The organism is Acidobacteriota bacterium (assembly GCA_004299485.1).
Classification (GTDB): Bacteria; Acidobacteriota; Terriglobia; order Terriglobales; family SCQP01; genus SCQP01.
In genome coordinates, this window is record SCQP01000005.1 from 1 (window position 1) to 54,806 (window position 54,806).

Annotated in this window: 62 protein-coding genes, 4 tRNA genes and 1 pseudogene (1 of these 67 running past the window's edge); 31 read left to right on the forward strand and 36 right to left on the reverse strand. The window is 65.0% G+C overall.

Translation table 11 applies throughout. From position 1 onward, the window contains the following. From tuf to EPN33_04620, 6 genes are all read right to left on the reverse strand, one after another. The coding region (tuf, locus tag EPN33_04595; protein ID TAN23434.1) for an elongation factor Tu at positions 1–126 on the reverse strand (126 nt) is incomplete at its 3' end. A 101-nt stretch (positions 127–227) separates the two neighbouring features. After that, positions 228–303: transfer RNA gene (locus EPN33_04600), tRNA-Gly, on the reverse strand. Positions 304–346: 43 nt separating this feature from the next. After that, positions 347–422: transfer RNA gene (locus EPN33_04605), tRNA-Thr, on the reverse strand. A gap of 2 nt (positions 423–424) precedes the next feature. Further along, positions 425–679 (reverse strand): hypothetical protein, encoded by a 255-nt coding sequence (locus tag EPN33_04610; protein TAN23435.1) that lies wholly within the window; start codon positions 677–679, stop codon positions 425–427. A 13-nt stretch (positions 680–692) separates the two neighbouring features. Beyond that, positions 693–780 (reverse strand) — tRNA-Tyr (locus tag EPN33_04615). A gap of 28 nt (positions 781–808) precedes the next feature. Next, positions 809–884: transfer RNA gene (locus EPN33_04620), tRNA-Thr, on the reverse strand. Positions 885–1,167: 283 nt separating this feature from the next. Here EPN33_04620 and EPN33_04625 point away from each other — a divergent pair. Continuing rightward, a complete protein-coding gene (locus tag EPN33_04625) occupies positions 1,168–1,437 on the forward strand; it encodes a DUF2191 domain-containing protein (protein TAN23436.1) in 270 nt (89 codons plus the stop codon). After that, positions 1,434–1,862, forward strand: coding sequence for a PIN domain-containing protein (locus tag EPN33_04630; GenBank protein TAN23437.1), 429 nt, complete (start codon positions 1,434–1,436; stop codon positions 1,860–1,862). The genes EPN33_04625 and EPN33_04630 overlap by 4 nt, the downstream gene beginning before the upstream one ends. 778 nt (positions 1,863–2,640) lie before the next feature. Here the strand turns inward: EPN33_04630 and EPN33_04635 are convergent. Next, positions 2,641–2,727 (reverse strand): annotated as a pseudogene (locus tag EPN33_04635) (cytochrome c5 family protein). Between the two features lie 76 nt (positions 2,728–2,803). On the opposite strand from EPN33_04635, the gene EPN33_04640 reads away from it, so the two are divergent. Further along, positions 2,804–3,226 (forward strand): hypothetical protein, encoded by a 423-nt coding sequence (locus EPN33_04640; GenBank protein TAN23438.1) that lies wholly within the window; start codon positions 2,804–2,806, stop codon positions 3,224–3,226. A gap of 157 nt (positions 3,227–3,383) precedes the next feature. Here EPN33_04640 and EPN33_04645 read toward each other — a convergent pair whose 3' ends face one another. From EPN33_04645 to EPN33_04700, 12 genes are all read right to left on the reverse strand, one after another. Further along, positions 3,384–3,653, reverse strand: coding sequence for a hypothetical protein (locus EPN33_04645; GenBank protein ID TAN23439.1), 270 nt, complete (start codon positions 3,651–3,653; stop codon positions 3,384–3,386). Between the two features lie 899 nt (positions 3,654–4,552). Further along, on the reverse strand, positions 4,553–6,166 hold the full coding sequence (locus EPN33_04650) for a hypothetical protein (protein ID TAN23440.1): 1,614 nt from the start codon (positions 6,164–6,166) through the stop codon (positions 4,553–4,555). A gap of 517 nt (positions 6,167–6,683) precedes the next feature. Beyond that, positions 6,684–6,941: a hypothetical protein gene (locus tag EPN33_04655; protein TAN23441.1), complete on the reverse strand. Its 258-nt coding sequence runs from the start codon at positions 6,939–6,941 to the stop codon at positions 6,684–6,686. 26 nt (positions 6,942–6,967) lie between these two features. Further along, entirely contained in the window at positions 6,968–8,257 is a 1,290-nt protein-coding gene (locus tag EPN33_04660) for a radical SAM protein (GenBank protein TAN23442.1), read from the reverse strand. Then, positions 8,250–11,720 carry a CoA activase gene (locus EPN33_04665; protein ID TAN23443.1) on the reverse strand — a complete coding sequence of 1,157 codons (3,471 nt, stop codon included), beginning with the start codon at positions 11,718–11,720 and terminating at the stop codon, positions 8,250–8,252. Before EPN33_04665 ends, EPN33_04660 begins: the two co-directional genes overlap by 8 nt. 65 nt (positions 11,721–11,785) lie before the next feature. Then, the gene (locus EPN33_04670; GenBank protein ID TAN23444.1) at positions 11,786–13,651 is read right to left on the reverse strand and encodes an activator of (R)-2-hydroxyglutaryl-CoA dehydratase; all 1,866 of its coding nucleotides are present in this window, start codon (positions 13,649–13,651) and stop codon (positions 11,786–11,788) included. A 234-nt stretch (positions 13,652–13,885) separates the two neighbouring features. Next, positions 13,886–14,740 (reverse strand): M23 family metallopeptidase, encoded by an 855-nt coding sequence (locus tag EPN33_04675; GenBank protein ID TAN23445.1) that lies wholly within the window; start codon positions 14,738–14,740, stop codon positions 13,886–13,888. 237 nt (positions 14,741–14,977) lie between these two features. Beyond that, complete coding sequence (locus tag EPN33_04680) at positions 14,978–15,505, reverse strand: inorganic diphosphatase (protein TAN23446.1); 528 nt, start codon at positions 15,503–15,505, stop codon at positions 14,978–14,980. Continuing rightward, entirely contained in the window at positions 15,502–16,278 is a 777-nt protein-coding gene (locus EPN33_04685; GenBank protein TAN23447.1) for an MBL fold metallo-hydrolase, read from the reverse strand. The genes EPN33_04680 and EPN33_04685 overlap by 4 nt, the downstream gene beginning before the upstream one ends. A gap of 65 nt (positions 16,279–16,343) precedes the next feature. Continuing rightward, positions 16,344–16,649: a zinc ribbon domain-containing protein gene (locus tag EPN33_04690; GenBank protein ID TAN23448.1), complete on the reverse strand. Its 306-nt coding sequence runs from the start codon at positions 16,647–16,649 to the stop codon at positions 16,344–16,346. A 7-nt stretch (positions 16,650–16,656) separates the two neighbouring features. Continuing rightward, positions 16,657–17,769, reverse strand: a complete 1,113-nt coding sequence (locus EPN33_04695; protein ID TAN23525.1) for a pyridoxal phosphate-dependent aminotransferase — start codon at positions 17,767–17,769, stop codon at positions 16,657–16,659. Between the two features lie 50 nt (positions 17,770–17,819). Continuing rightward, positions 17,820–18,320, reverse strand: a complete 501-nt coding sequence (locus EPN33_04700; GenBank protein ID TAN23449.1) for a pantetheine-phosphate adenylyltransferase — start codon at positions 18,318–18,320, stop codon at positions 17,820–17,822. Positions 18,321–18,386: 66 nt separating this feature from the next. On the opposite strand from EPN33_04700, the gene EPN33_04705 reads away from it, so the two are divergent. From EPN33_04705 to EPN33_04715, 3 genes are all read left to right on the forward strand, one after another. After that, positions 18,387–19,688: a M24 family metallopeptidase gene (locus tag EPN33_04705; protein TAN23450.1), complete on the forward strand. Its 1,302-nt coding sequence runs from the start codon at positions 18,387–18,389 to the stop codon at positions 19,686–19,688. A gap of 65 nt (positions 19,689–19,753) precedes the next feature. Continuing rightward, the gene (locus EPN33_04710; GenBank protein ID TAN23451.1) at positions 19,754–20,068 is read left to right on the forward strand and encodes a hypothetical protein; all 315 of its coding nucleotides are present in this window, start codon (positions 19,754–19,756) and stop codon (positions 20,066–20,068) included. Further along, positions 20,065–20,499: a PIN domain-containing protein gene (locus EPN33_04715; protein ID TAN23452.1), complete on the forward strand. Its 435-nt coding sequence runs from the start codon at positions 20,065–20,067 to the stop codon at positions 20,497–20,499. The genes EPN33_04710 and EPN33_04715 overlap by 4 nt, the downstream gene beginning before the upstream one ends. Before the next feature lie 19 nt (positions 20,500–20,518). On the opposite strand, the gene EPN33_04720 is transcribed toward EPN33_04715, so the two are convergent. Further along, positions 20,519–21,166 carry a hypothetical protein gene (locus EPN33_04720; GenBank protein ID TAN23453.1) on the reverse strand — a complete coding sequence of 216 codons (648 nt, stop codon included), beginning with the start codon at positions 21,164–21,166 and terminating at the stop codon, positions 20,519–20,521. Continuing rightward, positions 21,163–22,386 carry a tyrosine--tRNA ligase gene (locus tag EPN33_04725; protein TAN23454.1) on the reverse strand — a complete coding sequence of 408 codons (1,224 nt, stop codon included), beginning with the start codon at positions 22,384–22,386 and terminating at the stop codon, positions 21,163–21,165. Before EPN33_04725 ends, EPN33_04720 begins: the two co-directional genes overlap by 4 nt. Positions 22,387–22,426: 40 nt before the next feature. On the opposite strand from EPN33_04725, the gene EPN33_04730 reads away from it, so the two are divergent. From EPN33_04730 to EPN33_04775, 10 genes are all read left to right on the forward strand, one after another. After that, positions 22,427–23,359 carry a dihydroorotate dehydrogenase gene (locus EPN33_04730; GenBank protein TAN23455.1) on the forward strand — a complete coding sequence of 311 codons (933 nt, stop codon included), beginning with the start codon at positions 22,427–22,429 and terminating at the stop codon, positions 23,357–23,359. Then, complete coding sequence (gene purD, locus EPN33_04735) at positions 23,356–24,624, forward strand: phosphoribosylamine--glycine ligase (GenBank protein TAN23456.1); 1,269 nt, start codon at positions 23,356–23,358, stop codon at positions 24,622–24,624. Before EPN33_04730 ends, purD begins: the two co-directional genes overlap by 4 nt. Continuing rightward, entirely contained in the window at positions 24,617–25,126 is a 510-nt protein-coding gene (purE, locus tag EPN33_04740; protein TAN23457.1) for a 5-(carboxyamino)imidazole ribonucleotide mutase, read from the forward strand. The genes purD and purE overlap by 8 nt, the downstream gene beginning before the upstream one ends. 373 nt (positions 25,127–25,499) lie before the next feature. After that, positions 25,500–25,730 carry a hypothetical protein gene (locus EPN33_04745; GenBank protein ID TAN23458.1) on the forward strand — a complete coding sequence of 77 codons (231 nt, stop codon included), beginning with the start codon at positions 25,500–25,502 and terminating at the stop codon, positions 25,728–25,730. Between the two features lie 108 nt (positions 25,731–25,838). Continuing rightward, the gene (rplU, locus tag EPN33_04750) at positions 25,839–26,141 is read left to right on the forward strand and encodes a 50S ribosomal protein L21 (protein TAN23459.1); all 303 of its coding nucleotides are present in this window, start codon (positions 25,839–25,841) and stop codon (positions 26,139–26,141) included. A gap of 12 nt (positions 26,142–26,153) precedes the next feature. Continuing rightward, positions 26,154–26,411 (forward strand): 50S ribosomal protein L27, encoded by a 258-nt coding sequence (locus EPN33_04755; GenBank protein ID TAN23460.1) that lies wholly within the window; start codon positions 26,154–26,156, stop codon positions 26,409–26,411. A 61-nt stretch (positions 26,412–26,472) separates the two neighbouring features. Beyond that, positions 26,473–27,507, forward strand: coding sequence for a GTPase ObgE (obgE, locus tag EPN33_04760; protein ID TAN23461.1), 1,035 nt, complete (start codon positions 26,473–26,475; stop codon positions 27,505–27,507). Continuing rightward, positions 27,504–28,265 (forward strand): nicotinate (nicotinamide) nucleotide adenylyltransferase, encoded by a 762-nt coding sequence (gene nadD / locus EPN33_04765; GenBank protein TAN23462.1) that lies wholly within the window; start codon positions 27,504–27,506, stop codon positions 28,263–28,265. The genes obgE and nadD overlap by 4 nt, the downstream gene beginning before the upstream one ends. Continuing rightward, the gene (rsfS, locus tag EPN33_04770; GenBank protein ID TAN23463.1) at positions 28,258–28,641 is read left to right on the forward strand and encodes a ribosome silencing factor; all 384 of its coding nucleotides are present in this window, start codon (positions 28,258–28,260) and stop codon (positions 28,639–28,641) included. The genes nadD and rsfS overlap by 8 nt, the downstream gene beginning before the upstream one ends. 9 nt (positions 28,642–28,650) lie before the next feature. Continuing rightward, entirely contained in the window at positions 28,651–29,646 is a 996-nt protein-coding gene (locus EPN33_04775) for a sigma-54-dependent Fis family transcriptional regulator (GenBank protein TAN23464.1), read from the forward strand. On the opposite strand, the gene scpB is transcribed toward EPN33_04775, so the two are convergent. Beyond that, positions 29,628–30,233, reverse strand: coding sequence for an SMC-Scp complex subunit ScpB (gene scpB / locus EPN33_04780; protein ID TAN23465.1), 606 nt, complete (start codon positions 30,231–30,233; stop codon positions 29,628–29,630). The two genes, EPN33_04775 and scpB, sit on opposite strands and share 19 nt — an antisense overlap. Further along, the gene (locus tag EPN33_04785) at positions 30,230–31,144 is read right to left on the reverse strand and encodes a chromosome segregation protein ScpA (protein TAN23466.1); all 915 of its coding nucleotides are present in this window, start codon (positions 31,142–31,144) and stop codon (positions 30,230–30,232) included. Before EPN33_04785 ends, scpB begins: the two co-directional genes overlap by 4 nt. A gap of 160 nt (positions 31,145–31,304) precedes the next feature. Here EPN33_04785 and EPN33_04790 point away from each other — a divergent pair, with 160 nt between their 5' ends. The 10 genes from EPN33_04790 to EPN33_04835 all read left to right on the forward strand — a co-directional run bounded on the left by EPN33_04790 (position 31,305) and on the right by EPN33_04835 (position 40,410). Next, a complete protein-coding gene (locus tag EPN33_04790; GenBank protein TAN23467.1) occupies positions 31,305–31,937 on the forward strand; it encodes a sigma-70 family RNA polymerase sigma factor in 633 nt (210 codons plus the stop codon). Then, positions 31,930–32,397 (forward strand): hypothetical protein, encoded by a 468-nt coding sequence (locus EPN33_04795; GenBank protein ID TAN23468.1) that lies wholly within the window; start codon positions 31,930–31,932, stop codon positions 32,395–32,397. The genes EPN33_04790 and EPN33_04795 overlap by 8 nt, the downstream gene beginning before the upstream one ends. Before the next feature lie 6 nt (positions 32,398–32,403). Continuing rightward, on the forward strand, positions 32,404–32,889 hold the full coding sequence (locus EPN33_04800) for a hypothetical protein (protein TAN23469.1): 486 nt from the start codon (positions 32,404–32,406) through the stop codon (positions 32,887–32,889). A 197-nt stretch (positions 32,890–33,086) separates the two neighbouring features. Then, positions 33,087–35,075, forward strand: a complete 1,989-nt coding sequence (locus tag EPN33_04805) for a hypothetical protein (GenBank protein ID TAN23470.1) — start codon at positions 33,087–33,089, stop codon at positions 35,073–35,075. A 7-nt stretch (positions 35,076–35,082) separates the two neighbouring features. Further along, positions 35,083–36,138 carry an aspartate-semialdehyde dehydrogenase gene (gene asd / locus EPN33_04810; GenBank protein TAN23471.1) on the forward strand — a complete coding sequence of 352 codons (1,056 nt, stop codon included), beginning with the start codon at positions 35,083–35,085 and terminating at the stop codon, positions 36,136–36,138. 7 nt (positions 36,139–36,145) lie between these two features. Further along, entirely contained in the window at positions 36,146–37,567 is a 1,422-nt protein-coding gene (gene lysC, locus EPN33_04815; GenBank protein ID TAN23472.1) for a lysine-sensitive aspartokinase 3, read from the forward strand. A gap of 62 nt (positions 37,568–37,629) precedes the next feature. Beyond that, positions 37,630–38,325, forward strand: a complete 696-nt coding sequence (locus EPN33_04820; protein TAN23526.1) for an rRNA pseudouridine synthase — start codon at positions 37,630–37,632, stop codon at positions 38,323–38,325. A gap of 26 nt (positions 38,326–38,351) precedes the next feature. Beyond that, positions 38,352–38,606 carry an Arc family DNA-binding protein gene (locus EPN33_04825; GenBank protein ID TAN23473.1) on the forward strand — a complete coding sequence of 85 codons (255 nt, stop codon included), beginning with the start codon at positions 38,352–38,354 and terminating at the stop codon, positions 38,604–38,606. Continuing rightward, entirely contained in the window at positions 38,603–39,028 is a 426-nt protein-coding gene (locus tag EPN33_04830) for a type II toxin-antitoxin system VapC family toxin (GenBank protein TAN23474.1), read from the forward strand. The genes EPN33_04825 and EPN33_04830 overlap by 4 nt, the downstream gene beginning before the upstream one ends. Then, positions 39,022–40,410: an MBL fold metallo-hydrolase gene (locus EPN33_04835; protein ID TAN23475.1), complete on the forward strand. Its 1,389-nt coding sequence runs from the start codon at positions 39,022–39,024 to the stop codon at positions 40,408–40,410. The genes EPN33_04830 and EPN33_04835 overlap by 7 nt, the downstream gene beginning before the upstream one ends. A gap of 16 nt (positions 40,411–40,426) precedes the next feature. Here the strand turns inward: EPN33_04835 and EPN33_04840 are convergent, their stop codons facing one another. After that, positions 40,427–41,566, reverse strand: a complete 1,140-nt coding sequence (locus EPN33_04840) for a class A beta-lactamase-related serine hydrolase (GenBank protein TAN23476.1) — start codon at positions 41,564–41,566, stop codon at positions 40,427–40,429. Positions 41,567–41,620: 54 nt separating this feature from the next. Here EPN33_04840 and EPN33_04845 point away from each other — a divergent pair, with 54 nt between their 5' ends. Next, positions 41,621–42,238 carry a superoxide dismutase gene (locus EPN33_04845; GenBank protein TAN23477.1) on the forward strand — a complete coding sequence of 206 codons (618 nt, stop codon included), beginning with the start codon at positions 41,621–41,623 and terminating at the stop codon, positions 42,236–42,238. A gap of 116 nt (positions 42,239–42,354) precedes the next feature. Beyond that, positions 42,355–42,951, forward strand: coding sequence for an S-adenosylmethionine-binding protein (locus EPN33_04850; GenBank protein TAN23478.1), 597 nt, complete (start codon positions 42,355–42,357; stop codon positions 42,949–42,951). Here EPN33_04850 and EPN33_04855 read toward each other — a convergent pair. Genes EPN33_04855 through EPN33_04885 form a run of 7 tightly spaced genes read right to left on the reverse strand, consistent with a single transcriptional unit; the run spans position 42,907 to position 49,148 of the window. Then, complete coding sequence (locus tag EPN33_04855) at positions 42,907–43,317, reverse strand: putative toxin-antitoxin system toxin component, PIN family (protein ID TAN23479.1); 411 nt, start codon at positions 43,315–43,317, stop codon at positions 42,907–42,909. The two genes, EPN33_04850 and EPN33_04855, sit on opposite strands and share 45 nt — an antisense overlap. Beyond that, positions 43,314–43,577: a ribbon-helix-helix protein, CopG family gene (locus EPN33_04860; protein ID TAN23480.1), complete on the reverse strand. Its 264-nt coding sequence runs from the start codon at positions 43,575–43,577 to the stop codon at positions 43,314–43,316. The genes EPN33_04855 and EPN33_04860 overlap by 4 nt, the downstream gene beginning before the upstream one ends. 30 nt (positions 43,578–43,607) lie before the next feature. Next, complete coding sequence (locus EPN33_04865; GenBank protein TAN23481.1) at positions 43,608–44,564, reverse strand: zinc-binding alcohol dehydrogenase family protein; 957 nt, start codon at positions 44,562–44,564, stop codon at positions 43,608–43,610. Between the two features lie 10 nt (positions 44,565–44,574). Beyond that, positions 44,575–45,366: an SDR family oxidoreductase gene (locus tag EPN33_04870; protein TAN23482.1), complete on the reverse strand. Its 792-nt coding sequence runs from the start codon at positions 45,364–45,366 to the stop codon at positions 44,575–44,577. After that, the gene (gene leuD / locus EPN33_04875; GenBank protein ID TAN23483.1) at positions 45,363–45,905 is read right to left on the reverse strand and encodes a 3-isopropylmalate dehydratase small subunit; all 543 of its coding nucleotides are present in this window, start codon (positions 45,903–45,905) and stop codon (positions 45,363–45,365) included. Before leuD ends, EPN33_04870 begins: the two co-directional genes overlap by 4 nt. Next, a complete protein-coding gene (gene leuC, locus EPN33_04880) occupies positions 45,902–47,296 on the reverse strand; it encodes a 3-isopropylmalate dehydratase large subunit (GenBank protein ID TAN23484.1) in 1,395 nt (464 codons plus the stop codon). Before leuC ends, leuD begins: the two co-directional genes overlap by 4 nt. Next, the gene (locus tag EPN33_04885; protein TAN23485.1) at positions 47,286–49,148 is read right to left on the reverse strand and encodes a M61 family peptidase; all 1,863 of its coding nucleotides are present in this window, start codon (positions 49,146–49,148) and stop codon (positions 47,286–47,288) included. The genes leuC and EPN33_04885 overlap by 11 nt, the downstream gene beginning before the upstream one ends. Positions 49,149–49,168: 20 nt before the next feature. Between EPN33_04885 and EPN33_04890 the strand changes: the two genes are divergently transcribed. Beyond that, positions 49,169–50,248 carry a mechanosensitive ion channel family protein gene (locus EPN33_04890; protein ID TAN23486.1) on the forward strand — a complete coding sequence of 360 codons (1,080 nt, stop codon included), beginning with the start codon at positions 49,169–49,171 and terminating at the stop codon, positions 50,246–50,248. A gap of 3 nt (positions 50,249–50,251) precedes the next feature. Further along, positions 50,252–51,127: a hypothetical protein gene (locus EPN33_04895; GenBank protein TAN23487.1), complete on the forward strand. Its 876-nt coding sequence runs from the start codon at positions 50,252–50,254 to the stop codon at positions 51,125–51,127. Here EPN33_04895 and EPN33_04900 read toward each other — a convergent pair. From EPN33_04900 to EPN33_04920, 5 genes are all read right to left on the reverse strand, one after another. Continuing rightward, entirely contained in the window at positions 51,046–51,306 is a 261-nt protein-coding gene (locus EPN33_04900; GenBank protein TAN23488.1) for a glutaredoxin family protein, read from the reverse strand. The two genes, EPN33_04895 and EPN33_04900, sit on opposite strands and share 82 nt — an antisense overlap. A gap of 3 nt (positions 51,307–51,309) precedes the next feature. Next, a complete protein-coding gene (locus EPN33_04905) occupies positions 51,310–52,026 on the reverse strand; it encodes an FAD-dependent oxidoreductase (protein TAN23489.1) in 717 nt (238 codons plus the stop codon). Further along, positions 52,023–52,388, reverse strand: a complete 366-nt coding sequence (locus tag EPN33_04910; GenBank protein ID TAN23490.1) for a DUF488 family protein — start codon at positions 52,386–52,388, stop codon at positions 52,023–52,025. Before EPN33_04910 ends, EPN33_04905 begins: the two co-directional genes overlap by 4 nt. After that, positions 52,385–52,705: a hypothetical protein gene (locus EPN33_04915; GenBank protein ID TAN23527.1), complete on the reverse strand. Its 321-nt coding sequence runs from the start codon at positions 52,703–52,705 to the stop codon at positions 52,385–52,387. The genes EPN33_04910 and EPN33_04915 overlap by 4 nt, the downstream gene beginning before the upstream one ends. 128 nt (positions 52,706–52,833) lie before the next feature. Then, a complete protein-coding gene (locus EPN33_04920) occupies positions 52,834–53,499 on the reverse strand; it encodes a hypothetical protein (GenBank protein TAN23491.1) in 666 nt (221 codons plus the stop codon). A 73-nt stretch (positions 53,500–53,572) separates the two neighbouring features. On the opposite strand from EPN33_04920, the gene EPN33_04925 reads away from it, so the two are divergent. Next, positions 53,573–54,806, forward strand: partial view of a DUF1015 domain-containing protein gene (locus tag EPN33_04925; GenBank protein ID TAN23492.1) — the 5' portion only. Its footprint extends 89 nt past the window's final position; the window shows 1,234 of its 1,323 coding nt (coding positions 1–1,234); its start codon is at positions 53,573–53,575; its stop codon lies beyond the right edge, outside the window.

Here is a 54,806-nt window from a genome sequence, read left to right on the forward strand (position 1 = left end):
TTTCGGATCGTGCTTCGCCAGCACCTTCGTGATCGCCGCCGTCAGCGTCGTCTTGCCGTGATCGATGTGCCCAATCGTGCCCACGTTTACGTGCGGCTTGGAACGGTCAAATTTTTCTTTGGCCATAATCTCTCTCTCTACCTAACGTCCGCTGCCACCCTCACAAGCCCTGCTTCGCGCGATGCGCTTCGCAGGGCAAGTTTGGCTTGGTGCAGCCAAGCCAGACTTGGAGCGGGAGACGGGATTCGAACCCGCGACAATCAGCTTGGAAGGCTGACACTCTACCAACTGAGCTACTCCCGCGAATCCCTGTTCCCTCTTCCCTTCCCTCAACCCTCACCAAACCTGGAGCCGATGACCAGGATTGAACTGGTGACCTCGTCCTTACCAAGGACGCGCTCTACCAACTGAGCTACATCGGCCGCTACTCGTCCGCTGCTTCCTCCTCGCGGTCGGCTTCACGGCCCACCGGCGAGGGCGCCTCTTTATGAGGCGTCCACAAGGTCCGGCCGGCGAACAGCAGCACGATCGCTACCGTCACCAGACGGATGCGCCAATCGCTCAGCGTAGCCAGCGCAGCCACAATGAGCGCGGCGTACAGCACCATCGCCACCAGCGTCCGGATATTGCCGGATGCTTTGGGCGGGGCTGCCCCGATGCTCGACTGTCCTACTGCCATCCCACTCGCATTCTGGTGGACAGGGGAGGATTCGAACCTCCGTAGCCCCAAGGGGCGACAGATTTACAGTCTGTTGGTATTAACCACTCACCCACCTGTCCGAAACCCAACTCTTCCCTCAACGCTAGCTGGAGCTGGCGGAGGGATTTGAACCCCCGACCGGCTGATTACAAATCAGCTGCTCTACCAACTGAGCTACGCCAGCGCAAAATTCTCCGTAGACTGGACACGCCAGCCTCGGAGCCCTTCATCATTGGCGACAAAGGTCTGATTGTATAGAAAACGGAACCAAAATTGCAAGCTTCGCTGCCAACCGCCGGAATCCTAACCATTATAGCGCAATAGGTCGTGACCGCCAGCGCCACGGCAGCCAGCTCCCGGTGCCACAATTGAGCACTTTGAAAATTGGCGTGGAGACCCCAACACCGCAGCCCCCGCGTATGGCAATGATGCTTTGATGTCAGTCTTTAGTGTGCGAAGATGGCTGTATGCGGACGACATTGACTCTCGATGACCAGATTGCAAGCAAGCTGAAGGCCCTGGCTCAGCGCTCGGATTCATCGTTCAAGGCAACCGTCAACGCGACTCTGCGGCGGGGCCTCGTGGCAGCGGGAGCGTTGCCACGGGCAAAACCGTACACAACCCCTGTGTTCGCGATGGGCGCGGCAGCGGCCGGCCTGAACCTGGACAAGGCGTTGGCGATCGCCGACAAGCTGGAAGACGAGGAGTTGGCGCGCAAACTGGCGATGCACAAATGATCCTTGTCGATGCCAACCTGCTGATTTATGCGGTGAATAGCGATGCGCCGCGGCACGCGAGAGTGCGCGCGTGGCTGGAAAAGGAGCTGTCCAGCGAAACTGAGGTCGGGCTTGCGTGGGTCGTGGTCCTGGCATTCCTGCGGGTGATAACCAAGCCAGGAATCCTTGCGCATCCGCTGGCGCCGGAGGCGGCGTTGAGAATTGTGGACGGCTGGTTCCAGCAGCCCTACGTGGTACCCGTGTCGCCGGGACCCAATCACTGGCCGCTGTTGAGGCAGCTCGTCTCCGTAACCGGCACCGCCGGCAATCTCACGACAGACGCCCATCTGGCAGCCATGGCACTGGAGCGCGGCTGCACTCTTTACTCCTGCGACTACGATTTCCGCCGCTATCCGAATATCATGCACGCCGATCCGCTGGCGTGATCCCGCCCTCGACTGGACACGCCGGCCTCGGAGCCCTTGGCGGGGTGGTAAAGTGGGCGCATGCGCCGCTGGGCGATTACCGTCATATGTATTCTGGTTGCCGGCGGACTGGCGTGGTCGTGGTGGGCGATGCCGCCGTCCATTGTGCGCAGCCTGCCGCCTGGGCAGACGCTGGTGTACCTGAATTGTCGACCGCTGCGGGAATTGGGCATGACAGCCGGGGGGGCGCAGCCGTCGCCCGGCTACGCCGCCTTTGTACGCGAGTCGGGGTTTGATTACCAGACAGATCTGGATGCAGTCGCGCTGTCCCTGAACGGCCGGCCGACGCAGCCGGTCGATGCTACCGCAATCCTGCGGGGCCGGTTCGAGCCGAAGTTCACCGCGTACTTGCAGCAGCACGCGCTGCGCGAGGAGCGAATCGCCGGAGCCAGGGCGTATGTGTTTCCCGGCTGGGCGCGGCCGCAGCAGTTGCTGACGGTCGTGCCGCTCGGGCCCCGGGAGCTGCTGGTGACGAACGCGCAGGATGCCGCGCCGGTGGTAGCGCAGGCGCGGCGGTGGTGGTCAACAGCGCCGGCGCTGTGGCGCGCGGGCAACAACTGGCGGCTGCTGGTGGGCTATGCCGATATCAATGCCGAGCAATTGGAAGCAGCGCGCGCGCTCGATGGCACGCAGTTGCCCTGGCAGGGCGTAGAACGGGTCGAAGTGAGCCTGCGGGGCAGCGGCGGCGGCGTGACCGTCGCCGGAGGCGCGCAGGCCAGCAGCGCGGATGCCGCGGCCGCGGTGCAGCAATGGGTGCAAAATGAATTGGACGCGCTGCGGCCGCTATGGCCGGAAACGCCGGGGCAGCCGACGCTGCGGGCGCTGCTCGACCGCGTCGAGACGGGACAGAGCGGACGGCAGGTCTGGCTGCGGCTCCGCGTTAGTTCGGCAACGCTGCGTGAATGGGCGAGTGCGCTGCGGTGAACGCCACCGCGGTCACCGATTTCGTGCTGGCGGCAGTAGCGCTGACGTTTGCGGTGCTGCTGGCGCGGAGCTGGCAGGCGCATTGGATCTGGGTGCTGGCCTATGCGTTCGTGACGGCCGCGGCTTTCGCCGGCGGGATCTTCCACGCAGGCACGCACAGCGGGACGCTGTGGAACGCGACCCTGGTTCTGATTGGCGTAGCCATTGTTCTGTATATTGCCGCCTCGTTTGCCGGAGGATTACCGGCCGGCGCGCCGCGCACGCACTGGATCATCGCCGGCGCGGTCGTCACCGCGATTGGCTTCGGCTTGCAGCGCAGCCCGCTGCGGGTGCACAACGTGGTCTACCACCTGGTGCAAATCGCCGGGCTGTATCTGTTTTACCGCGGCGCCCGGCTCTAAAAAGTCGAGCTGCGAACCGATCCGCGCGGCCATGGTGGGGCTGCCAGCGCGGGCTGCTCGCGGCTGAGGTGCTAGGCCATCGCGAGGCAGCCTTCGTCTGGGTGCGGTGGTTTTCAAGTGTTGCAGAACTGGTGAGCAGCTGCCGCGGCCCTTGGAATTATCCGCCGCGGCTATCGCGTTTTTGCCACTGCTCGCGCAAGCGCGCCCAATCGTCGGGCGCAAAATCCGCAGCATAGGTACGCTCCAGGATGGCGAAGCGCAGCGCGGCGCCAGCGAGGCCGGGATTTTCCTGGCGCAGGCCAGCGATGACCAGTTGCCGCGCGGTACTGAACATGGCGCAGGCGGCACGCACGCGCTCGCTGCCGCTGCGCTGGCGCCAGAGATCCGCCATGGCCTTCTCCGCCCAGGGGCTGGTATCAGTCATCAAGATTGAGCCTCCTGCAGCAAGTCGGAGATGCCGAGCTCGGCAGCCCAGCGCTCGAGATTCGTCGCCACGCTACGCAGGAGCAAACGCGCATCCGAAGCCGCAGCTCAGACCCAGAGGGCTGTGACCAGGCCAGTTTGGAGAGAATCAAATCTTCAGGCGAGACGGACCAGACCTGCGTTCCGGCGGCGTCGATGCGCCGGCATCTCGGATCCACTTTTACGATCACGGTGGTGTGGGTCGGGTTACACACCCCACGTCCCGCGATCGCGCGCCGCACCTCGTGCCCGTCCACCAGGAACTCATCGGCAAAAAGTGTGGAGATTCGCGTCGCGCATTTGCAGCTCGACCACGAGATCGATGTCTCACGTCATGCGTGGCTGCGCGTAGAAAGCGGCTGCCAGGGAGCCGGTGACCGGGTAGGCGATCCCGGCCGCTTCGAGCCGGCCGCACACCAGGTGCAGAACGGCAAGCTGGTCGTCCATACTGTCGGCCATACCGCGCTTAGTATACGGCGCAAGCGCTGTCCACGCGAACGACGGCGCTCGGATGTTGCCAGCGGCTCTTGGCGTCACTGCGGAGCAACGGCACAAAGCGAGCACTTTTGCGGCGTGCGACGGAGCGCAAAGAAGAGCACGACCGCACCACCGATCGCGGCAAAAATAATGAGCGTGTTGCGGATGGAATGCGGGTGTTTCGTGCGAACCGCCGGTACGGTTTGGTTCTGCACGCCTGGGGAGGCGTGCAGAACAGGGGTAGGGGCAGTTCTAGCGTATGCCGCTGCGGACGCCTCAGGCGCGCGGGGAGCTGTCTGTGCGCGCCCAGTTGCGAGGAGCACGATGGACGCGAGGATCATGACCATCAGCCGGAAGGCGGCAGATTGCGTTTTCATCCGTTACTCCCTAGGACGCACCGCCGGTGAACTGGGTGCCGAGGTTGATGGTCGGCGCTGGGCCGCAGGCGTTCGTACACTGGTCCACGACCTGGGCCGCCGCCGGATAGTTCGTGTACGGACCTATCGCCTTCGTAGTCAGCGTAAAACCTCCGCCGCTGGTGTATGTCGCCGTGATGTACGGCGAGGAAAGGCAATCGCCGACCAGCCCCTCCGCCATGGACTGAGAGGTGTCGAATGTTGTGTCGTGAGAATAGCCGCACGTGTAATCGCCAACGGTGATGCTTATGTAGCCGAAATCCGTGTAAAGTTGGCGGCGGCCTCTGCCGTTCGAGTAGATGCTGCCGGTGTCGGTCGCGGCGGTTCCCTGCGTACAGCTTGCCAACGCCGCGCCCATGTTGAGTCTGCGGCCGTCCGTTGCGTAGCCGAGAAGCTGCGGCTTCTGGTCCGCGGTGCCCTCAACGGTTGCAATCAGTGCATACGGCGACAATGGGCAGACCGACTCGAGCAGTGCGACCGCGCCCGCGACGATGGGGGCAGAGGCGGAGGTTCCGCCGAATAGCGCAGGGTTGTTGCCGGTTGTGTCGCCCAGGGTCGTAGTTAGCACGTTGGTTCCTGGGGCTGCAATGTCACCGCCGCTATCGGTGCACTGGCCCGGGCCCCAATTGGACGGGTTGTCGTCCTGGTCGCTCGCAGCTACGGCGATTTCGTCGCTTAGGTGATAGGCGACCGGCCAGCCTGGGGTGCTGCAATCGTCGCCAGTGCTCGCGGCAAAGACGACGCCCGTATCGGCTGTCACGAGCGCCATCTCATCCTCGAATGCCGAACCCTGAAGATCGGCGTGGCTCATGCTCGCGGCGGCGAAGCGCAACCCAAATTGCTGCGCGATCTGAATCGACGCGTCGAGCCCCCTGATTGCTGAGTCTACATCGCAGTACTGCGTGCAAATGCTTATGGGCAGCAGCGTCATGTTGTCGGCGGTTCCGGCGATGCCGACGGAATTGTTGCTCACCGCATCGGCCGCGCCGGATACGAGCGTCCCATGGCCCTCATTGTCGTATACCTGCCCAGTGCAGCCCGCCAGGCCAGCCATGGCGTTGTAGCCGTGGGCGCCTTGAGGGCAGTTGTAGGTAATCCCGAATTCATTGATCGTGTACGAGTGCGGCGCGGTCCACACATTTGCGGCAAGGTCGGGGTTGTTGTAGTCCACGCCGGTGCCGTAAATGACAACGATCTGGCGGGTCCTGTTCTGGTCGGCGTCCGCAATCGCCCACGCTGGCTCGGCGTTGACGTCGTAGCTGGCAATACCGCAGGTGGAACCATAGCACTGGCCGGTGTTTTTGAGAGCCCACTGCTGCGTAAAGTCAGGGTCGCTCGGATCGCCGGACATCATCGGGTGCGCCGATCTGGGAGCGCTTACCGCTGTGTTGTTCCCGACGTAGTCGGGTTCGACCTTCAGGACCCGGTCATCGTTGGTGAGCATTTGAATGAGCTGCGCCACGGTCAGTGTCGGCGATTTGACATCGTACCAGCCGGCGCCGCCGATCGGCTCCAGATAACTAGCCGCAGTGTTGAGCTTGACGGAGCTGAGCACGGCCTCCGAAGGAGGCGCCTTGAATTTCACAAGGACCTCATGCACGGCCACGGTGTGCGACTTGTATTGCGTTGTGGCTAGCTTTTGGATAGCAACGTGCTGCTGGGGGGGTAACGGTTGACTGGGACGCAAGGCAACTTGCGCTCAGCAGGAGTGAGGCCAGAACTAACTTGCTAGTCATGGGCAGGAACTCCTTTCGCTGCCCATGCTACTCCGAACGGCTCACGGCAGAGCACATAATTTTCAGGGATAAAGAATATCGACAAAATTGTGACGAAAGCACGCGTGCGGGCGCAAATATGCTCCTACAGCTTCTTTCCATGGGCGGGCTGCCCGGCGAGTAGGAATGTTTTCGGGAATGCGCCCTCGCCACACAGCTTAAAGGACCCAAAGTCCTTGTACCAGGGACCGCTGGGGGCTTCCGGACTGGAGCGTCTCCAGGCTTGCAGCCGCATTAAATCCTCCGCGCGGATTTTTCGGTCAGCCGCTCGCTCAAACAGGTGGTCGCGGAGTTCGGGCGGCAACCCATCCCATCGAATGGGCGGCATCAGCCCTCGAACGTAAGGCGCGCCAGCTCTTCTTTGATCTTTTTACGCCGTCGCGCATCATCACTGGAAGCGAGCTCATCGATCAGACCGAGATAATGGTTCCGCTGCCGCAGTTCTGCTTCCAAGCCCGTCTCCACTAAACGGGCTGCGGTCTGGCTCAGACTGGCGTTGTGCGACTTCGCCAAAGCTTCCAGTTGGCGAACGGTCGCGGTGGGCAGCAGAACGGCGTGGCGGCGCACGGTCGAGCGGCGGGGCATACGCCCATTATGCGCCGGCCGGGGGCTCAGCTTTGGTCCATGCTGCCGGTGACGCCGCGGAAGCCGTGGAGGGCCTGCTTGAGAAGGAACTTGATGACGCGACCGTCGTTGTAGGCCATGGCGACGTTGTGGTTGAGGGTCGAGAAGCAGGTGAGCGAGCAGGTCTTCTTCATCTCGTCGAGCTGGGGCTTTTCGAATTTGTGGGCGCCAACCGTGCCCCAGTCGCGCGAGGCGGAATAGAGCGGGAAGCAGGGGGCGAGCGAACCATCGACGCGGACGATGAGAGTGTTCTGGCCGGCGCGGCATTTCCAGGGGCCTTGCTGGCCGCGCATGAAACGCTTCATGGCCTCGAGGCGTTGAACGGAATCGACCATTTTGTAGCCGGACTTGTTTTTGTCGATGATCCAGTCGATGGTGGCGTCGACCGCGGGCCAGTCGTCGCGGGTGATGTAGGTTTCGTTGCGCTCCAGGTGCTTGAAGTCGCCATGGTCGGTCATGGGCGACTCGTTGATGTGGTAGTCGGTCGAGATGCCGTGATCATGGGCGATTTCGGTGAGCTGACGCACGTCGTCTAGATTGTTGCGGCAGATGTTGATGTTGAAAAAGACCGTGAAGCCGTAGCGGTACTGGCGCTTGCAGAGGTATTCGAAGTAGCTGCGGATGGGGGCGAGCGCCTTGGGCAGGCTGGGTTTGATCTCGACCGAATCGACGGCGAGATTGACGGTGGCGACGCCGGCATCGCCCAACTGATCGATGACCTCGGGGCGGAGCAGGCGGCCGTTGGTGGGCAAGTAGACCCACATGCCGCGCTTGGTGGCGTAATAGACGACTTTGTGGACGAACTGGGGCCGGAGCAACGGCTCGCCGCCCATCAGCGCCAGCACGCCGGTGCCGTTGTCGGCGAGCCAGTCGAGCGCGGCGCGGGCGACGGGCTCGGTCATGCCCTTGACGCTGTTGTTGTAGGCCCAGCAGTAATGGCAGTCGAGGTTGCATTTCCACTCGGTGAACAAGTAGGCGATGATGGGGTGAAAATTCCCGGGCATGACGCGCGAACGGACGTAGGGGAACAAATAGCCTTTCAGATCCCGGTACACATGACGCGCGCCCCAGTGACGCTGCGGTGGGGTGTCATAGGGAGGGGTGTTGAGATCCTCCTCGCGGGTAGCGTAAACGTCGGGGCGCTGGGGGAAGGGCGGATCTTCCAGCAGCAAGCCGGTCGGAGGCTGATAGGGCGCGGGCTTAGCCGCAGCGCCCATAAGAAAATCGTGCAAGCTTACGTCTAAACGATGTTGGGGAGGGGCGGCGGGTTCAGGCATGGACGAGGTTGCTCTCAGTTTCCGCGCGCAGTTCGCGTTCGAGTTCGGCCAGGCGCGCTGCGATGTCACTCTCGGCGGTTTGACGCGCTTTGCGGCGGTCGGCGATGTCCTCGCGGTAGCGGCGCAGGAAGTAGTCGATGGTTTCCACACGGATGCGAATGGAACCTGTCGGCTTGTTCTCGTCGAGATCCTTGAAGGAAAAGTAGGGCGTGCCGGAGCTTTCGATGATGCCTTCGACCACGCCGTAAATGGGCGCGTCGTGGCCGCACTTGAAGCTGGAAATCTCGAGCGCCACGAGATTGGGGTGGCGGGCGGTGAACTTGGCCGCCCAGACTTTGTGGTTGGTGGAGGCGGAGAAGGAATTCTTCCAGACGTCGGAGATGTCCAGCGGATCCTGGATGACGCCGGCGCGGACTTCGGCGCCGAAGAGGCGCTCGAGCAAATCTTCATCGAGCGGCAGCAGAGACTGGGAGAAGACGGGATAGCCGAGCTTGCTGAACTCATCGAGGATTTCGTGGTTGAGGCCGGGATCATGATGATACGGGCGGCCGAGCATGACCAGGCCGACGCGGTCTTCGCGCTCGAGCTGATCGAGAGTTTCGCGCGCGCGGCGGCGCATGTCGGTCTCATAACCGGTCATGGCGGCGAAGCCGGCCTCGACGGCGCGGACGTTTTCGTCTTCCGTGAGCGAGAGCATGGGATCGAAGGCCTTGAAGAGCTGCCAGGCGAGCAACTTGTGGTCCTGGAAATCGAGCACGGGGCCGAGAAAGCGCACACCGGCTTCGGCGAACAGGTTTGACTCCTTGATGAAGGCCGCCTTGGCGGTTTCCGGCGTGGCCGTCACCGTGGGACAGGCGTTGGAGCCGGTGAGATGGGTGAGCGGGGTGTGGAGTACGTCCACCATGGCAAAGAAGATAGCGTCCAGAGATTTTTTGGGATGCTTGACGCTGAGCAGGTTGTGGACGTGGGCGATGCCGATTTTGGCCGGGAAGCAGGGGTCGATGGCGCCGCGGCTGGAACCAGCGCGATAGAGATCAGGCGAGGTGTAGTCGGAGTAGACGATGTTTTCCGGCTTGATGCCCAAGGCCTGGAGGTAGCCGTTGTAGAAGGGCGCGTAGACGTAGGTGTTGAGGACGCGCGGGATGCCGATGCGGACCGAACCGCGCGCCCCAAACAGCAGGGCGCGCTGCTTGGCGGCCTCGGCGGCTTTGCCCCAGTGGAAGCCGGCAGCTTTAGGCTCTTCGGCCACGCAGTCCACGACGGGCGGGCGAAACGCCTCGTGGGCGGCGAGATCGACCAAGTTGGGGTTGGCGGCGCGCATTTTGTCGAGACCGGCTTTGATGTCTTTCATGGCGCCGAGTTCTTCGACCGTGCCCTTTTCGCAGGTGGCGATAATCAGGCGCTGCTCGCCCTGCAGGATCGGAACTTTCGATTTAAAGTTGGCGACCGGCTCGGGTTGGGCGTTGGCGATGGTCTGCACGTCGATGAAGGTGCGCAGGCAGTTGTTCTTGCAGAAGTAGCAGCGGGTGGCTTCGTTGCGGGTGGTGCGGTACTGGATGCGGGCGACGGCGTCGAGTCCGATGAAGGAAGTCTGTTTGCCGCGCCGCCAGAGACGCAACGCTTCGACGGCGGCGCCGATGGCGCCGGATTCGCCGCAGTGCTGGTGGATGATGATCTCGGGCGGCGCGGCGCCCTTGAAACTGGAACGGATGAAGTCGACTTCGGACTTCACCGCCGCGAGATTGTTTTGCGTGCCACCCTGAAGCACGAAGCGCGAGCCGAGGGCGGCGAGACTGGGAATGCCGGCGACGTAGAGGAAAACGTTTTTGGGCAGCACCGCGGCCAGGCCGGCCAGGATTTCTTCGGCGCGCCAGCCCTGGCGCTGGAAGCTGACGATGTCGGATTGCATGAAGACGGCGCAGCCGTAGCCGAACACGGGCATGGTCTCGGCGGCGAAGGCGATGTCGGCGTACTTTTCGACCGGGATGCCGAAGCCTTCGGCGGTGGACTGCAGGAAGTAGCCGTTGCCGGCCGAGCATTGGGTGTTGAGCTTGAAGTCCTTGACGCGGCCGTCTTTGAGGACGATGAGCTTGATATCCTGGCCGCCAACATCGACGATGACGTGGGGATCGTCGTAGAACAGCATGGCCGATTCGGTGTGGGCGACGGTTTCCACCAGAGCAACATCCGCATGGAGGACATCTTTGAGCATGTCCTTGGCGTAGCCGGTGGTGCCGGCGCCCAGGATTTCGAGGCGCGCACCGGAGGCTTCGACTTTTTCGCGCAGCTTGGCGCAGACCTCCATCGTGTCCTGAATGGGATTGCCTTTCGAGAGCTGGTAGACCTTCTCCAGCACCTGGCGGTGCTCGTCGAGCAGGGCGACTTTGGTCGAGGTTGAGCCGCCATCGAGACCGAGAAAGCCTTTGACGACGTCGCCGGAGGCAAAGGTCGCGGGCGTGAACGGCACCGGGCGGAATTGCTCACGGAAGGTTTTGAGTTCTTCGGGGTTTTCGACCAGGGCTTTGCCGCCGGATTTGAGCTTCTCCTGGTGGCGGCCGACGTCGAGGTAATCGAGCAGCGGCGCGGTGCCGGCGTAGACACCGACGTCGGCATCTTCGTCGCGGCCGAAGGCGATGGCGCCGAGCGCGGCGTAGTATTGAGCGTTGTCGGGCACGCGGATGAGATCTTCCGGTTTGGCGCCGGGCGGGATCTCGACGTGGCGTTCTTCCCAGATGCGGGGTATGTTGGCCTGCCAGCATTCGCGCAGGCCCCGGATGAACGAGTTGGGTCCGCCCAGCAGCAGCACGTGCGGCCGCAGGGTGTTGCCGCGCGTGAGCACGCTCAGGTTCTGCAGGACGATGGCTTCGAAGAGCGAAGCCATCAGCTCGTCATTGGGCGTGCCCGCTTTTTGCAGGCTGTTGATATCGGTTTCGGCAAAGACGCCGCATTTGCCCGCAACCTTGTGCAGCTTGATGCCGTGATAGCCCTGGTTGCAGAGATCGACCGGCGGGATTTGCAATTTGGCGTTGATCTTGTCGATGACCGCGCCGGTGCCGCCAGCGCACTTGTCGTTCATGGAGGGGATTTTCTTTTTGCGGCCGCCCTGCTCGCCATCCTTGAAGACGATGATCTTGGCGTCCTGACCGCCCAGCTCGACCACCGAATGCACCTCGGGATGCAACTGTTCGACCGCCAGGGCGACGGCCGTTACTTCCTGAACGAACTTGGCGCCGATGAGCGTGGCCAGCGGCCCGGCGCCGGAGCCGGTCATGAAGATGCGGTCGCGGCCGGCGGTGAGACCGGCGTCGGCTTCCATGCGGCGCAGGAACTCGAGGACCTTTTCCGGCTGCTTGGTCTCGTGGCGCTGGTAGTCGCGCCAGTGAATTTGGTCGGAAGATTCTTCGCCAACCAGAGCTTTGACCGTGGTTGAGCCGACATCGAGGCCAATCAGGAGGCGTGGCATCGCAGGGTTCCTTTCTGAACGGTGTTCGGTTTCCGTGTTCCGTGTTCAGTGCACAGTCGTGGGGGCTAGACCGCAGAGGCGGAGGTAGCGCTAGGTGCGGGCTCGGAGCGATGGCCGTGGGGAACTTTGTTGCGGAGATGGAGGACGAAGTTCGCCGCGACCGAGGTTACGCCTTCGGTGTGGGGGACGCGATAGAAGGGGCGGCGAAGCTCGGGATGAGCCTGGGTGTAGGCGCGCACGTCGGCGAGGGAGACGCCGGTTTCGCGCAGGATGCGCTCCATCTCCATTTTGGCTTTGACTTTGGCTTCGCCCAAGGCCATCTGGACGCGGCTGTGGGCGTTGACGGCGCCTTCCCCACTGGTTTCAATCGGCAGATAGATCATGTCGGGGAAACGGTTGACCACCGCGGATTGCGCGCCGTCGGACTGCGAAGAAGGCATGCAGCCGAAGGGCTTGAGGCCGAGCACCATGTGGCAGAGTTTGTGGGCGGTGTAGTAGACGTTCTTGCCGACTTCGAGATGGCCCTCGCCGCCGCGGGCTAAGTTGTTATAGAAGGGTGCGGCCACGCGCGCCAGCTCCTTTTGGGGCACGAGGTGATGGGTGATATTGCCCAGGCGCTTGGTCACGCGGTGATAAAACAGCGTCCACATGGCCTCGCCGATGACCAGCATCAGCCACTTCTGGCGGAATTTGAGCTCGTTGGCCAGCATCTGATGCGGCCGCCTCCAGGTCGCTTTGGGATGGGGCGCGTTGATATGGCGGTTGGCGATGGTGGTGATGCGGACCAGATGGATCATGTAGGCCACCCAGGTGGCGATGGGTTCGACGATCACCTGGGCGCCTTCCTCCTCGATGAAGCGGAACATATGGAAGTTGCCGTCACCTTCGGTGATCTGCGCCCAGAACTCGCCGGTGATCTTGACTACCGGCCGCAACCGGGTACGGTCCACCGCGATGGTATTCAGCTTGTCGCGGCACTCGCGCAGTGCCGAACGGAACTCGCGACCGTAGAGGTGGGAGTAGATCTTGCAAAGAATGCTGCCGGTGTCTTTGATTTTGGTGTGCCGGGCAAGCCAGGGCCTGATTGCTTTGGGGGCGCGCTCCATCAGCTCGAAGGGGTGCTGATTGTGGATGCGAGTGCAGAGCTGGTTGACGGCCTCGTCAAAGACGCGGTCGGTTTCGCCTTTGTTCACCTCGAAAGGACGGATTTGGTAGACCAGGTCGTTGATGGCGTCGCCCAGCAGCATGGCATTGAGCATGCTCATGCCAAAGTTGACGGTGAACTTCAGGCCGGGCTCGCCCGAGGCAGCCTTGATGCCATCTTGCTGCTGGAATAGCAGCACCCGGAAGCCGTCAAAGCCGGCGTTCTTCAGGGCATAGCGGTACTCGGCCTCGTACATGCCAAAGCGGCAGGGACCGCAGGAGCCGGCGGTAAAGAAGACGTAGTTGTCCACAATCTCCTGGCGCGGCACGCCTTCAGATTCGAGTTTTTGCAGGAACTGGACCAGATTGCCGACGGTGAAGTACGTCGGGTTGCACTGGCCGTTGTTGCCGAACTCCTTGCCCAACTGAAATGCCGCCACGTCGGGCACGGGCAGCACCACGCAGTTGTAGCCGTTGCCCTGAAACGCTGCCTGGATCAGGCGCTCGTGTTTCCAGGTCAGGCCGCCGAACAAGAGGGTGACGCGGTCGCGCTCCGCACCGGTAAAGGCACGTTCGATGGGGCGGTGAAAGTGCTTGGAGGCGCCGGGCTGGTCCTCGAGGCCAGCCTGCTGACGCAGCCGCAGCCGTTCGGCAGCCAGGCGCTGCGCAATGGCGCGCTCGCGTTCGGCGTGCAGGGCACCGGCGGAGGAGGCGGCCTGCGCCTTTTGGGCCTGGGCGGCGGGATCAAGCTGATCGAGAGAAACAAAGGCAGCGCGGGGCAAGGGCATGAGACTACTCCTTGCTTGCGCTTGATTAACGTGGCGGGCCTGGGGTTTCCTTGGGAGAAGGGAATAATTCTGGAGGCGCGGCGCCGGCGGGTTGCCCTGCTTCGCGCTACCGCGGGCTGGATGTCTGGCGCCGGCGGGTTGCCCTGCTTCGCGCTGCGCGGGCTGGATGCCTGGCACCGGCGGGTTGCCCTGCTTCGCGCTGCGCGGCTACGCAGGGCGTACAGCTATTTGCGCTTAGCGCAAATAGCTGTACGGATTCACCGGGGCGTGGTGAATGCGCACTTCGTAGTGGAGGTGAGGACCCGTGGTCCAACCGCTCTCACCGACATACCCGACGACCTCATCACGATCGACCTGCTGGCCGACGGCGACGGCTAAGCTCGACATGTGGGCGTAGAGGGTTTGCACGCCGTGGCCGTGATCGACAATGACCGTGCGGCCATAGCCATCCATGATGCCGGCAAACACCACGACGCCGTCGGCGGTGACATGGACTGACGTACCAAAGGGCACGGCAATGTCAATGCCGGCGTGAAAGGCGCCTTCTCCCTGGAAGGGATCGATGCGTTCGCCGAAGCTGCTGGTGATGCGGCCGCGCACCGGCCAGATGTCCGGCTCCCAGGCGCCCATGCGGTTGTGTAGGGGCAGAGAGGCTGCCATGGCGCGGGTTTCGAGCACCTGGAAGCTGCTGAGGGTGTCGGCGTAAATCTGGCTGGCCGGCACCAGGTTGGCCGAGGCGGCCAGAGGCAGGCCAGGGGTGCGGCTGGCGTTGCGGACGCGATCCTTGAGGCTGGCGTTGTGCTTGAAGTTGTACAGGGCGCTGACTTCACTGGCCAGACTGCCCAGGCTGGCGACCTCAGCTTTATAGGTATCGGCATCCTTGCGGGTGTGATCCAGCTGGGACTCGAGCAGGTTCTGGCGCGAGCGCAGCTCGTTGAAGGCCTGTACCTTGATGAGCATGCGACCGTAGGAGCCGGCAAAACCGGCAATCGTGACCAGACCCACGGCAGCACAGATGACAAACGCGACAACCCACCTTACCGGGATCGGGACTCGATCAACCTGGCCGTCCCAGTCATGGCGGACCATAAAGATGTAATAGCGTTTGCGCAAGGAAAGTCCGGAGGCGGCCCGGGGAGAAAGACATCCGCCATCAGTGACTCTAGCAATGACGCCGTCCGGCCGTCAATGGTTTGTTGGCTAAAGGGATATTTTTCAATCACTTACAGGATGCGTGGCGGTCAGCGGATCAGCTTGTCAGCGGTCAGCTTGAGCACGACACCGGCGGGGGTACGCGGGGGCGTAACCGCCTGCAGGCCAGAAGGCTCAGGAGTGGGGCGTGGCGGCGTAGCGCTGGCGGGAGGCCTCAATGAGGGCGTAGGCGTGGCTGCGGCCGAGCCAGCCCTGGCTGACGACGTCTTTGTACTCGAGAGTCTTGTAGGTGCGGAAGAAGTGTTCGATGAGGCGCAGCTCGTCTTCGGCGACGTGCTCGAGCTCGCGCACCTCGCGGTAGGTGCGGTCGTGGGTGGCGACGGCCAGGACCTTGTCGTCCGCGCCTTTTTCATCGCGCATTTTGAGCATGCCGATGGGGGCGGCCTCCAGCATAACGCCAACATCGAGGGGTTCGCTGATCAACACCAGCACATCGAGCGGATCGCCGTCCTCGGCGAGCGTACTGGGCAGAAAGCCGTAGGCGGTGGGGTAGAACATGGAGGCGTAGAGGACACGGTCGAGGCGGAACACGCCCAGCGTGACGTCGTACTCGTACTTGGCGCGCGTGCCTTTGGGAATTTCGACGATGGCGTTGACGCGCTCGGGCGCAGCCTCACCCAAGGGCAGATCTTTCAGGTTCATAACACGATAGATGGCATGGGCTCGCGCTGCGGGGCGACGTGAAGCTGGGGACGGGAGGAGCGCGGGGCGAGGGCGCGTTCGGCCGAAAGCAGGGCGAGGCTGGGCAAGTTGTTGTTTTCGCTCAGGTGGGCGAGCACCACGTGGGCGGCGGAGCCATCAAAACCGTCGCTGAGAAACTCGGCCAGGCCGGTATTGGACAAATGGCCGCGTCGGCCGAGGACACGCTGCTTTAACTCCCAGGGATAGCCGCCAGTTTTGAGCATCTCGAGATCGTGGTTGGATTCCACCACGGCGCAGTCGGCGTGGTGCAATTGCAGGCGGACGTTTTCGGGCAAATAGCCAAGGTCGGTGACGAACACGACGCGGACGCCCGCGGCACAGAAGCGGAAGGCGACCGGATCGGCGGCGTCGTGGGGAATGGCAAAGGACTGAACGGCGATGTCGCCGATTTGCCAGCTTGCGCCGGTGGCAAAGCACTCAACCCGCGGCAGGGCGTCGCCGGCCGCACCGAGAGCGGCGCGGGTGGCTCCGTTGATAAAGATCGGGACGGGGAATTTCGCCGCCAGGCGGGGCAGGCCAGCAACGTGGTCGCTGTGCTCGTGGGTGATCAGGACAGCGTCGAGGCGCTCCGGCGCGATACCGGCGAGCATCATGCGCCGCAGCAGCTCGCGGCGGCTGAAGCCGGCATCGAGCAACAGACAGGTGGATTCGGTTGCAAGAATCGCAGCGTTGCCGCGGCTGCCGCTGCCGAGAATCGTGAGGCGAACACTCACGGTTCTAAGTTATCAGTTATCAGTTTTCAGTCGTCAGTTTTTTCCCGCCATTCGATGCTGCGGGGCTAATCGCTGGATTTTGTCGCGGCGGTGGAGGCGGGCTTGGGGGCGTCGGCCGACTTCGCGGTGTCGGTTGGTTTCGCCGTATCACCGTTAGTGTGGGGCTCGTGGGAAGCTGCCGTCGAGGTGTTGGAGTGCCCGTAGTCGGTGACGTACCAGCCGGTGCCTTTGAACTGGATCGCCGGAGCGGAGATCAGCTTCTCCAAAGGTCCGCCGCAGAATTGGCAGGTCTTGAGGGGTTCGGCTGAGAACGATTGGATTTTTTCGACGCGCCGGTGGCAGCGCTGGCACTCATATTCGTACAAAGGCACGACAAGATCAGTGTAGCACTGTGCGCAGCCGCTGGAGGCCCGCGGCGATGACTTCGGGCGCGGCGGCATAGGAAAAACGCAGGTGGGCGGGACCGCCAAAGACTTCGCCGGGAACGGTGACTACGCCGGCCTCGCGCAGCAGTTTCTGCGCCAGTTCGTTGGCCGTCGACATGCCCAGGCGGGTCAGGGCGCCGGAGACATTCGCCCAGGCATAAAAGGCTCCCGCGGGGAGCTGGCAGCTCACGCCGGGCAAGGCGTTCAGACCGGCGACGATCAGCCCGCGGCGTTCGCGGTAGGCGGCAAGCATGGCCACGACGGCGTCCTGGGGGCCGCTGAGCGCTTCGACGGCGCCGGCTTGCGCAAAAGTGGTGGCGTTGCCGGTGGAGTGGGATTGCAACGCCAGCATGGCCGCACGCGCGGCCGGGGGAGCAAGGACGTAGCCGATGCGCCAGCCGGTCATGGCGTAGGTCTTCGAGAGCGAGCCGCAGATGATGGCGCGCTCGCGGGCGCCAGGCTCGGCGCCGACGCTGTAGGGCCTGGCGTCGTAGACCAGGCGGGCGTAGCACTCGTCGCTGAGCAGCCAGAGCCGGTGCTCGCGGCAGAGCGCGAGCACGGCGCGAAACAGCTCCGGCGGCAGGACGGCGCCACTGGGGTTGTTGGGCGAATTCAGCAGAATGGCGCGGGTACGGGGTGTGAGGGCGCGCTCGATGGCGGCGAGCGAAAGCGAGAAGCCGGCGGCTTCGCCGGCTTCGACCAGGACGGGCGTGGCGCCCACGTAGCGGATCTGGTCGCGGAAGCTGACCCAGTAGGGCGCGGGCAGGATCACCTCGTCGCCGTCGTCGACCAGCGAACTGATGGCATTGAACAGGCCGTGCTTGCCGCCGGAGGTGACGAGCACATCGTCCGCTGCATAATCGGAGCCGAAGTCGCGGCGGTGGGCGGCGGCGATGGCGGCGCGCAGGGCGGCAGTGCCGGCGGTGGGAGTGTATTTGGTATTGTGGGCCGCGAGTGCGGCGATGCCGGCGGCGGTGATGTTTTCCGGCGTTGCAAAATCCGGCTCGCCGGCGCCGAAATCGACCAGGTCGCGGCCCTCGGCCTTGAGGCGCGCGGCCTCGCTCATCACCGCCGCAGTGCCGGAGATGGCGATGCGCGCGCTGCGCGCCGCCAGCCTCACCGGCCCGCTCCGCGGGGGGCGAGTTTGGCGCGGAGGCGGCGTTCGACTTCGGGGGTGACCATGCCGGCCACGAGGCGGCCGCCGGCGGCGACCTCTTTCACCAGGCGCGAGCTGAGGTAGGCGTAGGCTTCGCCGGGCATCAGGAAGACGGTTTCCAGGGCGGGCGCCATGCGGCGGTTCATCCAGGCCATCTGAAACTCGTACTCGTAGTCACTGATGGCGCGGATGCCGCGCAGCAGCGCGCGGGCGCCGCGGCGCTCGGCGAAATCCACCAGCAGGCCGTCGAACTCGCAGACCTCGACGCCGGCCAGCGATGCGGTCATTTCGCGCAGCATCTCCAGGCGCTCTTCGACGCTGAATAGCGCCTGCTTGTCCGAATTGCGCAGCACCGCGACCAGCAGCCGGGGAAAGATGCGGCTGCCGCGCTCGATCAGGTCGAGGTGCCCGAGCGTGGGCGGGTCGAACGAGCCGGGGTAGATGGCCAGGTCGGCGGTCATAGGATTTTATGCGGGCCAGCGTTTTCCATTGTAATTCCACATGCAGTGTCTGCTATATTCCCCGGCATGCAACCCAATCGCCGCCAATTCCTCAAAACCAGCGCCCTGGGCGCCGCGGCCATGCCGCTGGCGCTCAGCGGCTGTGGCCATCGCTCTGCAGCTGCAGCGGAAACCGCTGGCGCACCGCCGCTACCCGCCGCCCTTCTGGCGCTGGAACCGGTCGCGCCCAAGGTCGTGCCCATCACCGAAGGCGAGCGGCGCCAACGCCTGGCGCGGGCACAGGAGCTCATGGGGGTGCACAAAATCGACGCCCTCTTCATGGAAGGCGGCAGCTCGCTGATTTATTTCACCGGTATGCACTGGTTCACGAGCGAGCGCACCATGGGGATGCTGCTGCCGCGCTCCGGCGATCCCGTCTACATCACCCCGGCGTTCGAGAAAAACCGGGCGCTCGAGCAGATCCGCTTCGGCCATGACGTGCGCACCTGGCAGGAAAACGAAAGCCCCTACGAACTGATCGCGCACGCGCTGGCGGACCTGCGCGTGGCGACGGGGACACTGGGCATCGAAGAAAAGACGCCGTACTTCATGGCCTCGGGCATAGCCGCGGCCGCGGGACGGGCGAAGATCGTCAGCGCCACGCCGGTGACGGCGGGCTGCCGCTCGGTGAAGAGCGCAGCGGAGCTGGCGCTGATGCAGGTTGCCAATAACGCGACGCTTTCGCTGTACAAGGCGGTGTGGGAGGGGCTGCGGACGCATGGGCCGGGCATGACGCAGCATCAGGTTTCGGCCTGGATTGATGCGGGCTACCGGCGGCTGGGCTTACCCGGCGGGGCGAGCATCAACGTGGGCCAGTACACGGCGCTGCCGCACGGCTCGCGCGAGCCGCAGCAAATTCTGGAAGGAACGCCGGTGATGCTGGACGACGGCTGCCAGGTCGAAGGCTATACCAGCGACATCACCCGCACTTTTGTGCTGGGCAAGGCGAGCGACAAGATGAAGAAAGTCTTCGCCATCGTGCAGCAGGCACAGCGGGCGGCGCGCGCCGCGGCGCGGCCGGGCGTGCCCATGGAGTCGGTCGATGCCGCGGCGCGCAAGGTGATCACCGACGCCGGCTACGGGCCAGGCTACAAATATTTCTCCCACCGCCTGGGCCACGGCATCGGGCTCGACGGCCACGAATGGTACTACCTGGTGCAGGGCGACCGGCGGCCGATCGCCGCCAACATGACCTTCAGCGACGAGCCGGGCATTTACATTGTGGGCGAATTCGGCGTGCGGCTGGAGGACGACATGCACATCACGCCGGAGGGCGCGGAGTGGTTCACGCCCCAGAGCCCGTCGATTGAAGAGCCGTTCGCCAGTTAGTGCTCCGCCTTGGCCGGAGTTCCGATCATCTTGACATCGGAGCGCGACGACATCATGATGTTGTCGTGAGGACGACGCTTACCCTCGATCCCGATGTGGCGGCACTGCTCAGCCAGGAAATGCGGCGCACTGGCGCCACGCTCAAACCGACGGTGAATCAACTCCTGCGCCGGGCCTTCGCGGGTGCACCGGGGCTTGCGCGCAAGCGGTTCCGGTACGCGGCTCGTCCGCTGGGCTTACGCCCGGGTTTTGACCCCGATCGCATGAACCAGCTCTACGATCAGCTTGAGACCGAGAGTTTTCTCGGCCAAAGGCGGCAGGAAATGCAGGACAAGAACGGGTCCCGCAAGCGCGTGCCCCGAAAGGTGGCGAGCGACTGATTCTTCCCGACGTGAATCTTCTGCTGTACGCCTACGACGCGGCATCCCGGCACCACAAATCAGCGCGTAGCTGGTGGCTGGAACTGCTGAACGGAACCGAACCGGTAGCGCTGGCGTGGGTGGTGCTGCTGGGCTTCCTCAGGGTCTCGACTCAGGCGCGCGTATGGACGCAGCCGTTTTCGGCTGCCGAGGCCTGTGGCCACATGCGGTCCTGGCTCGAGCTGCCCCAAGTGAGCATCGTGGCTCCCGGGCCGGATCACGCCCGCATCCTTTTCGGCATGGTTGAGCGCTTGGGAATAGGCGGCAATCTCACCACGGATGCCCATCTTGCGGCACTCGCCATTGAGTACCAGGCGCAACTGCATTCCGCCGATGCCGACTTCGCCCGCTTCCCCGGGCTGCGCTGGCACAACCCGCTGCGGGCTGCGTAGCCTTGCCAACCCCAGCGCGCTAATCTTTCGCCTTGGCAAACTCTTGCAGCAGTTTGCGGGCGCGTTTTTGGGCGGCGTCCATGATGTTGGGGTTGGCAAGGGTGGCCTGGAGGGTGGGGGCGAGGAGCTGGGGCTCGGCCATCTGGTGGCCGGCCCAGTCGGCTTCGATCTGGTTCATGATCTGGAGCACGTCGAGGGGCTGGTACTGGAGGGCGCGCTGGAGGCGGATGGCGTCCATGCCGGTGACGGAAATGCCCTCAAACAGGCTGACCAGAGCCGCCGCGTGCTGGTTGGTGGTGTAGGTGAACTGCTGCGAGGTGTGATGGCTGTCGTCGTCGTAGGCGAGCATTTTGTCGCCGGTGTAGGCGACGTTCTGCTTTGACTGGAGCGTGGAGCCGGCGAAATCGTGCAGCGCGCGGACGCCGGCGAAGATTTCCTGCAGCGCCTGCGGTGAGGCGGTGAAACTCAGGGTCGTGAGCGGCATGCCGGCTTTTTCGCGGGCGGCGTAGGTGGCGCGGCCGTCACGGTAGACTTCGATCTGGAAAAAGGGCGGCACCGAGCCTTGGAAGCTGCGGGCGTAGGTGACGCGCGGGCTGCCGAGGGATTGCGCGCCGAGCGTCAGCGCGCACAGCAGCGCCACCATCAGAACCGAAAAGCGGAACTTCATGACGTTATTTTAGCCGGGCGGGGCAGCAGGCGGGCGTAGTGGTGCTTGCCGACTTTGATCACCACCGGCTGGGCGAGGAGCGCCGGCAGGCGCGTCTCGCGGTAAATGGCGCCATCGAGCGAAACCGAGCCGGCTTCAATCAGCCGCGCGGCGGCGCTGACCGACGGGGCCAGGCCGGCCTCGACCAGGAGCTTGTCGAGGCGGTCGCTGGCACTCACCGGGCGCCCGGGGATTGCGGCGGGCGCTTCCCCGCCCTGCACCACGCGCGCGAAGGCGGCGCGGGCGGCGGCCGCGGCCTCGCGGCCCTGGAAATCGGCGGTAATGGTTTCGGCGAGGTCTTTTTTGACGTCCATGGGATGGCGGCGGCCGGCGGCGACGGCGGCGCGGGTGGAGGCGATTTCGGCCTCGCTCTGATCGGTGAGCAACAGGGCGTAGCGCCACATGAGCTCGTCGGAGATGGACATCAGCTTGGCGAACATGGTCTCGGCGGGCTCGGTGATGCCGACGTAGTTGCCGAAGGATTTCGACATTTTGCGCACGCCGTCCAGGCCCTCGAGCAGCGGAACGGTGAGGATGATCTGCGCGGGCTGGCCGTAGGCGCGCTGGACTTCACGGCCGAGCAGCAGGTTGAACTTCTGATCGGTGCCACCCAGCTCGACGTCGGCATGCAGCGCGACCGAATCGTAGGCCTGCGCCAGCGGATACAGGAATTCGTGGATGGAGATGGGCTGGCCGGCCTGATAACGCTTCTGAAAATCGTCGCGTTCGAGCATGCGCGCCACGGTGCACTGGGCGCAGAGGCGCACGAAGTCGGCGGCGGTGAGCGCGCCCAGCCACTCGCTGTTGAAGGCGACGCGGGTGCGGCGCTCGTCGAGCAGCTTGAAGACCTGAGCGCGGTAGGTGGCGGCGTTGGCGTCGATTTCGGCGCGGGTGAGGGCCGGACGGGTTTCGCTGCGGCCGGTGGGATCGCCGATCAGGCCGGTAAAGTCGCCGATGAGGAAGATGACCTGGTGGCCGAGATCCTGAAAATGCTTGAGCTTGCGCAACAGGACGGTATGGCCGAGGTGCAGGTCGGGCGCGGTGGGATCAAAGCCGGCCTTGACCTGAAGCACACGGCCGGCGGCGCGGGCCGCGTCCAGGCGCTCGCGCAGCTCGGCGGGGGCGATGAGCTCGTCGGCGCCTTTGGCGATGAGCGCCATTTGCGCGTCGATTTCCGGCATAGGCGATTATTATAAAGCTGGCCTTTGGCCCCCACCCTGCATGGACTTGTCTGTTGATATCGCCGGACTGCATCTCCCCAACCCCGTGATGGCAGCCAGCGGGACGTTTGGCTACGGCAATGAATTCGAAGATATCGTGCGGCTGACGGGGCTGGGGGCGGTGATCACCAAAGGCCTGTCGCGCGCGCCCATGGCCGGCAATCCCAGTCCGCGGCTGCTGGAAACCGCGGCCGGCATGCTGAATTCCGTGGGGCTGCAGAACATCGGCGCGGCGGCGTTTCTGCAGACGCGGCTGCCGCGGCTGCGGCAGTTGGGCGTGACCGTGATTACCAACGTGTTCGGCGAAAGCGTGGAGGACTACGTCGCCACGGTGGAAATGCTGAACCAGGGCGAAGGCATCGCAGCCTACGAGCTGAATGTGAGCTGCCCCAATACCGCCTGCGGCGGCATGGTGTTCGGCACCGACGCCGGACTGCTGCACGAACTGGTGACGGCGGTGAAGCGGGTGACGCGGCGGCCATTGATCGTGAAGCTCAGCCCCAACGTCACCAGCATTGCGGAGATGGCGCGCGTGGCCGAGGCGGCGGGCGCGGACGCGATCTCGCTGGTGAATACGTTCTTGGGCATGGCGATCAACCCGGAGACGCGGCGGCCGCGGTTTGCGCGCGTGGTGGCAGGGCTGTCGGGGCCGGCGATCAAGCCGTTGGCGCTGCGCATGGTGTGGGAGGCGTCTCAGGCGGTAAAGCTGCCGCTGATCGGCGTGGGCGGCATCGCCAGCGGCCGCGACGTGGTGGAGTTTCTGCTGGCCGGCGCCAGCGCGGTGCAAATCGGCACCATGAACTTCTGGGATCCCAAAGCGACCGAGAACGTGCTGCGCGAGCTGAAGAAGTTTTGCCGGCGGCACGGCGTGGACGCGGTGCGCAGCCTGACGGGCGCGCTGGCCGTAGAAGAGGCCACGGGGGAACAGGCATGAAGATTCTGGTGTTGGGCGGCGGCGGACGCGAACATGCGCTCTGCTGGAAGCTGGCGCAGTCGCCGCAGGCCGAAGCGGTGCTGGCACTGCCGGGCAACGATGGCATCGCGGCCGCAGGGGTGCGCTGTCTGGCGGGTGACGCAAGCGACGCGGCGACGGTGCTGGCGGCGATTGCCGCGCACGGCATCGACCTCACCGTGGTGGGGCCGGAAGCGCCGCTGGCGGCAGGCATCGCCGATGCGCTGCGCACGCAGGGCAAGCTGGTGTTTGGGCCGGCGCGGGCGGCGGCGCGGTTGGAGAGCAGCAAAGTTTTCGCCAAGGAATTCATGGCGCGCTATGAAATCCCGACGGCGCGGTTCGCGGCGGTGGATTCGGCGGCGGCGGCGCGGCGGGCGCTGCAGGTAATGGGTGGCGTCGCAGTGCTGAAAGCCGATGGCCTCGCGGCCGGCAAGGGCGTGGTGGTGCCGGAAACCGCGGCGGAAGCAGAAGCCGCGGCGGAAGCGATGCTGGCGCAGTACGGCAGGCTGGTGATCGAGCAGCGGTTGCGCGGCCCCGAGCTGAGCGTGCTGGCCATCTGCAATGGCGAGCAATACCTGACGCTGCTGCCGGCGCGCGATCACAAACGGCTGCGGGAGGGCGATCAGGGACCGAATACGGGCGGCATGGGGGCGATCTGCAGCGCAGCGCTGCTGCCGCACGAACTGCAGCAGACGATCGAAGAGAAAACCATCGAACCCACGCTGGCGGGCATGAGCGCCATGGGGACGCCCTTCGTGGGTGTGCTCTATTGCGGCCTGATGCTCACCGCCGCGGGCCCGAAGGTACTGGAATACAACGTACGTTTCGGCGATCCGGAAACGCAGGCGATTCTGCCCTGCTGGGGCGGGGACCTGGCAGCGGTGCTGGCGGCCGCCGCGCGCGGCGCCGCGCTGCAGCCGCCGCCGGCGGGCGCACTGGCGCCCTGGGGCGCGTGCGTGGTGGCAGCCGCGGAGGGCTACCCGGGAACGCCCACGCGGGGCGACGCCATCGACGGCCTCGACGCCGCGGGCCAGCTCGCGGGCGTACAGATTTTTCACGCGGGCACGCGGCACGCCGAGGGTCAGTGGCTGACCCACGGTGGCCGGGTGCTGGCCGCAGCGGCGAGCGGCGGCGCGCTCGGCCAGGCGCTGGGCGCCTGTTATCACGCGTTCGACTTCCTTCATTTCCGCGGCATGCAGGTGCGCCGCGATATTGGCCAATTACAAGGAGACTCCATTCATGCCTAATGCTTCTACCCCGCTCGTCGCCATCCTGATGGGCAGCGATACCGATCTTCCGGTGATGCAGCACGCCGCCGAGCAACTCGCCAAGTTCGGCATTCCCTACACCATGGACGTGATTTCGGCGCATCGCTCCCCGGCGCGCACGGCGGAGTTCGGGAGCACCGCGATCGCGCGCGGCCTGAAGGTGATCATCGCCGGCGCGGGCGCTTCGGCAGCGCTCGGCGGGGCACTGGCGGCGGAAACCACCTTGCCGGTGATCGGTGTGCCCCTGGCGACGACGCCGCTTTCCGGATTTGACGCGCTGCTATCGACGGCGATGCTGCCGGCGGGCGTGCCGGTGGCAACGATGGCGGTGGGCGCGGGCGGCGCGACCAACGCCGCGGTGCTGGCGGCGCAGATCCTGGCGTTGTCGGATGCGGCGCTGGCAAAAAAACTCGTCGAGTACAAACAGGAACTCATTCGCAAAGTGGAGGAGAAGTCACGCAAGCTGCACGCGAAATCTTAACGAGTGCAGTGACTGCCAAAACGAGCGGACCGATGTCAAGAATTTTTTTTCAAAAAAAGAACGATTTTGCTTGACTCGGGAGTAGTGGAGGCCATATATCTTGGGTTGTGATTTCCACAACCCCACAGGATGGGGTTGGAAGATCGCAAAGGAGGAAAATATGGCTACCAAGAAACCGGCGAAGAAGGCCGCGAAGAAAAAGCCCGCAAAGAAGAAGAAGTAGCACTTCCCACCCACTTGGGAGGCCTCGTGCCTCCCCACCGAAAAATAGGATGCGCAGGCTGCGCATCCTATTTTTTTCTCCCTTCATCCAATAAGCAGGTACTCACATAGGCACGTGGCTTCGCAAATGTGAGTATCGGGGGGGAAAGCAATGAAACTGATCGAAGGGTTGTTGCGGCAGTGGCAGAATCACACCTGCAATCACCAGTGGGTGCGCGCGCGTTGGGACGATGGTAGTTACGGACTGCGCTGCGCGCGCTGCATGAGTGCCTACGCCCACACCTGGAACGAAGTCATTGGCGAATCCACGGCTGCGGCCCCGGTCGCGCTCAAGGTAGTGGCGGCCACCGCCGCCCTGACGAAACTGCACCGGGTGGCCTGAGGCACATCGCCGGCCGCGGCTCCGCCACGACGTTGCGCCGGCTTCTGCTATCATTAGGGTCTGCGCTTGCGCCGTTCGACGGGCTACTGCGCACACGGAGAGTCCTACATGTACGCAGTCATACGCAGCGGCGGCAAGCAATACCGGGTAAGTCCGGGCGATGTGCTGACGGTGGAGAAGCTTCCCCAGGCAGCCGGCGAAGCGGTCGAGTTCGCCGATGTTCTGGCAGTCAGCGAAGATGGGTCGGGGGTGCGCGCCGGTACGGGCGCGCGCGTGAGCGCAAAGGTCGAGGCTCACGACCGCGACCGCAAGATTCTGGTCTTCCATTACAAGCGCAAGAAGCAGTACAAGAAACTGCAAGGCCACCGGCAGGCGATCACGCGGGTGCGCATCCAGGACATTCAGCTTTAGGCGGCAGATTCCATGGCACACAAAAAAGGATTAGGCAGTTCCCGCAACGGACGCGATTCGAACGCGCAGCGGCTGGGCATCAAGCGCTACGGCGGCGAGCGCGTGCTGGGTGGCACCATTCTGGTGCGCCAGCGCGGCACACCCCTGAAGCCGGGCGAGAATGTCGGCCGGGGCAAGGACGACACCCTGTACGCGCGCGTGGCGGGCGTGGTGGAGTTTGTCGACCGGGGCGGGCGGGGCAAGTTCGTGAACGTCCGCGTGAGCGCCTGAGGAAGGCCGCGAACACAAGCGGGACGCGTGGCGGAGCCGCGCCGGGGCCCGCGCCAATAAAATGTTTGTTGACGAAGTAGAGATCCGGATTCAGGCAGGCGGCGGGGGCAATGGCTGTCTGGCCTTCCGGCGGGAGAAGTTTGTGCCGCGCGGGGGACCGAGCGGCGGCGACGGCGGCGACGGCGGCGACGTCATTCTGGAAAGCTCGGAACGTCACAACACCCTGGTCCATTTCCGCTTCAATCCCGAACATAAGGCCGGTCGCGGCGGTCACGGCGAAGGCAGCAACCGCCAGGGCAAGCGCGGCCGCGACGTGGTGCTGCGGGTGCCGGTGGGAACCGTCGTCGCCGACGCGCTGAGCGGCGAACGGCTGGCCGATTTCACCGAACCGGGCCAGCAGCAGATTCTGGCGCACGGCGGCCATGGCGGGCGCGGCAATGCGCGCTTCGCCACCTCGACCAACCAGGCGCCACGGCGCGTCGAGCCGGGCCAACCGGGCGAGTTCCGGAAGCTGAAGCTGGAGCTGAAGCTGCTGGCCGAGGTCGGGCTGGTGGGATTTCCGAACGTGGGTAAGAGCACGCTGATTTCGGTGCTCTCGGCGGCACGGCCGAAAATTGCCGACTATCCGTTTACGACGCTGACCCCCAATCTGGGCGTGGTGCGCATCTCCGGCGACGAGGATGCCGACAGCTTCGTGGTGGCGGACGTGCCGGGTTTGATCGAGGGCGCGCACGCCGGCGCGGGGCTGGGCACGCGCTTTCTGCGGCACATCGAACGCACGCGGGTGCTGGCGCATCTGGTGGATGTGTCCGGCTTCAGCGGCCGCGACCCGGTGCACGATGTCGAGGTGATTGAAGGCGAACTGCGCGATTTTGGCGCGGGTCTGAGCGAGAAGCCGGCGCTGCTGGTGGCCAGCAAAGTGGATATCGCCGACGCCGATAAGCTGGCGGCCTTGCGGGCGCTGGCGGTGCTGCGGCAGCAGCCACTGCATGAGATTTCGGCGGTGACCGGAGCCGGCGTGGACGCCCTGAAGTACGCGCTGGCACAGCGGCTGCGGGAAACGAAGCTCGAGCCGCCAGAGGCAGCCGCTTCGTGAAGCCGCCGCGCAGGGAGCGCGTGGGCGTGCTGGGCGGAACGTTTGATCCGGTGCATGCCGGCCACCTGGCGATGGCACGGGCGGCGGAGCGCACCTGCGGGCTGGCGCGGGTATGTTTTGTGCCGGCGCCCTCGCCCTGGCACCGCCGGCGGCCGCCACTGGCATCCTACGCCGACCGCTATGCGATGCTGGCGCTGGCGCTCAACGGACGGTCGAACTGGCTGCCGCTGGAGGTTCCGGATACGCCCGGCCGGCCCACCTACACCATTGACCAACTGCGCTGGATGCGGCAGCATGGCTGGGGTGAGCGGCTGTACTTCATCGTGGGCGCGGACAGCTTTGCCACGCTGCCGCAGTGGCACCGCTGGCGCGAGCTGCTGGCGCGCTGTGATTGGGTGGTGCTGGGACGGGGCGCCGGCAAACGTCTGCCGGACGTGGTGCCCGCAAATATGATTACGCAAGCAAGGCAGGACGGACTGCGGTTGCGCGGCGGCACGCGTCTTCACTGGCTGCCGGATTTCGCGCAGCCGGTCAGCGCCAGTTCCGCGCGCCAGGCGCTGCGCGAAGGCGGCGCGGGGGCTCTCGGGGTCCCCAGCGCAGCCGAGCGTCAAGACGGGGTAAACGACGCAGTGCGTCGTTTACGGGCGCAGCCACGCCCGGCCTCGCGCCCGACCATCGCGCGCAAGCGCAGCGCGGCGGTTCCCGCGGCGGTGGCGCGCTACATCCAGCGCGCAGGGCTCTATCAACTTCATGAGTAAGACTTCGGATACCAAACTGCGCCGGGCACTGCGGGCGGCCGCCAACGCGGCGGCGGACAAGAAGGCGCTCGACCTGGTGCTGCTCGATTTGCGCCAGCAGGCGGATTTCTGTGATTACTTCCTGATCTGCCATGGCACCAATCCCCACCAGATGGAAGCGATCGCCGATGCCGTGGAAGAGCGGCTGGAGCAGGAGGGCTTCCGGCCGGCGCAGCGCGAAGGCAAACGGCAGGGCGAGTGGCTGGCGCTCGACTACGTGGACTTCATGGTCCATATCTTTTCCCCGCGCACGCGCCGCTTCTACGATCTGGAGCGGCTCTGGTCCGGCGCGCCGCACGTATCCCTCACCCCCCGCCCGCGCCACGGGCAAGCGTAAAATGACAGCGTGAGTTCCGAGGCGCAGTGGGAGGGCGCGGTGCGCGCATTGCCGGTGTGGATCGCCGCGGATGCGGCCTCGCAACAGGTGCTGGAGCTGGTGCGTAAGGCCGCCAGCTTGCCGGCGACGGTGTTGATTGCGGGCGAAAGCGGGACCGGCAAGGATCAGCTCGCACAACTGCTGCATTTTCTGGGGCCGCGGCGGCACAAGCCGGTGGTCAAGATCGACTGCGCCAGCCTGCCGGCGGAGCTGCTCGAAAGCGAACTGTTCGGCTATGAAAAAGGCGCCTTCACCGGCGCGTACCAGGCCAAACCGGGGCGGCTGGAACTGGCCGGCGAAGGCACGCTGATCCTGGATGAAATTGCTTCCCTGAGTCTGCCGTTACAGGCCAAACTGTTGCGCGTCATCGAAGAGAAATCGTTTGAACGGCTGGGCGGGCATACCTCCATCCAGATTGAGGCGCGGCTGGTGGCGCTGACGAATGTGGAGTTGGCGCAGGCGGTCGAGCGGCGGGAATTCCGCGAAGATTTGTATTACCGCCTCTTTGTGCTGCCGGTGCCCATTCCGCCCCTGCGCGAGCGGCGGGACGACATTCTGCCGCTGGCGGAACATTTTCTGACGGAGTCGGCGCACGAGCATCCGCGCCGCTTGAGCGCCACCGCGAAACGGGCGCTGGTGGCCTACGACTACCCCGGTAACGCGCGCGAGCTGCGCAACCTGTTGAGCCGGGCGGTGATTTTCTGCGAACGCGACGAGATCGGCGCCGAACACCTTCCGGCTTATGTGCAGGCCGCGGCGACGGGCGCGCCGGTGGAGAAGACGCTCGCCGAGGTCGAGAAGGACCACATCGCCGCCGTGTTGCAGCGCTTTCGCGGCCGCAAGCAGGCGGCGGCAGCGGCGCTGGGCATCAGCGCCAAGACGCTGCTGGAGAAGCGGCGCAAGTACGGCCTGGATCCGCCATGGACGGACCGGCTGCCGCCGGGCATTTACCGGCCGGAAGACTGATCGCCGGCGGCAGCGGGAGCCTCGCCGCCAGCCGGTGCTTCGACTTCGATGCCTTCGAGACCCGCCTGCGCCATTTCTTCGAATTCTTTGAGCGTGGGCAGATCGCGCAGGCTGCTGAGGCCGAACTGGACCAGGAAATCGCGGGTGGTGCGGTAGAGGATGGGTTTGCCGACGACTTCCTTGCGGCCGGCGGTCGAGACCAGCTTTTTGTCCAGCAGGGTGTTGATGACGCCGGCGGGATCGACGCCGCGCAGGTCGCGGATTTCCGGCAGCGTCACCGGCTGCTTGTAGGCGATGACGGCGAGCGTTTCGAGGGCGGCGAGCGAAAGGCGGATGCGCGGTTTGAGGCTCTTGAGGAACTGGCGCACGGCCTCGTGATGCTGCGCCTTGGTGGCCATGCGATAGCCGCCGGCGATGGCGCGCAGTTCAATGCCAAATTCATCGGGCGCGTAGCGCGCGGCCAGTTGTTCGAGCGCGGCCTGCACCTCGGCGGCCTCGACCCCCAGCGCCGCCGCCATCTGGGCCACCGTCGCGGGCTCCTCGGCAGCGTAAATAATGGCTTCGATGGCGGAAACGATCTCGCTCACTCACTCTCCCCACTCGCAGGTTTGGACTGCGCCAGAAAATCCAGCCACGCCTGATGAAAGCGGCGATGGCGTTTCAGCAGAATATCGCCAAACGGGCGGTCCTGACGCAGCATGGCGACCTGCAACCGCACCAGTTCCAGAATGGCCAGAAACGACGCCAGCAGCGCCTGCTTGCTGGCTGCCTGCTGGAACAGAGGGCGGATGGGCACCGGATCTTCCGTCCGCGTCAGCAGGCGGTGAATGTGCTCGATCATGCTGCGCACGCTCACTTCCTCCGGCGCCAGGGTGAGCTGTGGGCGCTCGCGCAGCCGCTCCAGCACCTGGCGGAATGTCGCCACCAGGTCATGCACGCCTACGGCCAACTGGGCTGGATCTTCGTCGGGCGGATGATCCCAGCGCTGCGGCCGCGACCAGCTCGCCTCTTCCAGTTGCTGGCGTTCATGCAACTGCGAGGCGGCCTGCTTGAACTGCTCGTATTCGAGCAGGCGCTGGACCAGCTCTTCGCGCGGGTCGGGCGGCGGGGCTTCGCCGGGCAGAAGCGGTTCTGCCGGAAGCATCATCTTGCTCTTGATCTGGATGAGGGTGGCCGCAACCACCAGAAATTCTGCCGCGACCTCGACATCCAGATCGCGGAGGGTTTGCAGATAAGCAAGGTATTCGCCGGTGATGGCGGCGATGGGGATGTCGTAAACGTTGATATTCTGGCGGCGGATGAGGTCGAGCAGCAGGTCAAACGGACCCTCATACAACTGGCCGATTTGGATCAGAAAGGGCGAGGCGTCGTCTGTTGGCGCGGGCCCCAGCGCGGCTGCGCCGCGCGCCCCGCTTGTGCCCGCGCCAGACTGGGGGCCCCGTGCGCCCCATTCTGGCGCTGCGCTAGAGGGCACGTTCTGATGACGCGGCTGATCCATTTTTACTACTCGGCCTAGTGATCTCTAAGACGCTGTGGCCGCCGGGTAGTGTCCGGGGCTGAATCAGCATACCATTATGAGGAAAGGCCAGCAATTTCCGTGCGGCAACGACAGGAGGAGCAAGTAACCTCCACCATCGCTGCGGCGTTGATGGTTATGTATGCTGGCGCAAGCGCTCACCATGCCGCTTCCGTATCGGGCCGCCCCAAACGAGGACGTGGACCTGCCGCTCGTGCAGCGCATTCAGAACGGCGACGGAGCAGCCTTCGAAGAGCTATACGCGCGCTATCAGCAGCCGATTACGCGGTTGGTGGCGAACGTGGTGCGGTACCGGGAAGTGGTGCCCGACCTGGTGCAGGAGATTTTCACCAAAGTGTACTTCGCCATGGAGGGCTTTATGCCGGGCATGCCCTTCCGGCCGTGGATTTATCGCGTAGCCACGAATTATTGCGTAGACTACCTGCGGAAACGGAAACGGCAGCCACCACAGGTATCGACCACCGCGGAAACCGGCGAAGACCAGGAATGGATGATGCCGGATCCGTCAGCAAGCGTGTTGCAGAAGCTGGTCTCGACGGAGCTGGCGGGCAAATTGCTGATGGAACTGAAGCCGCGGGACCGGATGCTGCTGGTGATGAAGGAAATGCAGGATTTGAGTCTGGAAGAGATCGGCACGGTCACGCACATGGGGATTTCGGCGGTAAAGGTGGCGTTATTTCGCGCGCGCAAGCGTATGCTCAACGAGTACCAGCAGTTGATGCAGCAGGCGAAGGAGGGGACTTCGCATGAGTAGCCGGAAGCAGGAATGCGAGCAGTTGCGTGAGCGGCTGGAGAACGGTGGCACGGTGCTGGGCGAGGAGGGGAAACGCCATCTGGCGGCGTGCGCCGAATGCGCCGAGTATAGGGAGTTGACGCAGTGGTCGCGCACCGTGGTGCACGCGGGGGCGGTGGAAGCCACACCGCCGCTGATGAGTTCGGTGTGGGCGTCGATCCATCGCGCCTCGGAGCAGGCGTGGGATTCCTCGCTGACGCGCAGCTTCCGCTATCTGCTGCCCTACATGGTGGCGGTGGTGGCGCTGATTGCGCTGGTCGGCGGGCTGACGGCAGTGCGCACGCCCGCGCCGGTGCGGGCGGCGAGCGCCGCCTACGCGGTGCTGAATCAACCCGAGCCGGCGGCGATGACCGAAGTGCTGGCGAGCGTGAGCCAGCCGTCGCAGGATCCGGCGGATCTGCTGGGAGGACACACCCGATAGAGGCCTATGCCGAAAGGATTTCATAGTTCCGCGATTCTGGTGATTGTCTTCGTGCTGGGCCTGGTGGCAGGCATTGCCGGCATGGTCTGGGCATGGCCGGGGGTGCAGGCGCGCTATTTTACCCACAAGCGGGAAACGTACGTGCAACACCTGCAAACCACGCTGCAGCTCACGCCCCAGCAGGTGACGCAGGTGGAGGGCGTGATTCAAGATGCCGGCCAGTTGCGGCACAGCATCCACCTGCAATACGCGCCGCAGTACCATGCGATGTGCGAACAGGCGTATACGCTGCACCAGCAGGAGCGGGACTCCTACCTGCAATCGCCGCAGCGCAAACTGCTGCTCGACCGGTTGCACCGCATCATGACCGCCAGCCAGTGGCAAAAATGGCAGCAACCCTCGAGCACGAACAATCACCGCGCGCGTCCCGATCCCTGCGAACACTCCCGGTCCCGCAATCCGCGCGCGGCGGGCAGCAGCTCCGGGCGCTAGCTCCGCCAAACCGGCCGGTACGCTGTATAATGAGGTGATTTGCCGTGCCTGCAAGAGCAGAATCCGCGTTGGTGGGGCCCGCTTCGTGTCGGCTCGTGCGGCTTTTCCTGGTGGAAAAGCCGCAGCCGGCACGCTCGGCTGGGATACAGCGATGCTGATTCTGCTCTAGGGGCCTGCGGCATCCACAAGGATTTCCGATGCTGAATTTTTTCCGACGGCGGGACACCACCGCACGCTGGGTGCTGGGTGGCTTCCTGGTGATCATCTGTATCGCCATGGTAATGTTCCTGATTCCGCAGGGCATGCAGGGCGACTCCTCGCTGCCGCTGTTAGATCAGACCGTGGCCACGGTGAATGGGACCAAGATTACCGGTCAGGACCTGAACAGCCAGGTGCAGCGCTTCGGGCAGGGGCAGCAGATTCCGCAGCAGTTATTGCCCATGCTGGGCGAACAGGCATTGCGCAACCTGATCACCACGCAGGCGCTGGTCGACCAGGCCCGGCAGTTGGGCCTGACGCCGACCAACACGGAAATCGCCCAGGCGGCGCGGCAGCAGCTTCCGGAGCTGTACCCGGGCGGCAAGTACGTGGGCGACGCGCAGGCGGCGCAAATGCTCGCCTCCTCGCAAGTGACGCTGCCGCAACTGCAAGAGCAGTTGCGCCAGGGCCTGATGGTGTCGAAGGTCGAGGACCTGATCGAGGATCCGGTGCGGGTCAGCCAGGCGGAAGTGCGGCATCAGTTTGAGGTTCAGAACGAAAAGGCGACCTTCGATTACGTGGTGCTCGATCCCGAGCAGTTGCAGAACAGCGTGAAGGCCGACGCGCCCGCGCTGGCGGCGTTCTACAAGGCCAACCAGAGCAATTACGACGCGCCGGAAAAGCGGCAGATCGAGGTGGTGCTGGCCAACCAGGCGGCGATTGCGGCGGGCATCCAGATCTCGCCGGCGGCGGTGCATCAATTCTACGAGCAGAACCGGGACACCTACAGCCATCCGGAACAGGTCAAGGTCTCGCACATTCTGATCAAGTTCCCCGACACCACTCCGGCGGCGGCCGAGATTGCGACGACGCGCAAGCGCGCCGAAACCGTGCTGAAGCAGGTGCAGGCCAAGCCGAAGGACTTTGCCGCGCTGGCCAAGAAGTACTCGCAGGATGACGCCAGCGCGCCCAATGGCGGCGAGCTGGGCTTCATCCAGCGCAACCAGACGGTGCCCAATTTTGAAAAGGTCGCCTTCAGCCTGCCGGTGGGTCAGATCAGCGGACTGGTGCAGACCGAGTACGGCTTCCACATCATCAAGGTGGAGGCGCATAACCAGGCCTATGTGCAGCCGGAAGCATCGGTGCACGACCAGATCGTGGCCACACTGCAGAAAGACCAGGCGGTGAATCAGGCGCAGAATCTGATCAATCGGGCGGCGGCCATGAGCCAGACCACACCGCTGGCGGCGGTGGCGCAGCAACTGCATCTGGAGTATTTCCGCACGCAGCCGATCAGCCAGACCGATCCGGTCATTGGCATTGGCGTGAATCCGAACTTCGCCGGAGCGGTGTTTGCCACCCAGGCCGGCGCGGCTACCGCGCCGATTCAAGTGGCGCAGGGGTTTGCCCTCGCCAAGATCGACAAGGTGATTCCGCCGGGACCGCAGCCGCTGTCGGCGGTAGAAGCGCAGGTCACCAGCGACTACAGGAAGCAGCAGGCGCAGAAGCTGGCGGTCAGTGAGGCGGCGGCGCTGGAAGCGGCGGCGAAGACGCAAGGGCTGAAGGCGGCGGCGGCGAAGCTGCACCTGAAACTGGAAACCGGCAAGGCGCTGACGCGCTCGGGCTCGCTGCCCGATGTGGGCGCGATTTCCAGCTTTGCCGCAACCTTGTTCGGCTCGAAGCCGGGCGCGGTGGCGCCGGTGGCGGCGGTCAGCGGTAAGCAGGTGGTCTACGCGCTGAGCACGCTGCAGGAGCCGACGGATGCCGATTTCGCGCAGCAGAAGAACGCCATGGAGCAGCAACTGCTGACGCAGAAGCGCAACCACGTGCTCAACGCGTATGCCGACGCGCTGATCACCCGGCTCACCAAGGCGGGCAAGATCACGGTCAACGAGGCGACGGTGGAACGGGTGCTGGGCATCGGCGGCGGGCCGTCATCGCCCGGAACACCGGCGCCGGCGGCGCCGCGCGGCCTGGGCCTCGGCTAACGCGGCCATGGCAGCGAGCAAGATCCCGGTTGGGATAGTAGGCGCCACCGGTGTCGTGGGCCAGCGCTTTCTTTCGCTGCTCGATCAACATCCCTGGTTCGAGCCGGTGTGGCTGGCGGCGTCGGATCGCTCCCGCGGCAAGCGCTACGCGGAGGCCACCCAGTGGCGCCTGCCGACCCCCATGCCGGAGCGCTTCGCCGGTCTGCCAGTGGCGGAGGCCGTGCCGCAAGGCTGCCCGGCCCAGGTCATTTTTTCTTCGGTCGACGCCGCGACGGCACGCGAGCTGGAGCCGGCGTTTGCCGCGGCCGGACATCGCGTGATTTCCAACTCCAGCGCGCTGCGCATGCAGAGCGATGTACCGCTGGTGATACCCGAGTGCAATCCGGAACACCTGCGGCTTATCGAGAGCCAGCCGGGTTTCGCCAATCATGGCGGTTATGTGGTCACGAATCCCAATTGCTGCACCGTGGGGCTGGTGATGGCGCTGGCGCCGCTGGAACGTGCCTTCGGCATTGCCAGCGTGATGGTGGTGACGATGCAGGCGGTATCGGGTGCAGGCTATCCCGGCGTGGCGTCGCTCGATGCGCTCGGCAACGTGATCCCCTACATCGCGCACGAAGAAGAGAAGCTCGAAGCCGAGGCGCAGAAGATTCTGGGGCGCATGGAAGCCGGCCGCATTGCGCCGGCGGGGTTCGGAATTTCGGCGCAGTGCAACCGCGTCCCCGTGATTGACGGGCACATGGAGTCGGTGAGCGTGAAACTGCGCCGGCGCGCCTCGCTCGACGAAGTGGCGGAGGCGCTGCGGTCGTTTCGTGGCCGGCCGCAGGAGCTGGCGCTGCCCAGCGCCCCGGCGCAGCCGGTGCTGGTCTCAAGCGCCAGCGACCGGCCCCAACCGCGGCTCGATGTCGACGCCGGCGGGGGCATGAGCGCGACCGTGGGCCGCCTGCGGCCCTGCCCGTTGTTCGACTATAAGTTCACGGTGCTGACGCACAATACCCTGCGCGGTGCGGCCGGCGCGGCGCTGCTGAACGCCGAACTGCTACACGCCGAAGGACGGTTGTAGAGGCTGCATGTCGAGCCGTCCCGTCGTGATGAAATTTGGCGGCACGTCGGTGGCCGATGCCGAGGCGCTGCGGCGCGTGGCGGCCATCACTGCCGACCGGCTGCAGGAGCAGCCGGTGGTGGTAGTTTCGGCGATGGCGGGTGTCACCGACCGGCTGGTGGAGCTGACGCGGCTGGCGCTGGCCGACGATCTTACCGCGGCGGCGGCATCGATTGCCGCGTTGCGGACCCGCCACTTGGGCGCGCTCGAAGAGCTGGGCGGCGACCGGGACGCCGAGGCGGCGCTGGAGCAAATCTTCGCCGATCTCGAGGCCCTGGTGCGCGGCATTGCGGCGGTGGGGGAACTGACCGGCCGCACCCACGATGCGGTGGTCTCCTTTGGTGAGCGTTGCTCGCCGTGGCTGGCGCGGGTGGCGCTGGCCCACGCCGGGCTGAAACCGGTGTTGGTGGATGCGCGCCAGGTGATCGTCACCGACGACCAATTCACCCAGGCGCTGCCGTTGCTGGAAGAAAGCAAACGGCAGGTCACGGAGCGGCTGGAGCCGGCCCTGGCGGCCGGTGCGGTGCCGGTGCTGGGCGGATTTATCGGCGCGACGCGTGCCGGGGTGACAACCACGCTGGGACGCGGCGGTTCGGATTTTTCCGCATCGCTGCTGGGCGCGCTGCTGCAGGCGCGGCGCATCGAGGTTTGGACCGATGTGGACGGCATGCTGACCGCCGATCCGCGCGTGTGCACGGGCGCGCAGCGCATCAAGGTGATTTCGTTTCAGGAAGCGGCCGAGTTGGCTTACTTTGGCGCCAAGGTGCTGCACCCGGCCACGTTGCTGCCGGCGATGCAGACCGGTATCCCGGTATGGGTGCTGAATTCGCGCGCCTGGCAGGCGGGACCGCCCGATGGCGAGCGCACGGGCACGCTGATCACCACGCGCGCGCCGCGCACGCGCAGCCCCTTCAAGTGCATCTCCTGCAAGCGGCGGATCACGCTGGTGGACGTGGTATCGACGCGGATGCTGCAGGCGCATGGATTTCTGAAGGCGATCTGGGATGTGTTTGCGCAATTCCGCTGTCCGGTGGACATGGTGTCAACCTCAGAAGTGAGCGTGTCGCTGACCGTCGCCGATACGACGGCGCTGCCCGAGATCGCCGACGAGCTGGGCCGGTTTGCCGACGTGCGCTACGAGGGCCGCAAGGCGATTGTGTGCCTGGTGGGGGAAAGCCTGCGCGACACGCCGGCGCTGGCGGGGAGCGTGTTTTCGGCGCTGGGCGATATTAATATCCGCATGATTTCGCAGGGAGCGTCGGAGATCAATATCGGCATGGTCATTGACGATGATGCCGTGCCGCGGGCGATGCAACTGCTGCACGAGCGCTTCTTCAGTGATCTCGACCCGGCTATTTTTGCCGTGCCGGGCGCGACGGCCCACGCGTGATTCGCACCTTTACGCCGGACAAAAGTCCTGCGCGCAAACCGGCGCGCGCGAACAAGCCGGAGATGACCCTCGACCGTGCGCTGTCGCGCGCCGGCATTGCTTCCCGCACCGAAGCGGCACGGCTGATCGCCGCCGGCCGCGTCCGCGTGGACGGTCGCGTCTGCAAGGATCCGCAGGCGTGGGTCGCGCTGGCGCGCCAGCGCGTGTTGCTCGATGGTCAGCCGCTGGGGCGGCCAAAGCTCGCCTATTGGGCGCTGCACAAGCCCGTGGGCGTGATCTGCAGCCATGGCGACAAGCGCGGCCGGAAGACGATCTATGACCTGGTGGGCGACTTGGGAACCTGGTATTTTTCGGTTGGCCGGCTGGATCAGGACAGCAGCGGACTGCTGCTGCTCACCAACGACAGCGTATTTGCCGAGCGCGTCGCCAGCCCGGAGGCAAAGATCAGCAAGACCTATCACGCGCGCTGTGCGCCGCCGCTGCATGACGCCGCGCTGGAGCGGCTGCGGCAGGGCCTCGACATCGGGCGCAGCGAGCGCGCCGCGCCGGCACAGGTTGCGCGATTACCGCGCCGCGGAGCGGATTGGATCGCGCTCACCCTGCGCGAAGGCAAAAACCGCCAGGTGCGGCGCATGGTAGAAGCGGTGGGCTCAGAGGTCACGGAGCTGATCCGCGTACGCATCGGCAAGCTGGAGCTGGGCAGGCTGAGTGAAGGGCAAATCCGCCGTACCCGCCCCAGCGAAGTGCTCGGGGAATGATGGCACTATGATAAAATGCAATCAATATGCATTCAATCACCGTCAGGAAAGTTCCGGATGAGGTGCATCGCGGCCTGAAGGCGCGCGCCAAGCTGCACGGCCGCAGCACCGAGGCCGAAATCCGCGCAATTCTGGACGAAGCGGTGCGGCCGGAGGGCCGGGTGAAGCTGGGCACGTTGTTGTACAACATCGGGCGCGAGGCAAAGATCACTGACGCCGAAGTCGACATGATAAATCAGGTCCGGGATCGAACGCCGGCGCGAATCATCAAATTCGATTGATCCTGCTGGACACCAATGTGGTATCGGAGGTAACGCGCCCGGCGCCTGATCCAGACGTAAGGGCCTGGCTCGACGCCCAAGCCCGGGATGCCCTCTATTTGTCGGCCATCACGGTTGCCGAGCTCCGGGCAGGAGTGGCCAGGCTGCCGGTGGGCCAACGCAGGAGGTATCTGGACGCCATTCTGGAAAATGAAGTTTTGCCGCTCTTTGCCGGCCGGGTGCGGCCATTCGATATGGAATGCACCGTTGCCTACGCGGCGCTGACCGCCAAAGCCAGAACCGCAGGCGTCGCGGTCGCTACGGCCGACGGATACATTGCAGCGATTGCGTTGACCAACGGATTTCAACTCGCGACGCGGGATACCCGGCCGTTTGTGGCCGCCGGTGTCGAGGTCATTAATCCCTGGGGGCAGACATGCTGATCCGGCAATTCTATTTGGGCTGCCTCGCGCATGCTTCCTATCTGGTCGCCGACGAAGGCGCCGGCGTTGCCGCAGTGGTGGACCCGCAGCGCGATATCGAGATTTATCTGGAGGAAGCGGAGCGGCGGCATCTTCAGATCCGTCATGTGTTTCTGACGCATTTCCATGCGGATTTTCTGGCGGGGCATCTGGAACTGCGGGAACGCACGGGAGCCGAGATTTGCCTGGGCGCGCGGGCCGAGGCGCAATATCCGTTTCGGGCGTTCGCCGACGGTGAAGAGCTGGCGCTGGGTGCAGGAAGGTTGCGAGTGCTGCATACGCCGGGGCATACGCCCGAGTCGATCAGCCTGCTGGTGTTCGAGCCGGACGCGGCCGAACCCAAGGCGGTGCTCACCGGCGATACGCTCTTCATTGGCGACGTGGGGCGGCCTGACTTGCGCGCAGCGCTGGGCTGGACAGCGCAGGATTTGGGCGCGCTGCTCTACGACTCGCTGCAACGGAAGCTGTTGCCGCTGCCCGACGCCACGCTCCTCTACCCGGCGCACGGAGCGGGCTCGCTGTGCGGCAAACAGCTCAGTAAAGAGACGGTTTCGACGCTGGGCGAACAGCGGCGGTTGAACTACGCGCTGCAGCCGATGTCGCGCGAGGAATTTCTGCGGATCGTGCTCGCGGATCAGCCCGACGCGCCGGGCTATTTCACCTACGACGCGGTGCGGAACACCCAGGCGCATCCGAGCCTGGAGGTTAGCCTGGAACAACAGCTCCGGCCGCTGGACGTGACCGAGGTCGAGCAGGCGAGGCAGCGGGGCGCGATTTTGCTGGATACCCGCAGCCCGATCGAGCATGCGCGGGCGCACTGGCGCGGCGCCGTGAACATCCCGCTGGATGGGGCTTTTGCTACGTGGTGCGGCACGATCCTGCGACCTGAAGAGGAGATCGTCCTCATCGCGCAGCCAGGACGCGAGCGTGAGGCGGGGGTGCGCCTGGGGCGCATCGGATTTGACCGCATCGCCGGATACTTGAACGGCGGCATGCAAGCGCTGGACGGACGGGACAACTTTTTGAACCGCCGCGAGCGGCTGTCCCCTGCGGAGTTGCCGCGGCCCGGCCGTGTCCTGGACGTGCGCTCCGCGGCCGAGCGGGCCAGCGGGTTTATCCCCGGCAGCCTGCACATTCCGCTGTCACAGTTGCAGGCGCGGCGCCAGGAAGTGCCTGGCGGCGAGCCGCTGCTGGTGTATTGCCAGAGCGGCTATCGCTCTTCGATTGCGTCCAGCCTGCTGCAACGTTGGAACGTGGCCGAGGTCAGCGACCTGGAGGGCGGCTACCAGGCTTGGGAGCTGGCCCACAACGCCGGCAGCTTGAGCCCAAAAGCCCCGCGGTAACGGCGGCTCCAATCCTCTACCCACCAAAGGCCGGGTCCGCGCCCTTCGTGCTTTTGGGGGAGGGTAGCGGCATAAGCACACGCAACACAGCGTGAGCGATATTCCAGGGCGGCAGCGCGGTGCTATTGGTCAGTACAATGATGTCCAGACCGGACTGGGGCAGGCGCGCGTTGAGCGCCAGGAAGCCGAAGGTGCCGCCGTTGTGCCAGACGGTGGGCTGCGAGCCGTACTGGCCCAGCATCCAGCCGAAGCCGTAGGTGTCGTGCTGGCCGTTGGTGAGGACGCCCGCCGAGGTCATCTGCTTGTAGTCGGCTTTAGAAATCAGTTTGCCATCGCTCACCGCCTGATCCCAGCGTTCGAGGTCGCCGACGGTACTCACGATCGCGCCGGCCGATCCCGCCCAGGCTTCGGGGAGCGGCGGTGCCGGTACGACTTTACCGGAGACCACGTTGTAACCCTCGGCGGTATCCGGGAGCGGCCGGCCGATCAGCCGGGTCGCAGTCATGCCGGCGGGCGAGAAGATGTGCGTCTGCATATAGGCGGCATAACTCTCGCCCGAGGCGGCGGCCACGATCTGGCCGAGCACGATGTAGTTGGTATTGCTGTACTGCCACTTTGTACCCGGTGCGAAAGCGAGCGGGTGCGGGGCAACCAGCGCCGTGATGGGGATGAAGCCGCCGCGCGAGTGATCGGCGGTGGCGACGAAATGGGGCGCCTCGGTGTAGTTGTAAAGGCCGGTGGTCTGGTTCAGCAGTTCACGCAGGGTAATTTGCGAGGCATGGGGGAAGTGCGGCAGAAAGCGCGCGACGTGATCGTCGAGCGAGAGCTTGCCGGCCGCACGCAACTGCAGAATGGCGGCGGCAGTGAATTGCTTGGTGATGGAGCCGATCTGAAAACGCGTTTCGGGGGCGACTGGCAGATGCTGCGCAAGATTGCGAAAGCCGTAGCCCTGCGCGAACACCATGCGGCCGTTGCAGGCCACGCCGAGCGCCACGCCGGGAACGTGGGCCTTTGCCATGAGCTGCGGAACGACGGCATCGATTTTCGCCCGCGCCGCGGCAGATGGGGACGGGCAAGGCGCGGCCACGGCCAGCGAAGTTGCGAATGCGAAGGCAACCAGAACGGAAGCGGAGCGGCGCGGGTTTCGGAGCAGCATGGCGCGATTTTATCCTAAACTAATAGAGCGAAACCCTTAGATTTGGAGGAACCGATGGCTTTTGAACTTCCGGCGCTGCCCTACGCGCACAACGCCCTCGAACCCGTCATTGATGAGACTACGATGCATCTGCATCACGAGAAACATCACGCCGGCTACGTCAACAATCTGAACGCGGCGATCAAGGATCACGCCGACCTCGCCAAGCTGTCGCTCGAAGATCTGCTGCGCGGCATCAACAGCAAGGTGCCGGATGCGATCCGCACCGCGGTGCGCAACAACGCCGGCGGACACTCGAATCACAGCATGTTCTGGAAGATCATGAAACCCGGAGGCGGCGGCACGCCGCAGGGTCCGCTGGCGCAGGCGATCGACAAGGCGTTTGGCAATTTCGACGGCCTGAAGACGAAGTTCAACGAAGCCGGCACGAAGCGGTTTGGCTCAGGCTGGGCCTGGCTGGTGCTGAAAGGCGGCAAGCTGGAAGTGCTTTCGACCGCGAATCAAGACAGCCCGATCATGGACGGCTACTACCCGGTGATGGGCAATGACGTCTGGGAGCACGCCTACTACCTGAAGTACCAGAACCGGCGCGGCGATTACCTCAATGCCTGGTGGAACGTGCTGAACTGGGAAGAGATCGGCCGGCGCTACGCGGAAGGCGTCATCGCTTAATCGCGGGCACCCAGCGCGGCCATGCCGCGCGGCCCGCTCACCTCAACGGACAACGGGAGCGGCGGGGACCCCGGGGCCCCGCCGCTCTGCCCGCGACGGGCTGATATACTTGCGGCGTGTTTGAGTCGCTGCCCTCGCCGTTTGGCGCGCTGCTGGTGGATCCGCCCTGGCGGTTCACGAACCGCAGCGGCAAGGTGGCGCCCGAACACCGAAGGTTGCGCCGCTATGCGACGCTCTCGACCCCTGAAATCGCGGCGCTGCCGGTGGAGACACTGGCAGCGCCGCGTTGTCATTTGTATCTCTGGACGCCGAATGCGCTGCTGCCCGACGCGCTCGAGGTGATGCGCGCGTGGGGCTTCGCCTACAAGACGAATCTGGTCTGGTACAAGATTCGCAAGGATGGCGGCCCGGACGGGCGCGGCGTCGGTTTCTACTTCCGCAACGTGACCGAGCTGCTGCTCTTTGGCATTCGCGGACGCCAGCGCACGTTGGCGCCGGGCCGCCGGCAAGTCAACCTGTTGATGAGCCGCAAGCAGGAGCACTCCCGCAAGCCCGACTCGGTTTACGACCTCGTCGAGCGCTGCAGCCCAGGGCCCTATTGCGAACTCTTCAGCCGCAAGCGCATGCCGGGCTGGTCGCAGTGGGGAGATGAGGTAGACTCCAGTGCCTCAGTTCCCTCCCGGCAGCCACGACGTAAGGAACAGACGGGGTGATGCGATCGGAATCGAGCGAAACGAACCCAAGCGCAGCAGATGACGATCGCCGGACACGATCACATCGGCGTGGGCGGCCATGGCACACTCGAGGATTCGGTCGTCATCGGGGTCTTCGGCAACTACATGCAGGCCAACCGTGGGACTGCATTCGGCGCCGGCACTCCAGACCGCATCGGCGAAGCGGGCAAGTGACTCCGCCGGCCAGCCAAACTTTTCCCGCAGAACTCCTTCAGTCTCCGCCCTCAGGCTGCGAGAGTAGCAGATGAGGAATACCCCGGCATCGGCCATCTCAAGGATGCGGCGCGGAATGCCACCAAACACCAACGCCGAAACGATGACGTTGGTGTCGAGTACCACCTTCACTTTTTAGGGCGTGCGCGGGTCCTCTTCTCCCGGCGGTAGTCGCCAATGAGTCGCTCGACTTCGCTGGCCTCGATCCCCGCCGCGGCTGCGCGAGAGCGACCGTAGTGATTAGCCGCAGCCCACAGGCGTTTTCGCTCGTATTGGCGAAGGGCGTCGCGCACCAATTCGCCTATCGTGCGGCTCTCGCGCTTGGCCAGTGCCTCGGCCCTTGCAAGCGTCTCTGCCGGCAGGGTCAACGAAATCGTTTTGGCCTCGCTCATAAGCGCATTATATCGCCGCGCTTGATTTAGCTACGGGGCGACCACCAGCCGACGGCGGTAATTGAAGTGCCAAGCCTGCTCAATTTGCGTGAGCGGAACAGTCTCGGTTTCAACTTGGAGATCGCCGCGGGCGGCGTGTGCGAGGACATCGCGCAGGGCTTGGGTCAGGATATCGTAGGGCGGGATGCCGCCGGTGCCAAGGATGTTGATGGGCGCGCTGCGTAACACGGCGGCGGGCAGTGAAATCTTGGAGCCGGCGCTCTCGCCGACCTGGACGTAACGGATATCACCGCCGATCACGGCGAATTCCTTGCGCGCCGTGGCAGCGAAAAATTGCTCGGCCGGCTCGCCCCAGACGAAGTCGATGACGGCTTGAAAACCGGACGAGCCGGCTGCCTTGGCGAAAGCGGAGCGAAGCTCGGTGGCGGGCAGGTCGAGGCGCAGAGTTGCATCCGCGCCCTGATCGAGCAAGGAGCGCAAAGCCTCCGGGTTGCGGCCGGCGGCGACCACGCGGGCAGCGCCCAGGATTTTGGCAATCTTCACCGCCAGCCTGCCCGCAATTCCGGTTGCGCCCAGGATGAGGACGCTGTCGCCCGGCATCAGCTTGGCGCGGTACGCAAGGCTCAGCCAGGCCGAGACGCCAGGATTGGGGAGCGCGGCAGCGGCGGCGTCGTCCAGTTCATCGGGAACGTCAAATGTGAAGGCTTTGGGTACGACGGTGCGCTGTGCCATGGCGCCATAGGGAGAACGGCACCCACCGAAGAAAACGCGTTGCCCGTCCGCGAGGCGGCCGACGCCATCGGTGCCACACACCATGGGCAACTGTTGCGGCGCAGCATAATGCGCGCCACTGGCCAACTGCTTGTCGACCGGCTTCAGGGCTGCAGCGAGAACGTCAACGACGACCTCGCCTTCGCCGGCGACGGGATCGGGGAAGGCTTCGCATCGGGGCGGTTTACCGAGCTCGTGAAGAACGGCAGCGTTCATGAGGTTTGGCTCAGGCGGTGCCCTTGTAGAAGCCGCCGTCGATGATCAGGTTCTGGCCGGTGATGTAGGCGGCGCGGTCGCTGGCGAGGAAGACGACGGCGTCGGCGAATTCGCGCGGTTCGGCGAGGCGGCCGAGAGCGGTGGCGCGGGACCAGTCGTCGTAGGCGGCTTCGTTGGGCACGCCCTGGGCGAGGGCTTTGACCTGGGCAAGTTCGACCAGGCGGTCGGTGCGCGTGTAGCCAGGGCAGAGATTGTTGACGGTGATGTTGTAGGCGCCGTATTCGTTGGCAAGGGTGCGCACCAGGCCGGGCACGGCGCTGCGAACCGTGTTCGAGAGCACCAGACCCTCGATCGGCTGCTTCACCGCAACCGAGGTGATCGTCAGGAAGCGGCCCCAGCGCGCCTGCTGCATTAGCGGCAGCGCGGCTTTGGCGAAGCTGACGTGACTGAGAAGGTTAAGCTCGACGGCGGCGCGCCATTCCTCCAGGGTGGTGGTGGCGAAAGATTTGGCGGGAGGACCGCCGGCGTTGGTCACGCAGATATCGAGACGGCCGAACCTGGCATGGACCGACGCGACAAACTCAGAGACCGCGGCGGCATCGGTCACATCGACCGTGCCGGCGAAAACGCGGGCGCCGAGCTGGCGGCGGAGAGCCGCGGCGGTGGCCTCCAGCTTCTCGAGATTGCGCGCGCAGAGCGCGAGCTGCGCGCCTTCGGCGGCGAGACCTTCGGCGACGGCACGGCCGAGACCGGTGCTGGAGGCGGCGACCAGTGCAACCCGATCCTTGAGTCCGGAGTTCATGCGTTCGCCTCCTCGTAGGCGCGGATGGCAGCTTCGTGCTGCAGGGTGAGGGCGATGTCGTCCAGACCTTCCAGCAGGCAGCGCTTGCGATGCGGGTCGATCGAAAAGGCAATGGTTTCCTGGCCGAATTGGATCGTTTGCGTGGCCAAGTTGACCTTCAAGCTTGAGGCGTGCAGCAGCCGCGCCGCCTCGGGCAAGCGTACGGGCAGCAGGCCGTTCTTACAGGCGTTGTTGTAGAAGATGTCGCCGAACGAGGGCGCGATCACGCAGCGGATACCGAAGTCGAGCAACGCCCAGGCGGCGTGCTCGCGCGAGCTGCCGCAGCCGAAGTTTTCGCCCGCCACGAGAATGTGCGCCCCCTGCGCTTCCGGGCGGTTCAGGATGAAATCCGGCTGCTGGCGCCAGTTAAAGAACAGGCCGCGCGCGAGGCCGGTGCGCTCCGTGGTCTTGAGAAACTGCTTGGGGATGATCTGATCGGTATCGACGTGCGCGCGGTCGAGCGCGATCACGCGGCTTTCGAGCACCGTAAAGGGCGTCATACCCACTCCCTCACATCCACAAAATGGCCGGTGCAGGCGGCTGCAGCGGCCATTTCCGGGCTGACCAGATGGGTGCGGCCACCCGCGCCCTGGCGGCCCTCGAAGTTGCGATTCGAGGTCGAGGCGCAGCGCTCGCCGGGACGCAGAATGTCGGGGTTCATGCCCAGACACATGCTGCAGCCGGGCTGACGCCATTCGAAACCGGCTGCGGTGAAGATGCGGTCGAGGCCGCGCTCTTCGGCGGCGCGGCGCACGGCCGCCGAGCCGGGAACGACCATGGCGCGCACGCCCGCGGCGACGCGGCGGCCGCGCACGACGGCGGCGGCGCGGGCAAGGTCTTCGAGACGGGCGTTGGTGCAGGAGCCAATGAAGACGCGATCGATGGCGATGTCGCGCAGGGGCGTGCCCGGCTTCAGGTCCATATACGCGAGCGCGGCGGCATCCGCCGGCGATTGCGGCACGGGCACAGCGCCGGTGACCGGCGCGACCATGCCGGGGCTGGTGCCCCAGCTTATCTGCGGCGCCACGGCGGCGGCATCAAACTGCAGCTCGCGGTCAAAGGCGGCACCGGAGTCGGTGGCCAGCGTGAGCCAGTCTGCGGCGGCTTGCTCGAAAGCCGCGCCTTGCGGCGCATAGCGGCGGCCGCGCAAATAGGCGATGGTGGTAGTGTCGGGAGCGATCATGCCGGCGCGCGCGCCCGCCTCGATCGACATATTGCAGACCGTCATGCGCTCTTCCATGCTGAGCGCGCGCACCGCCGCGCCGGCGTACTCGATGACATGGCCGGTAGCGCCGTCGGTGCCGATCTCGCCAATCAGATAGAGGATCAAATCCTTGGCGCTCGTACCGGGCGGCAAGGCGCCATCCACCGTGATCCGCAGCGTGCGCGGGCGCTGCTGCCAGAGACACTGTGTGGCAAAGACGTGTTCGACTTCGCTGGTGCCGATGCCGAAGGCGAGGGCGCCGAAGGCGCCGTGTGTGGCCGTGTGGCTATCGCCGCAGACAATCGTCATGCCGGGCTGCGTCAGGCCCAGCTCGGGCGCGATGACGTGAACAATGCCCTGCTCCGGGCTGTCCAGATCGAACAAGGGCACGCCGAACTCGCGGCAGTTGCGGCGCAGCGCCTCGAGCTGCGCGCGGGCGTCGGCATCGAGAATCGGCAGCGTGGCCCGCGCGGCATCGGTGGGAACGTCGTGATCCATGGTGGCAAAAGTCTTGCCGGGACGGCGCAGCCGGCGGCCGGCGGCGCGCAGGCCGGCAAAGGCTTGCGGCGAGGTGACCTCGTGGATCAGGTGCAGGTCGATATAGAGCAGATCCGGCCGGCCGGCCTCGGCTGCGACCACGTGCCGCTCCCAGATCTTTGCCAGCAGCGTCTTTGGGCTAGTGGACATCGAGCGGCTGCAGAAGCTGGGTCAGGTAATCGGGCAGATTCGGGTTGCGGACCAAACGCGGCGCCCTGGGACCGCCGTGATAGTCGATCAGCGAGGTCGTGAAATAGCTGTCATTTTCGACCAGCAGCGCGATGGGGCCGGAGTTCTGCGGGCTGGCGATAACGGCATCCGCCAGGCGCGCGGGCGTATACACGCGCTGGTTAACGCCGATGACCTTCATGCCGGCCACGATGCCGGCCTTGTAGGCGGGCGAACCGACGATGGAGTCAGCCACACGGCCATCGGGTGCGAGCTGCAGGCCGAGCGAGTATGCAAGATCGCCGGCGCCGGCGACATCTTCGCTGGTCAGCTCGTACTTCCAGCCGCTGGCTTCGATGCCGCCCAGCGGCGGCACGGGCGAAACCGAATTCAGCCGCGCATGGAAAAAGCCAGCCCAGTCGTAGGGCTGCACGTCGTTCAACGCCTCGCAAAGCTGGCTGAAGGTGTAGGGCTTAAGCTGCGGACCCAGATTTGGGCCGCCGTAGAACTCATGCAAAAAATCCTCGATCGACTTGGCGCCGTGGCTTTGATCGTGAATGATGGTTGCCACTTCCAGCCATAACAGATCGCCCTCATCGTAGTAGTCGCTGCCGCGCCGCCAGTTGACCCAGGCCCCGCCGTTCTCGAACATGCCGGGAATGGAGACCGCGGTATCGAGCAGCGGCTTCCAGGTGCGGCCAGGACGGCCGGGGCCAAGCTGCCCGGCAATACTGGCGAAGAAGTTGCGGAAGTCCTCGACACTCCACATGCCGGCGCGCGTGGGCAGTACATGGCCGAGGAAGTCGGTCAAGCCCTCGTAGACCCAGAGCAGATCGGTCTGCATGGGTGCTTCATAAGGCGCCGAAGCCAGATCGGCGGGACGGCGGAATTTGCCGTTCCAGGAGTGCACGTACTCGTGCGAGAGCAGAAAGCCGACTTCCTCGGCGCCGCCGGGGCTGAGCATGACGCGCTCGGGCAGGCGGCTGTCGTCGCTTTCGTGATGCTCCAGGCCGAAGTGGGCAACGTAATCGCTGAGAGTCAGCAGGAAATGATAGTCGCGGTAATGGCGGCTGCCGAAGAGCAGGCCGGCCTGCGCGACCAGGCTCTTCATGCCCGCAACCAGTTGCGGCGGCACCGCAAGGTCGGCGGGACTGTCGGCGACAATATCCCATTCGTGATAAATCTTTTCGCCCGGCGGAGTGATGTTGATCTTGCGCATGTACGCGCCGGCGATGACCGGGGAATCGACCAACAGCGGCAGCGGTGCCGGCTTGAAGGCCACGTCAGCGCCGGACTGGTGATCGACCGGAAGCGCGGTGCCGAACTGCCACTCCGGCGGCAGGACGAGTTTGGGATCGACCATGACCGTATGGGCGTCCACGCCGGCGGGATAGAGCAGGTTCTGATTCCAGTTCACATCCACCAGCTTGGCGGTCGCCGAGCCGCCGGCGGTGTAGTCGCCCGAAGAGCTTTCGATGTAATCAAAGTTGACGTCGAGCTGGCTGACGCCGGGCGGGATGGTGACGTGAAACGTGAAGACGTCGAGCAGGTCCCGTGTCCAGGGTACGGGCTTGCCGTTGGCGGAAAAATGCAGGCCGGTGACGTTGCCAATGGGTCCGTCGGGCTGGTGCTCGCCCGGAATCCACTTGGGGTAGAGCAGCGTGAACGGACCCGGATGCACGGGAATGACCTCATGCGTATAGACCATCTTCAGCGGCGCCTGCGAGGCATCGACCGTAAGCTGGATGGGCGATTGCGCGGCCGCCAGCAGGGTGCAGGCGGCGAAGGCGAGCACGATGGCAGGAACGCGTGAGCACTTGAGGGTTGCTATCATGGGCAAAACTCCTGCTTCGGGTGAACCCCTATAATCGCATGGTGCTTGCCGCCTCCGCCAACCTCATTTCTCCCGTTTGGTCGCAGGCATCACCGGCCGTCGTGGTGGCGGCGGCGGTCGCGATTGGTCTATGGCTGGCCTTGTGGGGGCTGCACCGCTGGCTGCGGCAGATTGCCCCGCGGCCGGAATCGCTGCGGCTGACGCGCAATGTGCTCACCCTCGCGGCCGCGGCTGTGGTCGTGCTGGTGCTGCTGCGCGGCGAGGGCTGGGGCGCGCCGCATATCACCTGGCGGGCGCTGAGCGACTGGGCGATGGGGCCCGGCTTGCATATTCTGTTCATTTTCGTGGGCGCGTTCGTGGTGGTGCGGGTGACGGACCTGCTCATCGCCCGCCTGCAGCACGTGCTCGCGGCTCCGGAAATCGAAACCCGCAACTGGGCGGAGCGGCGCAAACGCATCGCGACCGCCGGGCGGCTGCTGCGCGGCGTCGCGACGCTGGTGATTGTGGGCATCGCCATCCTGATGGCGCTGCGCGAAGTCCACGTGGACATCACCCCGATTCTGACTGGCGCGGGCGTCATCGGCGTAGCGGTGGGACTGGGCGCGCAGACGGTGGTGCGCGATCTGATCGTGGGCGTGTTCCTGATCCTGGAAAATCAGATCCGGGTCGGCGATGTGATCAGCGTCAACGGCAAGACGGGATTGGTCGAGGCGCTACGGCTGCGCATCATCGTGCTGCGCGCCGAAGACGGCGCGGTTCATGTGTTTCACAACGGCTCGATCAATGAATACTCCAACCTGACCAAGGATTACTCCTGCGCCGTCGTCGATGTGACACTGCCGCTGCAAGTCGATCTCGCCCGCGTGCATGCGGCGCTGGTTGCCATCGGCGAAGAACTCGCAGCCGATGCGCAATTTGCAGGCAAGCTCAAGGGTCCGCTTGAAATTCTCGGCATCGAAACGCTCACCGCCAGCACGATGGCGGTGCGCATGCGTCAGCGCACCGAGCCGATGGCGCAGTGGGCCGTGGATCGGGAGCTGCGCCGGAAGATTCAGGAGCGCCTCCAAAGGGAACAGATCGCGTTTGCCGCGGGAGGCTGAGCAATGCAGACGCTTTGGGACCAGGAACGTGAGACCACATGGCTGTCACCGGCGCTGCGGAAGCGCTACGCGGGCGGCCTGCGCTTCCCTGCCCGTCCGCAACCGTACGTCTACGCGAACTTTGTCGCGAGCGTGGATGGCGTGGTGAGCTACCGGATTCCGGGGCAGGCGGGCGGAGGCGCCATCAGCCAGGGCGATGCCGGCGACCGTTTCGTGATGGGTCTGCTGCGCGCCACCGCCGATGCCGTGATCGTCGGCGCCACGACACTGCGCGAGGCAGGGCCGAAGGCGCTTTGGGATCCGGGCTATACCTATCCCGCCGCGGCTCCGGCATTCCGGCAGTGGCGGCGGAAGCAACGCCTGCCCGGCGTGCCGCTGTTGGTGGTGGTCACTGCAAGTGGACACTTGCCGGCCCATTATTCAGCGCTGACGGGCCCGCAGGCGCGGGTGCTGGTGATTACCTCCAAACAAGGAGCGGCCCGGGCGCCACGGGGTGTACTGGTGCGGGCTTTGGCAGCGCAGGGAGGTCACGTGCCCGTGGCGGCGCTGCTCCGGCTGCTGCGCGAGGAATTTGGCGTGCGGCGGCTGCTGCACGAGGGAGGACCATCGCTGCTGGGCGCGTTCGTGCGCGCCGGCGCCTTGCACGAACTGTTTCTTTCCGTGGCGCCGAGTCTCGCCGGCCGCGACGAAGGCGCGGTGCGGCCAGGCCTGCTTGCCCGCGCCGCGTTCTTGCCCGCCGAGGCGCCGCAACTGCAGCTCCGCAGCGTCAAAGCCAACGGCTCGATGCTGTTCCTGCGCTACCGGGTTACGGGATCGGCGGCGAGGTTGAGTTCGCGGCGCAGGACGGTCGGGTCGAAGGGGCTGCAAGCAAAGACGTGACCGTCGCCGCAGTCGAGGGTCGGCACTTTGTATTTGCCCTCATTGTGCGCGGCGACCCATTCGGCGGCGCCGTCGACCTGCTCGATATTGACTTCCGCGAAAGCGACGCCGCGTTCGGACAAGAATCGCTTGGCGCGCCGGCAATCCGGGCACCAGGTGGTGGTATACATTTTCAGCATGTTTCAGTAGCCGGAGAATTCTTCGGTGCGGATGTCGTCGTCATCGACGGCGGCGTCGTGCAGGGTTTTGCGCAGCGCGGTGACCATGCCGGGAGGGCCGGCAATGAAGTAGATGGGCTCGTGAACATCCTTGAGATACGGCGCCATCAGCTTGGCGTCTATGAAGCCGCGGGCGCCGTCCCAGGGGCGCGAGGATTTTTCCATCTCCGACATGACGGGAACGAAGGTAAAGCGCGGGTTTTCTTTTTGCAGGGCCAGCAGGTCGTCCAGGAACGGCGCGTCTTCCGGACGGCGGTTGCCGTAGAAGAGAATAATGCGATGGTTCAGCTTGTGATGGGCGGCGTAGCGCACCATGGCGCTGAAAGGCGTGATGCCGATGCCGCCGGCCAGCAGCACGATCGCGCGCGTATCCCGGTTGGGCAGCGTAAAGTCACCCGAGGGCCCCATCAGATCGAGCGCGCCACCGATGGGCATGCGGGCGAATTCATTCTTGAAGGCGCTGCCACGCATGCGCGTCGCCACCAGCAGGCCCTGCGCATCCGGATCATCGGCGAGAGAAAAAGTATGGATGTTGCCCCCGGGCACATCGTCCCGCAGCGTGGGTAGGGTGACATCCACCGTTTGGCCGGGGCGATAACTGAAACCGGCGGGCCGTTCCATACGGAACGACATCGTGCCTTCGGCTACGGTCTGACGATCCAGCAAGCGGCTGGTGCTCATGCGGCTTTCCCTTTCTTGAGCTTTGTCTCCAGGTAATGTTTCAGCACGACGGCGTTATTGTGTTCGGTGTCGTGCGAGCTGTAGATCAATGTCAGCGTACCGCCGCGCGCGGCGGCCAGCAGCGGCGCGAGTTCGGCTTCGTGCGTACGCAATTCCGCGGTGTAGCGGTGCTGAAATTCCGTCCACTTCGCCGGGTCGTGGCCGAACCATTGGCGCAGTTCAGTGCTGGGCGCTACTTCCTTGAGCCACGACGCCAAAGGCAAATCGGTCTTCTTGACGCCGCGTGGCCAGAGGCGCTCGACCAGAATGCGGGCGCCGTCGCCGGTGGAGGCGGCGTCATAAGCACGCTTGAGTTGAATCATGGACAATCCTCCTGCGAGGGCCAGGCCATGGTCAGCAGAAATGCGCTTTCCTCCAGTGCTTCGACGTCGTGATGCATTTCACGGTCGAGCACCAGCAGATGCCCGGCGGGCAAATCCTGCGATCCGCCGGGCAGGTGCATGCGGATATGGCCGCTCAGCGTCTGCACGGCGATGCGCGCGGCGGTGCGATGCTGCGCCATACGTTCGCCCTGGCGCATCGCCACCAGAATGACGCGCAGATCCGGATGCTTGACCAGGGTGGTCGAGCTTTGGCCGCGCGCACGCTGCCAGGCACTCTGCTGGTGGAGATGGTCAATCTCTGCGGCCAGGTGAAAGCGCAGGATCGGCGCCTGCAGTTGATCGCCGATCTGCTCATGCCCGACGGGCCGTGGCCGCGGTTCGTCGGGAATATGGCCTGCCATAAGGCTAGTTTACGCCTGCGGGGTTAGCTCCGCTCGTGAGCCAAGGGACGCACCAGCAGCCAGGCGCCGAGCAGCGCCAGCGGCAACCATTCGAGCGGCAGCAGGGCCTGACCCAGGGAAAGCGGGATGGCGCCCAGCGCGCTGGCGCGGAAAGGTTGACCGCTGAGGAAGGCCAGGGCGCCGAGCAGACCGTAAAACACGGCAGCCACACCCGGCACGAGCAACAAAAATCCCACCGCGGCACGGGCGGCGGACTGCCGCTGTACTGCCCAAATGCAGCCCAGCACGGTTCCCGGCACCAGCCAGATCGCTCCTCCGGCCAAGCCTGCGGCGGTGCCGCTCAACATCAGAATCACTCCCAGCACGGCGACGCGATCGAGGACGAAAACCCCGACCACCGTCATCACTGCCAGCAGCGGCACCAGCACGTGCTCAAAACTGGCCAGGCCGGCTGGCGGCAAGGCGTTGAGCGCATCCGGCTGCGCCAGGAACCAGGCGTAAAGGATCGTCAATACCGCGCCCAGGAGCACGGCAAAGGTGGTCACGCGCAGCCAGAGATCCCGCGGCTGCGGCCGCTCCCGCGGCTGCGCGCGAGGCGGAAGCGGCAAACCCACCGCATCCGCCGGCAGCTCAAAGTTGCGCGGCGCCGCAGTCGCCGGCTTCGATTCGGATTCGGCGGGAACAGGCACTCCAGCAAATTTTACCCCGCCGGCAAGCTACAATGTTTTTGAAACTCGAAACCGAAACGCGAAACCTCCCGCTATGGCCCGTATTCGACCCTTCTCCGCCTACCGCTACGATTTGAGCCGTGTACACGCGGCTGATGTGCTCACGCAGCCCTACGACAAGATCACCCCGGCCATGCGGCAGCGCTACCTGGCCGCCAGCCCCTACAACCTGGTGCGGGTGATTTTGGGCGAGAAAAAAGAGACCGACAACGAGCGCGATAACGTCTACACCCGGGCCGCGAATTACCTCAATGCCTGGGTCGAACAGGGCGTTTTGCGGGCCGACTCCGAGCCCTCACTTTACGCTTACACCCAGCAGTTCCGCGCGCCGGATAGCGGCGATACGTTTATCCGGCGCAGCTTCATCGCCCTCGGCGGCCTGGAAGATTACGACAAACGGGTTATCCATCGCCACGAGCAAACCCTCAGCGGCCCCAAGCAGGACCGGCAGGCGTTGCTGCGGGCGACGCGCACGCACTTCGGATTGTTGTTCATGCTCTACAGCGATCCCCAGCAAACGGTGGAGAGTGAGCTGATGGCGCGCGCCCAAAATCCGGTGCTCGAAGCTACGGATGAGTACGGAACCATCCACCGGTTGTTCCGCGAGACCAACGCCGGCGTCATCGACCGCGTGCAGCACGCCATGGCGCCGCTGCCGCTGGTGATCGCCGATGGCCACCATCGTTATGAAACCGCGCTGGCCTGGCGGAACGAGCAAAACGCGCAGGCGCCGCACCGGCCTGACCATCCCTGGGACTGGGCCATGATGGCGTTTGTGAATCTGGATGCGCCCGGCTTGGTGGTGCTGCCGACGCACCGGTTGATCTATGGTCTGGCAGACTGGAACGGCCCGGCAGCGCTCGCGAAGCTGGAGCAGTATTTCAGCGCGGAAGATACGGCCATTGCGGTGGGCGACGAGAACGCCGCGGCGCGCATCCGGCCACGGTTGGCGGCGGCTTCCGGCAAAGGGCCTGCAGTCGCGGTGGCGCTGGCCGGCAAGCCGCATCTGCTGCTGCTGCGCCCCAGGCCGGATTTGAAGCTGGAGGCGCTGCTGCCCGAAGCCCTGCCGCAGCAGCGCGCGCTCGACGTGGTGCTGCTGCACCGGCTGGCGCTCGACCTGGCGCTGGGCGTGACCCCGGAAATGGTGCGTGCCGAACAGCACCTGCGCTATGTCAAGGAAGCCGCGGAAGCGCTGCGCTCGGTCACCGCCAACGCCGCGCAAGCTGCATTCCTGCTGCACCCGGTGTCCGCCACCTTCGTGCGCGATA

Coding starts and splice junctions, on each gene's coding strand:
- EPN33_04845 (TAN23477.1), top strand. CDS start 41,621: ATGGCTTTTGAACTTCCGGCGCTGCCCTACGCGCACAACGCCCTCGAA.
- EPN33_04640 (TAN23438.1), top strand. CDS start 2,804: ATGGGCGAGTGCGCTGCGGTGAACGCCACCGCGGTCACCGATTTCGTG.
- EPN33_04825 (TAN23473.1), top strand. CDS start 38,352: ATGCATTCAATCACCGTCAGGAAAGTTCCGGATGAGGTGCATCGCGGC.
- EPN33_04730 (TAN23455.1), top strand. CDS start 22,427: ATGGACTTGTCTGTTGATATCGCCGGACTGCATCTCCCCAACCCCGTG.
- EPN33_04900 (TAN23488.1), bottom strand. CDS start 51,306: ATGCTGAAAATGTATACCACCACCTGGTGCCCGGATTGCCGGCGCGCC.
- EPN33_04700 (TAN23449.1), bottom strand. CDS start 18,320: ATGACCGCCGACCTGGCCATCTACCCCGGCTCGTTCGACCCGCCCACG.
- EPN33_04720 (TAN23453.1), bottom strand. CDS start 21,166: ATGAAGTTCCGCTTTTCGGTTCTGATGGTGGCGCTGCTGTGCGCGCTG.
- EPN33_04885 (TAN23485.1), bottom strand. CDS start 49,148: ATGATAGCAACCCTCAAGTGCTCACGCGTTCCTGCCATCGTGCTCGCC.
- EPN33_04790 (TAN23467.1), top strand. CDS start 31,305: ATGCTGGCGCAAGCGCTCACCATGCCGCTTCCGTATCGGGCCGCCCCA.
- EPN33_04670 (TAN23444.1), bottom strand. CDS start 13,651: ATGCCCTTGCCCCGCGCTGCCTTTGTTTCTCTCGATCAGCTTGATCCC.
- rsfS (TAN23463.1), top strand. CDS start 28,258: ATGAGTAAGACTTCGGATACCAAACTGCGCCGGGCACTGCGGGCGGCC.
- EPN33_04840 (TAN23476.1), bottom strand. CDS start 41,566: ATGCTGCTCCGAAACCCGCGCCGCTCCGCTTCCGTTCTGGTTGCCTTC.
- EPN33_04870 (TAN23482.1), bottom strand. CDS start 45,366: ATGAACTCCGGACTCAAGGATCGGGTTGCACTGGTCGCCGCCTCCAGC.
- EPN33_04785 (TAN23466.1), bottom strand. CDS start 31,144: ATGGATCAGCCGCGTCATCAGAACGTGCCCTCTAGCGCAGCGCCAGAA.
- EPN33_04695 (TAN23525.1), bottom strand. CDS start 17,769: ATGAGCGAGGCCGCGCGCCTCAAGGCCGAGGGCCGCGACCTGGTCGAT.
- EPN33_04800 (TAN23469.1), top strand. CDS start 32,404: ATGCCGAAAGGATTTCATAGTTCCGCGATTCTGGTGATTGTCTTCGTG.
- asd (TAN23471.1), top strand. CDS start 35,083: ATGGCAGCGAGCAAGATCCCGGTTGGGATAGTAGGCGCCACCGGTGTC.
- rplU (TAN23459.1), top strand. CDS start 25,839: ATGTACGCAGTCATACGCAGCGGCGGCAAGCAATACCGGGTAAGTCCG.
- EPN33_04795 (TAN23468.1), top strand. CDS start 31,930: ATGAGTAGCCGGAAGCAGGAATGCGAGCAGTTGCGTGAGCGGCTGGAG.
- EPN33_04675 (TAN23445.1), bottom strand. CDS start 14,740: ATGGTCCGCCATGACTGGGACGGCCAGGTTGATCGAGTCCCGATCCCG.
- purD (TAN23456.1), top strand. CDS start 23,356: ATGAAGATTCTGGTGTTGGGCGGCGGCGGACGCGAACATGCGCTCTGC.
- EPN33_04910 (TAN23490.1), bottom strand. CDS start 52,388: ATGATTCAACTCAAGCGTGCTTATGACGCCGCCTCCACCGGCGACGGC.
- EPN33_04755 (TAN23460.1), top strand. CDS start 26,154: ATGGCACACAAAAAAGGATTAGGCAGTTCCCGCAACGGACGCGATTCG.
- EPN33_04680 (TAN23446.1), bottom strand. CDS start 15,505: ATGAACCTGAAAGATCTGCCCTTGGGTGAGGCTGCGCCCGAGCGCGTC.
- EPN33_04860 (TAN23480.1), bottom strand. CDS start 43,577: ATGAGCGAGGCCAAAACGATTTCGTTGACCCTGCCGGCAGAGACGCTT.
- EPN33_04705 (TAN23450.1), top strand. CDS start 18,387: ATGCAACCCAATCGCCGCCAATTCCTCAAAACCAGCGCCCTGGGCGCC.
- EPN33_04610 (TAN23435.1), bottom strand. CDS start 679: ATGGCAGTAGGACAGTCGAGCATCGGGGCAGCCCCGCCCAAAGCATCC.
- EPN33_04820 (TAN23526.1), top strand. CDS start 37,630: ATGACCCTCGACCGTGCGCTGTCGCGCGCCGGCATTGCTTCCCGCACC.
- leuC (TAN23484.1), bottom strand. CDS start 47,296: ATGTCCACTAGCCCAAAGACGCTGCTGGCAAAGATCTGGGAGCGGCAC.
- EPN33_04745 (TAN23458.1), top strand. CDS start 25,500: ATGAAACTGATCGAAGGGTTGTTGCGGCAGTGGCAGAATCACACCTGC.
- EPN33_04665 (TAN23443.1), bottom strand. CDS start 11,720: ATGCCACGCCTCCTGATTGGCCTCGATGTCGGCTCAACCACGGTCAAA.
- EPN33_04655 (TAN23441.1), bottom strand. CDS start 6,941: ATGCCCCGCCGCTCGACCGTGCGCCGCCACGCCGTTCTGCTGCCCACC.
- EPN33_04725 (TAN23454.1), bottom strand. CDS start 22,386: ATGCCGGAAATCGACGCGCAAATGGCGCTCATCGCCAAAGGCGCCGAC.
- EPN33_04865 (TAN23481.1), bottom strand. CDS start 44,564: ATGAACGCTGCCGTTCTTCACGAGCTCGGTAAACCGCCCCGATGCGAA.
- EPN33_04895 (TAN23487.1), top strand. CDS start 50,252: ATGCAGACGCTTTGGGACCAGGAACGTGAGACCACATGGCTGTCACCG.
- EPN33_04905 (TAN23489.1), bottom strand. CDS start 52,026: ATGAGCACCAGCCGCTTGCTGGATCGTCAGACCGTAGCCGAAGGCACG.
- lysC (TAN23472.1), top strand. CDS start 36,146: ATGTCGAGCCGTCCCGTCGTGATGAAATTTGGCGGCACGTCGGTGGCC.
- obgE (TAN23461.1), top strand. CDS start 26,473: ATGTTTGTTGACGAAGTAGAGATCCGGATTCAGGCAGGCGGCGGGGGC.
- EPN33_04805 (TAN23470.1), top strand. CDS start 33,087: ATGCTGAATTTTTTCCGACGGCGGGACACCACCGCACGCTGGGTGCTG.
- leuD (TAN23483.1), bottom strand. CDS start 45,905: ATGACGCCCTTTACGGTGCTCGAAAGCCGCGTGATCGCGCTCGACCGC.
- EPN33_04660 (TAN23442.1), bottom strand. CDS start 8,257: ATGCCTGAACCCGCCGCCCCTCCCCAACATCGTTTAGACGTAAGCTTG.
- purE (TAN23457.1), top strand. CDS start 24,617: ATGCCTAATGCTTCTACCCCGCTCGTCGCCATCCTGATGGGCAGCGAT.
- EPN33_04625 (TAN23436.1), top strand. CDS start 1,168: ATGCGGACGACATTGACTCTCGATGACCAGATTGCAAGCAAGCTGAAG.
- EPN33_04630 (TAN23437.1), top strand. CDS start 1,434: ATGATCCTTGTCGATGCCAACCTGCTGATTTATGCGGTGAATAGCGAT.
- EPN33_04835 (TAN23475.1), top strand. CDS start 39,022: ATGCTGATCCGGCAATTCTATTTGGGCTGCCTCGCGCATGCTTCCTAT.